53 protein-coding genes, 2 pseudogenes and 1 riboswitch (1 of these 56 running past the window's edge) are annotated in these 57,671 nt (G+C 40.6%); of the genes and pseudogenes, 30 read left to right on the forward strand and 25 right to left on the reverse strand.

Features of this window, described 5'->3' with window-relative positions:
* The first annotated feature begins 96 nt into the window (after window positions 1-96).
* The 6 genes from QMF79_RS02365 (at window position 97) to QMF79_RS02390 (ending at window position 5,355) form a co-directional block, all read left to right on the forward strand.
* Window positions 97-384, forward strand: coding sequence for a hypothetical protein (locus QMF79_RS02365; RefSeq protein WP_005696509.1), 288 nt, complete (start codon window positions 97-99; stop codon window positions 382-384).
* A 77-nt stretch (window positions 385-461) separates the two neighbouring features.
* A complete protein-coding gene (locus tag QMF79_RS02370; RefSeq protein WP_005625701.1) occupies window positions 462-1,382 on the forward strand; it encodes a DUF692 domain-containing protein in 921 nt (306 codons plus the stop codon).
* The gene (locus QMF79_RS02375; RefSeq protein ID WP_281772619.1) at window positions 1,372-2,088 is read left to right on the forward strand and encodes a DNA-binding domain-containing protein; all 717 of its coding nucleotides are present in this window, start codon (window positions 1,372-1,374) and stop codon (window positions 2,086-2,088) included. The genes QMF79_RS02370 and QMF79_RS02375 overlap by 11 nt, the downstream gene beginning before the upstream one ends.
* A gap of 195 nt (window positions 2,089-2,283) precedes the next feature.
* Window positions 2,284-3,246: a tRNA 5-methoxyuridine(34)/uridine 5-oxyacetic acid(34) synthase CmoB gene (gene cmoB, locus QMF79_RS02380; protein WP_281772620.1), complete on the forward strand. Its 963-nt coding sequence runs from the start codon at window positions 2,284-2,286 to the stop codon at window positions 3,244-3,246.
* 44 nt (window positions 3,247-3,290) lie between these two features.
* Window positions 3,291-4,595 (forward strand): 3-phosphoshikimate 1-carboxyvinyltransferase, encoded by a 1,305-nt coding sequence (gene aroA / locus QMF79_RS02385; RefSeq protein WP_281772621.1) that lies wholly within the window; start codon window positions 3,291-3,293, stop codon window positions 4,593-4,595.
* A 154-nt stretch (window positions 4,596-4,749) separates the two neighbouring features.
* Window positions 4,750-5,355 (forward strand): TIGR04211 family SH3 domain-containing protein, encoded by a 606-nt coding sequence (locus tag QMF79_RS02390; RefSeq protein ID WP_040216775.1) that lies wholly within the window; start codon window positions 4,750-4,752, stop codon window positions 5,353-5,355.
* 37 nt (window positions 5,356-5,392) lie between these two features.
* Here QMF79_RS02390 and QMF79_RS02395 read toward each other — a convergent pair whose 3' ends face one another.
* The gene (locus QMF79_RS02395; RefSeq protein ID WP_281772622.1) at window positions 5,393-6,313 is read right to left on the reverse strand and encodes a Slam-dependent surface lipoprotein; all 921 of its coding nucleotides are present in this window, start codon (window positions 6,311-6,313) and stop codon (window positions 5,393-5,395) included.
* Window positions 6,314-6,440: 127 nt separating this feature from the next.
* Between QMF79_RS02395 and QMF79_RS02400 the strand changes: the two genes are divergently transcribed.
* Window positions 6,441-6,806, forward strand: coding sequence for a helix-turn-helix domain-containing protein (locus QMF79_RS02400; protein ID WP_005705666.1), 366 nt, complete (start codon window positions 6,441-6,443; stop codon window positions 6,804-6,806).
* 124 nt (window positions 6,807-6,930) lie between these two features.
* Here QMF79_RS02400 and QMF79_RS02405 read toward each other — a convergent pair whose 3' ends face one another.
* Together QMF79_RS02405 and argA are read right to left on the reverse strand one after the other, a co-directional pair.
* Window positions 6,931-8,088 (reverse strand): chorismate mutase, encoded by a 1,158-nt coding sequence (locus QMF79_RS02405; RefSeq protein ID WP_281772623.1) that lies wholly within the window; start codon window positions 8,086-8,088, stop codon window positions 6,931-6,933.
* A 114-nt stretch (window positions 8,089-8,202) separates the two neighbouring features.
* Window positions 8,203-9,513: an amino-acid N-acetyltransferase gene (argA, locus tag QMF79_RS02410; protein WP_281772624.1), complete on the reverse strand. Its 1,311-nt coding sequence runs from the start codon at window positions 9,511-9,513 to the stop codon at window positions 8,203-8,205.
* A gap of 191 nt (window positions 9,514-9,704) precedes the next feature.
* Between argA and dapA the strand changes: the two genes are divergently transcribed.
* From dapA to dxs, 3 genes are all read left to right on the forward strand, one after another.
* Window positions 9,705-10,595, forward strand: a complete 891-nt coding sequence (dapA, locus tag QMF79_RS02415; RefSeq protein WP_111426985.1) for a 4-hydroxy-tetrahydrodipicolinate synthase — start codon at window positions 9,705-9,707, stop codon at window positions 10,593-10,595.
* Window positions 10,596-10,727: 132 nt separating this feature from the next.
* Entirely contained in the window at window positions 10,728-11,537 is an 810-nt protein-coding gene (gene suhB / locus QMF79_RS02420; RefSeq protein ID WP_281772625.1) for an inositol-1-monophosphatase, read from the forward strand.
* A 60-nt stretch (window positions 11,538-11,597) separates the two neighbouring features.
* Window positions 11,598-13,451 carry a 1-deoxy-D-xylulose-5-phosphate synthase gene (gene dxs, locus QMF79_RS02425; protein WP_281772626.1) on the forward strand — a complete coding sequence of 618 codons (1,854 nt, stop codon included), beginning with the start codon at window positions 11,598-11,600 and terminating at the stop codon, window positions 13,449-13,451.
* Between the two features lie 64 nt (window positions 13,452-13,515).
* Here the strand turns inward: dxs and QMF79_RS02430 are convergent, their stop codons facing one another.
* From QMF79_RS02430 to QMF79_RS02455, 6 genes are all read right to left on the reverse strand, one after another.
* Entirely contained in the window at window positions 13,516-14,340 is an 825-nt protein-coding gene (locus tag QMF79_RS02430; RefSeq protein ID WP_281772627.1) for a 5'-nucleotidase, lipoprotein e(P4) family, read from the reverse strand.
* 110 nt (window positions 14,341-14,450) lie between these two features.
* Window positions 14,451-16,079, reverse strand: a complete 1,629-nt coding sequence (locus QMF79_RS02435; protein ID WP_111426981.1) for an FAD-binding protein — start codon at window positions 16,077-16,079, stop codon at window positions 14,451-14,453.
* 146 nt (window positions 16,080-16,225) lie between these two features.
* Complete coding sequence (locus tag QMF79_RS02440) at window positions 16,226-17,035, reverse strand: ABC transporter ATP-binding protein (protein WP_111426980.1); 810 nt, start codon at window positions 17,033-17,035, stop codon at window positions 16,226-16,228.
* Window position 17,036: 1 nt separating this feature from the next.
* A complete protein-coding gene (locus tag QMF79_RS02445; RefSeq protein ID WP_111426979.1) occupies window positions 17,037-19,022 on the reverse strand; it encodes a dipeptide/oligopeptide/nickel ABC transporter permease/ATP-binding protein in 1,986 nt (661 codons plus the stop codon).
* Window positions 19,022-19,975 (reverse strand): ABC transporter permease, encoded by a 954-nt coding sequence (locus QMF79_RS02450; RefSeq protein WP_111312239.1) that lies wholly within the window; start codon window positions 19,973-19,975, stop codon window positions 19,022-19,024. The genes QMF79_RS02445 and QMF79_RS02450 overlap by 1 nt, the downstream gene beginning before the upstream one ends.
* Before the next feature lie 147 nt (window positions 19,976-20,122).
* Complete coding sequence (locus QMF79_RS02455) at window positions 20,123-21,721, reverse strand: ABC transporter substrate-binding protein (protein ID WP_111426978.1); 1,599 nt, start codon at window positions 21,719-21,721, stop codon at window positions 20,123-20,125.
* A 392-nt stretch (window positions 21,722-22,113) separates the two neighbouring features.
* On the opposite strand from QMF79_RS02455, the gene nagE reads away from it, so the two are divergent.
* Both nagE and QMF79_RS02465 read left to right on the forward strand, forming a co-directional pair.
* Entirely contained in the window at window positions 22,114-23,580 is a 1,467-nt protein-coding gene (nagE, locus tag QMF79_RS02460) for an N-acetylglucosamine-specific PTS transporter subunit IIBC (RefSeq protein WP_111426977.1), read from the forward strand.
* Between the two features lie 221 nt (window positions 23,581-23,801).
* Window positions 23,802-23,906: pseudogene (locus QMF79_RS02465) on the forward strand (IS3 family transposase); the annotation flags it as partial.
* A 63-nt stretch (window positions 23,907-23,969) separates the two neighbouring features.
* Here the strand turns inward: QMF79_RS02465 and tdeA are convergent.
* The 3 genes from tdeA to gpt all read right to left on the reverse strand — a co-directional run bounded on the left by tdeA (window position 23,970) and on the right by gpt (window position 26,688).
* Window positions 23,970-25,358, reverse strand: coding sequence for a toxin/drug exporter TdeA (tdeA, locus tag QMF79_RS02470; protein ID WP_281772628.1), 1,389 nt, complete (start codon window positions 25,356-25,358; stop codon window positions 23,970-23,972).
* Between the two features lie 151 nt (window positions 25,359-25,509).
* Entirely contained in the window at window positions 25,510-26,133 is a 624-nt protein-coding gene (gene gmk / locus QMF79_RS02475; protein WP_281772629.1) for a guanylate kinase, read from the reverse strand.
* An 81-nt stretch (window positions 26,134-26,214) separates the two neighbouring features.
* Window positions 26,215-26,688 carry a xanthine phosphoribosyltransferase gene (gene gpt / locus QMF79_RS02480; RefSeq protein WP_005705687.1) on the reverse strand — a complete coding sequence of 158 codons (474 nt, stop codon included), beginning with the start codon at window positions 26,686-26,688 and terminating at the stop codon, window positions 26,215-26,217.
* Between the two features lie 190 nt (window positions 26,689-26,878).
* On the opposite strand from gpt, the gene QMF79_RS02485 reads away from it, so the two are divergent.
* The 7 genes from QMF79_RS02485 to rho all read left to right on the forward strand — a co-directional run bounded on the left by QMF79_RS02485 (window position 26,879) and on the right by rho (window position 32,707).
* Window positions 26,879-28,324, forward strand: a complete 1,446-nt coding sequence (locus QMF79_RS02485) for an aminoacyl-histidine dipeptidase (RefSeq protein ID WP_281772630.1) — start codon at window positions 26,879-26,881, stop codon at window positions 28,322-28,324.
* Between the two features lie 103 nt (window positions 28,325-28,427).
* Entirely contained in the window at window positions 28,428-29,012 is a 585-nt protein-coding gene (locus QMF79_RS02490; RefSeq protein WP_281772631.1) for a LemA family protein, read from the forward strand.
* A 75-nt stretch (window positions 29,013-29,087) separates the two neighbouring features.
* Window positions 29,088-29,537, forward strand: a complete 450-nt coding sequence (locus QMF79_RS02495) for a TPM domain-containing protein (RefSeq protein ID WP_281772632.1) — start codon at window positions 29,088-29,090, stop codon at window positions 29,535-29,537.
* Entirely contained in the window at window positions 29,534-30,337 is an 804-nt protein-coding gene (locus QMF79_RS02500; protein ID WP_281772633.1) for a TPM domain-containing protein, read from the forward strand. Before QMF79_RS02495 ends, QMF79_RS02500 begins: the two co-directional genes overlap by 4 nt.
* A gap of 62 nt (window positions 30,338-30,399) precedes the next feature.
* The gene (locus QMF79_RS02505; RefSeq protein ID WP_281772634.1) at window positions 30,400-30,957 is read left to right on the forward strand and encodes a YtfJ family protein; all 558 of its coding nucleotides are present in this window, start codon (window positions 30,400-30,402) and stop codon (window positions 30,955-30,957) included.
* 222 nt (window positions 30,958-31,179) lie between these two features.
* The gene (locus tag QMF79_RS10395) at window positions 31,180-31,239 is read left to right on the forward strand and encodes a hypothetical protein (RefSeq protein WP_390890434.1); all 60 of its coding nucleotides are present in this window, start codon (window positions 31,180-31,182) and stop codon (window positions 31,237-31,239) included.
* Window positions 31,240-31,444: 205 nt separating this feature from the next.
* Window positions 31,445-32,707: a transcription termination factor Rho gene (gene rho, locus QMF79_RS02510; protein ID WP_005705735.1), complete on the forward strand. Its 1,263-nt coding sequence runs from the start codon at window positions 31,445-31,447 to the stop codon at window positions 32,705-32,707.
* A gap of 56 nt (window positions 32,708-32,763) precedes the next feature.
* On the opposite strand, the gene metF is transcribed toward rho, so the two are convergent.
* Window positions 32,764-33,642 (reverse strand): methylenetetrahydrofolate reductase, encoded by an 879-nt coding sequence (gene metF, locus QMF79_RS02515; RefSeq protein ID WP_005705608.1) that lies wholly within the window; start codon window positions 33,640-33,642, stop codon window positions 32,764-32,766.
* Window positions 33,643-33,882: 240 nt separating this feature from the next.
* Here metF and citD point away from each other — a divergent pair, with 240 nt between their 5' ends.
* The 7 genes from citD (at window position 33,883) to rplY (ending at window position 41,516) form a co-directional block, all read left to right on the forward strand.
* Window positions 33,883-34,170 (forward strand): citrate lyase acyl carrier protein, encoded by a 288-nt coding sequence (citD, locus tag QMF79_RS02520; RefSeq protein WP_005708463.1) that lies wholly within the window; start codon window positions 33,883-33,885, stop codon window positions 34,168-34,170.
* 8 nt (window positions 34,171-34,178) lie between these two features.
* On the forward strand, window positions 34,179-35,054 hold the full coding sequence (gene citE, locus QMF79_RS02525; RefSeq protein ID WP_181874605.1) for a citrate (pro-3S)-lyase subunit beta: 876 nt from the start codon (window positions 34,179-34,181) through the stop codon (window positions 35,052-35,054).
* A 12-nt stretch (window positions 35,055-35,066) separates the two neighbouring features.
* Entirely contained in the window at window positions 35,067-36,569 is a 1,503-nt protein-coding gene (gene citF / locus QMF79_RS02530; RefSeq protein ID WP_281772635.1) for a citrate lyase subunit alpha, read from the forward strand.
* Between the two features lie 198 nt (window positions 36,570-36,767).
* Window positions 36,768-38,150 carry a triphosphoribosyl-dephospho-CoA synthase CitG gene (citG, locus tag QMF79_RS02535; protein WP_281772636.1) on the forward strand — a complete coding sequence of 461 codons (1,383 nt, stop codon included), beginning with the start codon at window positions 36,768-36,770 and terminating at the stop codon, window positions 38,148-38,150.
* A gap of 17 nt (window positions 38,151-38,167) precedes the next feature.
* The gene (locus tag QMF79_RS02540; protein WP_281772637.1) at window positions 38,168-39,619 is read left to right on the forward strand and encodes an anion permease; all 1,452 of its coding nucleotides are present in this window, start codon (window positions 38,168-38,170) and stop codon (window positions 39,617-39,619) included.
* A 152-nt stretch (window positions 39,620-39,771) separates the two neighbouring features.
* The gene (locus QMF79_RS02545) at window positions 39,772-41,040 is read left to right on the forward strand and encodes a malic enzyme-like NAD(P)-binding protein (protein WP_281772638.1); all 1,269 of its coding nucleotides are present in this window, start codon (window positions 39,772-39,774) and stop codon (window positions 41,038-41,040) included.
* 188 nt (window positions 41,041-41,228) lie between these two features.
* Entirely contained in the window at window positions 41,229-41,516 is a 288-nt protein-coding gene (rplY, locus tag QMF79_RS02550) for a 50S ribosomal protein L25 (RefSeq protein WP_281772639.1), read from the forward strand.
* 225 nt (window positions 41,517-41,741) lie between these two features.
* On the opposite strand, the gene gap is transcribed toward rplY, so the two are convergent.
* Entirely contained in the window at window positions 41,742-42,746 is a 1,005-nt protein-coding gene (gene gap / locus QMF79_RS02555; RefSeq protein WP_005705874.1) for a type I glyceraldehyde-3-phosphate dehydrogenase, read from the reverse strand.
* A gap of 226 nt (window positions 42,747-42,972) precedes the next feature.
* Here gap and msrB point away from each other — a divergent pair, with 226 nt between their 5' ends.
* Window positions 42,973-43,368: a peptide-methionine (R)-S-oxide reductase MsrB gene (gene msrB / locus QMF79_RS02560; RefSeq protein ID WP_281772640.1), complete on the forward strand. Its 396-nt coding sequence runs from the start codon at window positions 42,973-42,975 to the stop codon at window positions 43,366-43,368.
* Between the two features lie 102 nt (window positions 43,369-43,470).
* On the opposite strand, the gene QMF79_RS02565 is transcribed toward msrB, so the two are convergent.
* The 6 genes and pseudogenes from QMF79_RS02565 to QMF79_RS02590 all read right to left on the reverse strand — a co-directional run bounded on the left by QMF79_RS02565 (window position 43,471) and on the right by QMF79_RS02590 (window position 49,797).
* Window positions 43,471-44,661 carry a Bcr/CflA family multidrug efflux MFS transporter gene (locus QMF79_RS02565; protein WP_281772641.1) on the reverse strand — a complete coding sequence of 397 codons (1,191 nt, stop codon included), beginning with the start codon at window positions 44,659-44,661 and terminating at the stop codon, window positions 43,471-43,473.
* Window positions 44,661-45,353, reverse strand: coding sequence for a 16S rRNA pseudouridine(516) synthase RsuA (gene rsuA, locus QMF79_RS02570; protein WP_281772642.1), 693 nt, complete (start codon window positions 45,351-45,353; stop codon window positions 44,661-44,663). The genes QMF79_RS02565 and rsuA overlap by 1 nt, the downstream gene beginning before the upstream one ends.
* 42 nt (window positions 45,354-45,395) lie before the next feature.
* Window positions 45,396-46,361 carry an o-succinylbenzoate synthase gene (menC, locus tag QMF79_RS02575; RefSeq protein WP_281772643.1) on the reverse strand — a complete coding sequence of 322 codons (966 nt, stop codon included), beginning with the start codon at window positions 46,359-46,361 and terminating at the stop codon, window positions 45,396-45,398.
* 126 nt (window positions 46,362-46,487) lie between these two features.
* Entirely contained in the window at window positions 46,488-48,323 is a 1,836-nt protein-coding gene (gene uvrC, locus QMF79_RS02580; protein WP_281772644.1) for an excinuclease ABC subunit UvrC, read from the reverse strand.
* A gap of 113 nt (window positions 48,324-48,436) precedes the next feature.
* Window positions 48,437-48,583 (reverse strand): annotated as a pseudogene (locus QMF79_RS02585) (helix-turn-helix domain-containing protein); the annotation flags it as partial.
* Between the two features lie 98 nt (window positions 48,584-48,681).
* Window positions 48,682-49,797 (reverse strand): porin, encoded by a 1,116-nt coding sequence (locus QMF79_RS02590; RefSeq protein WP_040216709.1) that lies wholly within the window; start codon window positions 49,795-49,797, stop codon window positions 48,682-48,684.
* Between the two features lie 448 nt (window positions 49,798-50,245).
* Between QMF79_RS02590 and priC the strand changes: the two genes are divergently transcribed.
* Both priC and QMF79_RS02600 read left to right on the forward strand, forming a co-directional pair.
* Entirely contained in the window at window positions 50,246-50,755 is a 510-nt protein-coding gene (priC, locus tag QMF79_RS02595; protein ID WP_111312217.1) for a primosomal replication protein PriC, read from the forward strand.
* Window positions 50,756-50,842: 87 nt separating this feature from the next.
* A complete protein-coding gene (locus tag QMF79_RS02600) occupies window positions 50,843-51,616 on the forward strand; it encodes a Nif3-like dinuclear metal center hexameric protein (RefSeq protein WP_281772674.1) in 774 nt (257 codons plus the stop codon).
* Between the two features lie 115 nt (window positions 51,617-51,731).
* Here QMF79_RS02600 and QMF79_RS02605 read toward each other — a convergent pair whose 3' ends face one another.
* From QMF79_RS02605 to QMF79_RS02615, 3 genes are all read right to left on the reverse strand, one after another.
* Window positions 51,732-53,096 carry an alanine/glycine:cation symporter family protein gene (locus tag QMF79_RS02605; RefSeq protein ID WP_281772645.1) on the reverse strand — a complete coding sequence of 455 codons (1,365 nt, stop codon included), beginning with the start codon at window positions 53,094-53,096 and terminating at the stop codon, window positions 51,732-51,734.
* A 103-nt stretch (window positions 53,097-53,199) separates the two neighbouring features.
* Window positions 53,200-53,312: riboswitch (glycine riboswitch) on the reverse strand.
* A 285-nt stretch (window positions 53,313-53,597) separates the two neighbouring features.
* Window positions 53,598-54,893: an NCS2 family permease gene (locus QMF79_RS02610; protein WP_281772646.1), complete on the reverse strand. Its 1,296-nt coding sequence runs from the start codon at window positions 54,891-54,893 to the stop codon at window positions 53,598-53,600.
* A gap of 14 nt (window positions 54,894-54,907) precedes the next feature.
* Window positions 54,908-55,894 carry an oxidoreductase gene (locus QMF79_RS02615; protein WP_281772647.1) on the reverse strand — a complete coding sequence of 329 codons (987 nt, stop codon included), beginning with the start codon at window positions 55,892-55,894 and terminating at the stop codon, window positions 54,908-54,910.
* A 67-nt stretch (window positions 55,895-55,961) separates the two neighbouring features.
* Here QMF79_RS02615 and ybaK point away from each other — a divergent pair, with 67 nt between their 5' ends.
* The gene (gene ybaK, locus QMF79_RS02620; protein WP_111426952.1) at window positions 55,962-56,435 is read left to right on the forward strand and encodes a Cys-tRNA(Pro)/Cys-tRNA(Cys) deacylase YbaK; all 474 of its coding nucleotides are present in this window, start codon (window positions 55,962-55,964) and stop codon (window positions 56,433-56,435) included.
* 48 nt (window positions 56,436-56,483) lie between these two features.
* Here the strand turns inward: ybaK and msrA are convergent, their stop codons facing one another.
* Together msrA and QMF79_RS02630 are read right to left on the reverse strand one after the other, a co-directional pair.
* On the reverse strand, window positions 56,484-56,993 hold the full coding sequence (gene msrA, locus QMF79_RS02625) for a peptide-methionine (S)-S-oxide reductase MsrA (RefSeq protein WP_111426951.1): 510 nt from the start codon (window positions 56,991-56,993) through the stop codon (window positions 56,484-56,486).
* Window positions 56,994-57,046: 53 nt separating this feature from the next.
* On the reverse strand, window positions 57,047-57,671 hold the 3' portion of the coding sequence (locus QMF79_RS02630) for a YczE/YyaS/YitT family protein (protein WP_281772648.1). The gene runs 20 nt beyond the window's last position; only the last 625 of its 645 coding nucleotides appear in the window; the start codon falls outside the window, past its right edge — the gene reads right to left on this strand; it ends in the stop codon at window positions 57,047-57,049.

Consider the following 57,671-nt stretch of genomic DNA (forward strand, 5'->3'; position numbering starts at 1 on the left):
TCTCTTTAGACACGCTTATTAAGAAGGTTTATCCAACTAAAAGCTGGTTGAAATTCCTCTAACTATATATTCAATATCAAACTCTAGGAGATTTAAATGAAAAAATTATCCACTTTAGCCGCATTAGCAGGAGCATTAACGATGACAGTAGCTACTGTTGCACACGCTGAGCCAAAATCAAGCAGTACAGATAAAGCTGCAACACCTTGTGTGGGTGATAAATGTGTGAAAACAAAAGCTGCAGAAGGTAAATGCGGAGAAGGCAAATGTGGTGCAAACGAAACGAAAGCCGCAGAAGGTAAATGTGGTGAAGGTAAATGCGGTGCGAGCAAACCAAAAGCTGCAGAAGGTAAATGTGGTGAAGGTAAATGCGGTTCTAAATAATCGTATTTAAATCTAGATGCCATACATAACACTGGTGTAATTCTACGCCAGTGTTGTATTAAAAGGAGTAAATAATTATGTTACAAGGTGCAGGATTAGGGTATCGTCGAGATTTAGCGGATGATTTTTTGAATTTATCATCAAATAATGCGATTCAGTTTATGGAAGTTGCTCCAGAAAATTGGGTAAAAATGGGAGGAGCTGCTCGTTATAAATTTGATCAAGCCGCTGAAAGATATCCACTTGCGGTACACGGACTATCACTTTCATTAGGCGGGCAAGCACCACTTGATCGCGAGTTATTAAAAAATACTAAAGCATTAATGACTCAATATAATTCGACATTTTTTTCTGAACATTTGAGTTATTGTGAATGTGAAGGGCATTTATATGATTTATTACCTATGCCATTTACAGAAGAAGCTGTAAAACACGTAGCACAGAGAATCCGCTATGTGCAAGATTTTTTAGGATTACAAATTTCATTAGAAAACACCTCTTATTATTTACACTCTCCCACCAGCACAATGAATGAAGTAGAATTTTTAAATGCTATTGCACAAGAAGCGGATTGTGGTATTCATTTAGATGTGAATAATATTTATGTAAATGGCGTCAATCACGGTTTACTTGATCCTTATGTTTTTTTAGATCAAGTAGATGTGAAACGTGTCAATTACATTCATATTGCAGGACACGACGAAGAACATTCTGCCGCACAAGTTGTGGAGGATTTAGAAGGAGAATCATTTAATAAAATAAAAGGGGCATATCGCTATTTACCAGAGTTATTAATTGATACACACGGTGAGGCAGTAAAAGGTACTGTGTGGGATTTATTAGAATATGCCTATCAACGACTACCTGTCATTCCGCCAACATTATTAGAGCGTGATTTCAATTTCCCTCCATTTGCAGAACTTTATGCTGAAGTTGAACATATTGCACAACTACAGCAAAAATATGCTCAAAAAGAGGTAATATCCTATGCAGCCTAAACCTTCGCTTATTGAAACACAAAAAGCACTTGCCACAGCAGTTCGATTGGCTCATGCTCAACCTCTAAATGGTTATGCTCCGAATCGCCTTGCTGTTTATGCTCGCTTAGTTCGAAATAACATCTTTGGTTTTATTGACCGTTGTTTTGTTGAAGCACCTAAACACGTTTCTGCTGAGAGTTGGTCTCAGACAAAAGAAACGTTTGTATTAACAGGAAAATCACATTCGCCTTATTTTCAAGATATTGCTGGAGAATTTCTCTTATTTTGTCAAGAAAAAGAGAGTTTTGATGCCAATATACTGGCATTGATGGATTTTGAAAATACACAATTACTTGCAGAAGTTTCTTTAGCAAAAGTACCTGAAAAATTTGAGTGGAATAAGTATAGCGTAATGCAGTTATCTGATGCAGCTTATTTAAAAAGCTATGAAGTCGATTTTTTATCAAGCGATTTTAAACAATTTGATGAAAACCCTATGCAAGCTGTTATATGGCGGGATAGCGATTTTAATATTCTGCAACAACGCTTATCTGAACTTGACTTTTGGCTATTAAGTTATATACAAGAACAACCTTCGTCTTTAGAAGAGGTATTATCTGCCTTAAATACTGTAGTTGAAGATAGCACCCCCTTAATTCCATTATTGGAAAACACTTGGGTGAATTGGATTAATGCTGAAGTGCTTTATCCTAAAGAGGGATAAATTTTGGTTCAGAAAAACGTATCCCAATATGAGATAGGTGAAAAAAATATCTTTTTCACCTAATTTTTATTAGGGCAATAGCTTATCACGCCTTAACGTCATTTCTTCCCAGAACTTACTTACAAGTGGTAATTTTTTTAGCTTTTCTAACAAAGTTTGTTAAAATGCCTTATTCTTTTTTACGCTTGATTCTATATGATAGACTTCCGTCCTTTTTATAAACAAATTGCCACCTCAAACCTCTCTGCGTGGCTTGAAACCCTTCCCGCACAGCTCAAAGCGTGGGAAAAAACCACCCACGGTGACTATGCCAAATGGGCAAAAATTGTCGATTTTATGCCAAATTCAACCGCTTGCATTAACCTGAAAGATAAAGTGGAATCCATTCCAACCGAACCGCTTTCAGCAGGTGAAACCCAACGCATTACCCATCACTTAAAACAGCTGATGCCATGGCGAAAAGGCCCCTATCACCTGCACGGTATTCATATTGATACGGAATGGCGTTCTGACTTTAAATGGGAACGTGTATTACCTCATCTAGCACCATTAAAAGACCGTACAATTTTAGATGTAGGTTGTGGCAGTGGTTATCATATGTGGCGAATGGTGGGCGAAGGAGCAAAAATGGTGGTGGGAATTGACCCAACTGAGCTGTTCCTTTGCCAATTTGAAGTCGTACGGAAATTGCTTGGTAATGATCGCCGTGCGAATTTGATTCCACTTGGTATTGAACAAATGCAACCACTTGCTGCCTTTGATACCGTTTTTTCAATGGGCGTGCTGTATCATCGCAAATCTCCGCTTGATCATCTTTCACAGCTCAAAGCCCAACTGGTCAAAGGCGGGGAATTGGTACTAGAAACGCTGGTCATTGATGGCGATATGAACACTTGCCTTGTGCCTGCCGACCGCTATGCGAAAATGAAAAATGTCTATTTTATTCCGTCCGTGCCGTGCCTGATTAATTGGCTGGAAAAAATTGGCTTTAAAAATGTGAGATGTGTCGATCAAGCTGTTACCACGCTTGAAGAACAACGAAGAACAGATTGGCTTGAAAATGAAAGTTTGGTCGATTTCTTAGATCCAACCGACCACAGCAAGACTATCGAAGGTTTACCTGCTCCAAAACGTGCAGTGATTTTGGCGAATGCTTAGTTTATAATCTTGATACTTAAAATAACAAACACAACGGAACCTTTATGACACAATTAGAACAAATTACTCTTAAACCAATCGCTCGCGTAGAAGGTGAAATCAATTTACCTGGCTCAAAAAGCCTTTCAAATCGTGCTTTGCTGCTCGCAGCCCTCGCACACGGCACAACCCAAGTAACTAACTTGCTCAATAGCGACGACATCCGCCATATGCTCAATGCTTTAAAGGCATTGGGTGTAAGCTATCAACTTTCCGATGATAAAACCACCTGCACAATCGAAGGCGTAGGTGGAGCTTTTAATTGGCAAAATGGCTTATCGCTCTTTTTAGGAAATGCAGGCACAGCAATGCGTCCGTTAACCGCTGCACTTTGTTTAAAAGGAAAACACGATGCAGAAGTGATTTTAACAGGCGAACCGCGTATGAAAGAACGTCCAATTCAGCACTTAGTTGATGCACTACAACAAGTGGGGGCTGATGTGCGTTATTTAGAAAATATCGGCTACCCGCCAATTGCAATCCGCAATAAAGGTTTGCAAGGTGGCAAAGTGAAAATTGATGGTTCGATTTCTAGTCAATTCTTAACCGCGTTATTGATGGCTGCTCCACTTGCAGAGGGTGATATGGAGATTGAAATTATTGGTGATCTGGTTTCAAAACCTTACATAGACATCACGCTTGCGATGATGAAAGATTTTGGCGTAACCGTTGAAAACCAACACTACCAAACCTTCTTAGTAAAAGGCAATCAGCGTTATATTTCGCCTGAAAAATACTTAGTCGAAGGCGATGCGTCTTCTGCGTCTTATTTCTTAGCAGCAGGGGCGATTAAAGGTAATGTAAAAGTTACCGGCATTGGTAAAAATTCTATTCAAGGCGACCGCTTGTTTGCTGATGTGTTAGAGAAAATGGGGGCAAAAATCACTTGGGGCGACGATTTTATCCAAGCGGAACAGGGAGATTTACACGGGATTGATATGGATATGAATCATATTCCCGATGCTGCAATGACCATTGCTACCACGGCTCTGTTTGCTCAAGGCGAAACCGTAATCCGTAATATCTACAACTGGCGTGTGAAAGAAACTGACCGCTTAACTGCAATGGCAACCGAACTACGTAAAATAGGGGCGGAAGTGGAAGAAGGAGAAGATTTTATCCGAATTCAACCGCTTGCATTGGAGCATTTCAAACATGCGGAAATCGCAACCTATAACGATCACCGTATGGCGATGTGTTTCTCACTCATTGCGTTATCCAATACACCAGTAACAATTTTAGATCCAAAATGCACCGCCAAAACATTCCCAACCTATTTTGCAGAATTGGAGAAGTTATCAATCAGATAACAAAGAAAGAGGAATAACCTCTTTAGGTTATTCTCTTTTAGTAAATACAAAGTTTATAAATCCCCAGACTTTTCCTTAAATTATTTATAAACTATTTTTGATAAAAAGAGTCAGTAAAAGTAGCTTATAAATAATATGATCATTAGGACTTATTATGTCAAAAAAATTAAAAACATTTCTTCTTGCCTCTTTATTATTAACTTCTTCTTTACCTGTTTTTTCGACTGATTATATTACTGAAAATCTAAGCACTTATATGCGTAAAGGTGCGGGAGATCAATACAAAATCTCAGGTTCAATCCAAGCAGGTGAAAAAATTACTCTCTTAGATCGTAAAGACCGATTTGTACTCATTCGTGATAGCCGTAACCGTGAAGGTTGGGTTTTAGCCTCCGAAATCTCACAAACTGCAAGCCCTAAGGAGCTAATTCCCCAATTACAACAACAAGTACAAGATCTTAGTGGAAGGTTAAGCCGTATTGATAACGACTGGCAACAACGTACAATCGAAATGCAGAGACGTAGTAATGTCGCAGAAAAACAAACAAGTGATTTGCTTGCCGAAAATGCACAATTAAAACGTGAAATTGAGGTACTAAAAAATAAGAATCGCAGTCTAGAAACAATGCAAGATAGCGAAAAACGGGCAATAGCCATTCAATATTTTATCTATGGTGGAGTTGTGCTCATTGCTGGCTTAATCTTAGGACTACTGATGCCATATATCCTGCCTCGTCGTAAACGTAATGGATGGGCTTAAAATAAATAAAGGGAGCATCTGCTCCCTTTATTTTAAGTTATTTTATCTGTTCAGCACTAAAACTGGTATTTAAGTCTTTTAACTCTTCTGAAAATGTTGCTTTACCCGCAACCTCTTCTGCTCTTGGTCCGTAGAATTTACCTTCATACTCGCCTTTTCGAGTCATCAAAATATGATTCTCTCCCGCAACGGCTTCACCTTTAAATCCATTACCTTGAATATCAGCCTCTTTTAGCGAAATATTTCGACGTAAACCATCAATTTTTAGTTCACCTTTAATTTTTTTATTTTCAAAATCCGCTATTAGCTCTGTCGTCCCAATATTTTTAACTTGAGCTGTCACGTTATCGTAACGGCTTGCATTACCTTTATAAGTAACTATACCACTTTTAGGAATACTAGACTCTGGTGTTTCATCACCAAAATAGAAAATATCACGTTCTGGATTTTGCGTCGCATTATAAAGAGAAACGATCGCCTTAGATAAGCCAAAGCCTGTTAAACCACCTATTGCTCCAACTTTATCTGCTAATTTAAGTACTGTATTTCCTACAATTATTTTACCTAGTCCGCTATCTTTTGATTTCATTAATGCCCCATTAAAAGAATATGCCCGATTATAGCCAGATAACTGTGCAATTTCTTTACCATTTTGATCTAAGACGGGTTCTTTATTAATTTCGCCTTTTATAAAATCATTTTTATTCAAAGAAACACCGGTATCCTTTAGCTTAATATCGGGTTTCGACACTGTCGCAACTGGCGTTGACTGATTTGATGTAGTGCCTTGAGTTTGTTTAGACGGAGCAGCTTCTTGTGTCGCAGGTTTGTTTTGGGATGAATTATTTATAGTCGGTGTTTGTGTAGCTGTAGGAATTGAAATGGAAGGCTTGCTACCACTAGAACCACAAGCGGTTAATATCAATGATAAAGCAATGGCTAAAGATGTTTTTTTCATTATGATTTCCTCAAGAGTTGGATTAAAAATTGTTGAAATGATATACTCACGCCAATTTAAAAACCATTAACTAAGTGTATGAAAAACCATACTTTTAGTTATGAATATTTTACTTAGAGAATCTAGTATGGAAATCCACGATAAAATTCGAGTCATGAGAGAAATCAACCAATGGTCACAGGAAGAAATGGCTGAAAAGCTTGAAATGTCACCAGCAGGTTACGCAAAAATTGAGCACGGAAAAACGAATCTAACAGTTGATAAACTTAAGCAAATTGCTCAAATATTTCATATTGATATTGTGGAATTAATCTCTTCTCAAGATAAATCTTTTTTCTTTACCATTGGAGACCATTCAAATAATGGTTGTTCTTTTGGTTCAAATAGTATTCTAGCGATGGAAAATGAGAAACTTAAATTATTATTAGATGCAAAAGAGAATGAAATTATTGCATTAAAAGAGATCATTGAATTGCTTAAAACAAAAAAATAAAGTGATTAATATTATTTCAACATAGGGCAGAGTTTTCTCTGCCCTAAATCACTATATAAGATATATCATAGAGTAGTGAATAAGTAATATGCTTTATTTATATACCTATTACTAATCAATTTTTCTAAATCTTTACTGGCTCAATAATCTCGCTTGGATAACAGCCTAACACTTTTAAGAAACTAGTTACAGCTTTTAATGCTTCTAACGCTTTTTGTGTGTTTTCGTTGTGCATATTGGTTTCCAGTTCAACATAGAACATCTCTTCCCACGGCTTGCCATAGATTGGGCGAGATTCTAATTTCAGCATACGAATGCCAAACTGTTTGAATACGACTAACGCATCGACTAAAGCACCTGCTTGTTGTGTCGTCGTCATCAATAGCAACGTTTTAGTTTGCACTTGTGGAGAAACTTTTACCGCCTCTTTTGCCACTACAATAAAGCGAGTAATGTTATTCACTTGGTTAGCGATTTCCGATTTAATACTGCTTAAGCCGTAAAGTTTACCGCCATCCTCATTGCCAATGGCTGCCACGTTTGGTTTGTTTAAGCGAGCAACCATCTGCATTGCGTGTGAGCTACTTTCACAATATTTGATATGCACACGGTCAAGGCTTTGAATAAATTGGCTACATTGCTGAGCGGGTTGTGAGTGAGTGTAAATGGTGTCAATTTCAGCTAAATCTATATTACCATTTGCCAACAAACAATGTTTGATTGGATAAGCCAATTCGCCCACTAACGCCAATTCAGTGTGTTGTAATAAGTCATAAACTTCGTTGATTGAACCTGAAGTCGTATTTTCCAACGGTAATACACCGAAATCAGCTTCGCCATTTTCCACTTTGGCAAAAATCTCATCAAATGAGGCACAATTTAGTTCTACCAAATTGCCTTGATATTTCTTCGCAAATTGGCGAGCCGCCATATTCGAATAAGAACCACGCATCCCTAAAAAGGCAATGGAAAGGCTCTCTTCTTTTTGCTCATTCAATTTATTTTGTAGGTAATGTTGCTGAGTCAGCACAGAATCTTCAATAATGCGTTGGAATATTTGGGTCACATATTGCGGATCGAGCTGGTAATTTTCAGACTCAGCAAAATTTACAAGCTCCTGTAAAAGCTCTTTTTCACGAACGACATCACGAAGTGGTTTTTGAGTAATCTCTTTGCTACGCACTACATCAAACGCCAATCGATGACGTTCTGATAATAGCTTTAAAATATGGCGGTCAAGACTGGTAATTTGTGTGCGGATATTGGTTAGGTCTAGGGACATAATTTTTCTCATAATCTCATAAAAATAATTGGATTATAATGATTTCAGCGTTAAAGAAAAGTAACAAATAAAGATAACACCAACAAAGACAAATTCAGTTTCGCCATGTCCATTTTATACAATATTCAATACTAATACCCGCGATTTCCGTTGATGATCATAATGCTCACGTTTATACGCAGGCAAATCTTCTGTGCCTTTAATCTCAAACCCTCGTTCTTGAAACCATTGTGTTGTGCGAGTAGTAAGCACAAAGAGTTTTTCAATGCCCATTTGAATAGCACGGCGTTTAATCGCTTCTAATAATACATCGCCACGGGAAGAATCACGGTAGTCTGGATGCACAGCCACACACGCCATTTCTGCCATTTTTTCGTTTAAATAAGGGTTCAAAGCCGCACAAGCAATCACAATACCATCACGCTCAATAATGGTATAACGGCTGATTTCAACTTCCAATTGCTCACGCGAACGTTTTACCAAAATACCTTGCTCTTCAAGCGGTCGAATGAGGTTGAGTAAGCCAGGAATATCGTGCGAAGTTGCAATACGGATATGCTCTGAACTCTCTTCTGAAAGCTGCGTACCTATACCATCACGAGAGAAAAGTTCTTGCAAGAGCGAGCCATCTTCCTTGTAGCTTAACAAATGAGAGCGTTTAATTCCTGCATACGAAACTTCAATCGCAGCTTGCAAGAAACGGGCAGCAGAATTGTGGTAATCGTTATTCTCAATAAATTTATTGAGGTAGCGTTTTGCTTCCCGTGGATGAATGTCAGAAATCACTTCACCCTTTTCATCCAGCAAACCTTGCTCACCACAAAAGCCAATCAACTTATCCGCTTTGAGTTTAATTGCCACTTGAGTTGCAATTTCTTCAAAGGGTAGATTAAACATCTCGCCCGTAACGGAGGGAGCAATCGGCCCAATGACAACAATGGCATCTTGCTCTAGCTGCTGCTGAATGCTTTCAACATTGATGCGACGAATTTTACCGCTTAAGCCAAAATCAACTCCATCAATTACGCCAAGAGGTTGAGCCAGAATCGCGTTACTGCTGACCACATTTAGTACGGGAGAGTTTGGCAGACGAAGAGAGAGTTTGGAGAAAATATCATAATGCAAACCGCCTACTGCTTGCTTAACGTATTCCAGCGAACTAGGATCTGTCACACGAATATGGTTGTGGTAATGCGACAAGCGATTGTTTTTTGCCAATAATTCGTCAATTTGCAGCCGTCCGCCAAACACAATCACGAGCTTAATGCCAAGGCTATGCAATAAGCTGACATCATTGGCGATACTCACAAAATTAGAATGAGCAATTGCATTGCCGTCTAGCATAATGACGAACGTTTTGCCTCTATGCATATTCACATAGGGTGTGGATTGTCTAAACCATTGGACTAATTCAGTATTACGCATAAGATTTCCTCTCAAATTTTACGAGTAGTTATACATTAAACTGCATATTTATGCAAATTTAACGAATTTAAAATCAAACTCAACAAACTCGAAAATAAATTCTCTATTTTTGAAAAAAAAACTTGCATATTTTTAAGTATTTTTGCAATCTATGAAAGCAAGCCAATCATAATAAAAACAGGAGTCGAATTATGGCAATGCCTTTATTTCACGGTAGTATTGTAGCACTGATTACCCCAATGACACACGGTGAGGTGAACTACGAAGAATTAAAAAAATTAGTAGAATATCACGTTCAAGCTGGTACGCACGGGATTGTTTCAGTAGGTACAACGGGAGAATCTACTACGTTAAGCATCGATGAAAATGTGAAAGTGATTAAGAAAACCGTTGAATTTGCTGATGGTCGTATTCCTATTATTGCAGGCACAGGCTCAAACGCAACTAGTGAAGCGGTTACAATGACTAAATTACTTGCAAACAGTGGCGTGGCTGGCTGTTTAAGTGTAGTGCCTTACTATAACAAACCAACTCAAGAAGGGATGTATCAACATTATAAAGCGATTGCCGAATCAACCGATTTACCACAAATTTTATATAATGTACCAGGTCGTACAGGCAGCGATTTAAAACCTGAAACTATTGGTCGCTTGTCAAAAATTGAAAATATTGTTGGCGTAAAAGAAGCTACAGGCGACTTAAGTCGATTACCGCTCATTAAAGAATTAGCTGGTAAGGATTTCATTTTCTTAAGCGGTGATGATGCAACAGGTTTAGCGTCAATGAAATTAGGCGGTCAAGGTGTTATTTCTGTAACCAATAACGTAGCAGCTGCTGATATGGCGAAAATGTGTGAGTTAGCTTTAGCGGGCAAATTTGAAGAAGCAGAGGCGATTAACCAACGCTTAAATGTACTACACCATGATTTATTTGTGGAAGCAAACCCAATTCCTGTGAAATGGGCAGCTTATAAATTAGGCTTAGTGAGTGAACCAAACTTACGTTTGCCATTAACGACTCTCTCTGAAGAAGCTCAACCAAAAGTGTTAGCAGCTTTAAAACAAGCGGGTTTAATTGCATAATTTTAGTAAGGCGGGCTTTAGTCCGCCATTTTTGTAAATTTTCCGTTAAAAACCACCGCTTTTCATTCCTCTCCCGCTTTTTTTATACTATAATTCGCCATCTTTCTTCGTTCTTTAAAATCTGGTGGAAATATGAATCCAATGTTAAACATTGCTATTCGTGCAGCACGAAAAGCAGGCAATATTATTGCAAAAGGTTATGAGCAAGCACCTCAAGATACTGAAGTGGCTCGTAAAGGCTCAAACGACTATGTAACTGAAATCGATAAAGCCGCAGAAGCAGCAATTATCGAAGTTATCAAAAAATCTTATCCTGATCACGCTATCGTTGCGGAAGAGTCAGGCATTGTTGAAGGTAAAGATAACAGCGTGCAATGGGTGATTGATCCATTAGATGGCACAACTAACTTCGTAAAACGTTTACCGCATTTCTGTGTTTCTATTGCTGTTCGCGAGAATGGTCGCACAACGGTTGGCGTAGTTTACGATCCTATCCGTAATGAACTTTTCACTAGCGTACGCGGTGAAGGGGCAAAATTAAATGAATTCCGTTTACGTGTTGATACAAGCCGTCGTGATTTAAACGGCACCGTGCTTGCAACAGGTTTCCCATTCAAAAATCCAAAACATCGTCCTGCACATTTAAATATGCTTGAAGGCTTAATGAACAATGGCGTAGCAGATTTCCGCCGTACGGGTTCAGCAGCGTTAGATTTAGCTTATGTTGCAGCAAACCGTGTCGATGGTTTCTTTGAAATCGGCTTAAAACCTTGGGATTGTGCTGCTGGTGAGCTGATCGCTCGTGAAGCGGGTGCAATCGTAACCAACTTTGTAGGTGGCACAGATTACTTAAAATCAGGCAACCTTGTTGTTGGTCAAGCTCGTGTTGTGAAAGAGATTTTAAGCACCATTCAACCTGTATTAACAGAAGATCTTAAATAAGCCAGATAAGCGGTCGAAAGCCGTTTCATCTTTACATTACGCCCAAATGGATTATCTTTTATGCAAAAATCATACCCTTTGCTAAGCCAAATCAATTCGCCTGAAGATTTGCGTTTGCTAAATAAAGATCAATTACAACCGCTTGCAGACGAATTGCGTGCTTATTTGCTTGAATGTGTAAGCCAGTCAAGCGGGCATTTAGCGTCAGGGTTGGGCGTGGTTGAACTTACTGTTGCCTTACATTATGTTTATCAAACGCCGTTTGATCAGCTCATTTGGGACGTAGGTCATCAAGCTTATCCGCATAAAATCCTTACAGGTCGTCGTGACCAAATCAAAACCATCCGCCAAAAAGATGGTATCCATCCTTTCCCTTGGCGTGAAGAGAGTATTTACGATGTATTAAGCGTAGGGCACTCTTCTACTTCGATCAGTGCGGGTTTAGGTATTGCAGTAGCAGCAGAAAAAGAGAACGCAGGGCGTAAAACCGTTTGTGTGATTGGAGATGGTGCAATTACCGCAGGAATGGCATTTGAAGCCTTAAACCATGCGGGTGCATTACATACTGATATGTTAGTTATCTTAAACGATAACGAGATGTCGATTTCCGAAAACGTGGGGGCGTTAAACAACCACCTCGCACGCATTTTCTCAGGTTCGCTTTATACTACCATGCGTGATGGCAGTAAGAAAATTCTGGATAAAGTGCCGACCATTAAAAACTTTATGAAGAAAAGCGAAGAGCATATGAAGGGCGTGATTTTCTCGCCTGAAAGTACGCTGTTCGAAGAACTTGGCTTCAATTACATTGGTCCAATTGACGGGCATAACATTGATGACTTGGTGAAAACGCTGGAAAATATGCGTGACCTAAAAGGTCCACAATTCTTGCACATTCGTACCAAAAAAGGCAAAGGCTATCAGCCTGCAGAAAACGACCCAATCGGTTTCCATGGCGTGCCAAAATTCGATCCTGAAAGCGGAAAATTACCAAAAACGAAAACCATCCCAACCTATTCGGATATTTTCGGTAATTGGTTATGTGAAATTGCAGAGCAAGATCCGAAACTTATCGGCATTACCCCTGCTATGCGTGAAGGCTCTGGAATGGTGGAATTTTCTAAACGCTTCCCAGAGCAATATTTCGATGTAGCCATTGCAGAACAACACGCGGTTACTTTTGCAACAGGACTTGCGATTGCAGGCTTTAAACCTGTGGTGGCAATTTATTCTAGCTTCTTGCAACGTGCTTACGATCAGTTAATTCACGATGTGGCAATTCAAAATCTCCCTGTCATTTTTGCGATTGACCGTGCGGGCATCGTGGGGGCGGATGGGCAAACCCACCAAGGGGCATTCGACTTAAGTTTTATGCGTTGTATTCCAAATATGACGATTATGACGCCATCAGACGAAAATGAAATGCGCCAGATGTTATTCACGGCTTATTCAATGAATACGCCAACAGCAGTGCGTTACCCACGTGGCAATGCTCAAGGTGTAGCATTACAGCCAATGCAAGCGTTGGAGGTAGGTAAAGGTCGTCTGATTCGAGAAGGTAAAAAAGTTGCGATTTTAAACTTTGGTACAATGTTACACGAAGCCCAAATCGTTGCAGAGCATAACGACTACACCCTTGCTGATATGCGTTTTGTAAAACCTATTGATGGCGATCTAATTACACAACTTGCAGATTCACACGATTTATTAGTAACCATTGAAGAAAACGCTATTCAAGGCGGTGCAGGCAGTGCGGTAAATGAATATTTGCAATCGTTCAACAAAATTAAACCGCTTGCAATGCTCGGTATTCCAGACTATTTCATCCCACAAGCAACACAACCAGAAGCTTATGCAGAAATTGGGTTAAATGCGGAAGGGATTGAACAGAAAATTCAGGCATTGTTGAGATAAACTCTATAAAAAACGGCTTAATAGTTTAAATATTAAGCCGTTTTTTATATTTCATTAGCGAAAACTACTTACCATCCCAAGCCTGGATTGCATCTAAGCGAGCTTTGATTTTGCTTTGAGCATCGCCTTTAAAATAGTCTTTGGCTAAACCACCTTCCCAGCCACCGTAGTTCGGGTTAGGTAATACGATGTAAGTTTTACCAAATTTTGCTTGGTTTTCTTTTACAAATGCACTGCGTTCTGCATTTAATTTACCGTACACTGTATCACCAAAGTCATCTAAGTTATCGCCTACATAAAGGACGATTTCATAGCCTTGTTTTTCAATTTCCGCAAAACGAGCAGCTTTCGCTGATTTATCTTTTTTCAAGTAAAGCACTGACTCGTCCACACCTTCAAAGCCTAAACGTTTCATATCGTCAATTGTACCTGCTTTTTCGGAGCTATCTTTACGGTTGGTTACATAGAACATTTTACCTTTGTGTGAATTAACATAGTTGTTAAATTCTACCGCACCAGGAACTGCACGAGATTGTCGAGCATCAACCCAGCGTGTCCAATCTTTACCATCAAACCCTTTATTATTTTGAACTTGCCAGCCAGCGTATGGGCTGTTGTCTAGCATCGTTTCGTCTAAATCTACTACCACCGCTTTTTTCTTACCTTTAGCTACTTTTGCATGATCAAAGGCAGTTTTAGCCGTGTTATAAGCTTGGTAGGCAAGCGCTTTATATTCGCCCGAATCTTGCATCCAGTTAATGCCCATTACTGCTTGTTGTTGCAATTGAGCTTCCGCGTGTGCTTTTGCATCCATTTGATGATGTGCACAACCTGTTAAGACTAATGCAGATAACGTCGCTAATACACTTACTTTTAAAGTCATTTTCATATTTTTTTCCTTCTGAAATTAAATGACAAATTAGACAAATAGAGAGGGTCTATATTTTCACGGGAATTTGCCAATGTTCCAAGTAGAAATGTTTGAATTTGTGATTTAGATCACATTTTTCCTTGAGAATCCGCCCGATAATGAGCCCCTCTACTCTCTTTCCGCACTAACATCGCATTCACCACTGCTTGAGCCGTTTTTAAGCCGTAGAAAATTTCAATACCTTGAAAATCAGCATTCGAGATTGGATCAAATGCTCGCTCCAAGCGCGCTAATTTTTCTTGTAATTTGCAAAGGTTCTCTTCAGTACGATAAACATTGGCGAATTTTGTCATTGCTTGGCGAATGTCGCTCAGCACTTGCGAAGCACTGAGCGTCGTATCTGCATTTTTATTATGTAAACGGTTTAATGCCTGTTCTGCAAAATTTTTGGCATTTTCAACCGCTTGTTCGTCTATCGTTGCATCTTGGCAAGCGGTTAAATCTTGCTCAATTTTTGCCATTGCACGTTTGGCAAACACTAAACTTCCGCCAACAGAATTGCCGCCCAAGCGGTTTGCTCCCTCAATACAAGAAGAGACTTCTCCCACTGCAAACAAGCCTTGCACCGCACTTTCTGCGTTGGTGTCAATTTCAATGCCTCCGTTGCAGCTGTGGGCGAATGGTGCAATCGACACGCGATCAGTTAATAAATCGATCCCCGCATCGGCTTTCAGCCAATCTAAATAAACGCGGTAGAATTCTGTTTGATCTTGGTAAAGTTTTGACGAATAGTGCAAATAAACGCCCTGTTCTTCTGGATTTTCGAGCAGATATTGCATAATGCGTAAGTCGAATTTTACGCAGTCAAAATCGACCGAAAATGGTGCGTAGGCACTGCGTTCAGCAACCATTTGGGCAAATTCTTCTGCCGATAAATCAGGGAATAATGAGTTTCCGTTTTTATCCGTTACCGCAGTGCAATATTTCAGCGTATGTTCACCAAACAGCACTTTGTATTTCGGGGCAATAAACGAAGGAATAAACTGAATAAACTCTAAATTGGTTAGCTTCGCACCCGCTTGCAAAGCAAGAAAATGGGTAGTTCCAATCACATCAGCAGGGTAAAGATTATCTTTATAAAGCCCAGCAATGCCACCACTGGCAAGAATAATCGCGGAAGTTTGCACGTAAAAATAAACGATTTTTCGACCGCTCTTTTCTGGAGGTTGGTAAGCAAAAACCGCCCCTACTACGCGATGATTTTCAGTTGCGATATGTACAAGGCTAGCATTTTCAAACAACGTCGTCGTATTTTGTTGAGCAATAATCGCCTCCGCATTTTTACGTGCTTTTTGCCATTCTTTAATCAGATAAATCGGGCGGGCGTGTTTGGCAAAACAAGCAGGGCGGTTATCGTTACGTTTCCACGGACAGAAGCCAATTTCATTCAATAATTCAACCGCTTGCGGTGAATCTTCAATATAGGCTTTGACGATTTCAGGATTGTTCATCCCTTGTGCAACACGTTCAATATCTTGCTGAAACAAGGCTTTATCACTCTCATCGCCTGTCACTTGAATGCCAAGGCTTGCTTTCAGTGGAAAAAAACTTGCCCCAGAACCAAGTTGGGTTTTAGTGATAAGAATGTGATTGATACTTTTTTTGTGGGCTTCAACGGAACAGCTCAAGCCACCAATGCCTGAGCCTACGATAAGGAGATCGGTTTTAAGGGTTTGGGTAATTTGGATGTTGGGCATTATAGATTTATCCTCTTATCTAGCCCCCGCTTTGCTAAAGAGGGGGTATTCTTTAAACATCAACATCTTGAAAAAACTCAGGCGAGTTTCCTCGCCTGTTATTCACTCTGAAGAGCGGTCAAATTTGCAAAAACTTTTGCAATCAATTACAACAATGATGGTGCTGCACCGAGCAATTTTTTGGTGTAGTCAATCGTTGGGTTTTCAAAAATTTCTGCAGTAGTACCTATTTCCATAATTTTACCGCCGTTCATTACCACAATGCGGTCAGATACTTGGTGGACAGTTTGGATGTCGTGTGAAATAAACACCATGGCAAGGTTGAGTTCTTTTTTCAAGTCTGCCAATAAGTTTAGTACTTGAGCACGGACGGAAACATCGAGTGCGGACGTCGGTTCATCTGCCACAATCAGGCTTGGATTTAACGCTAAGGCACGAGCGATCGCAACACGTTGTTTCTGACCGCCAGATAAGCGAGTTGGCTCAACCGCTGCGGCAGAGCGTGGAAGCCCTACGCGTGAAAGCAATTCATACACACGTTTTTCACGTTCGTGTGGTTGCAGAATATTATGAATATCCATCGGATCTTTCAAAATATCCAACACTTTCATTCGTGGGTTTAACGCAGTGGCTGGGTCTTGGAAAATCACAGAGACTTGGCGACCAAAACGTTTGCGTGCTTCTGAGCTACCATATTCCATTTGTAAGCCGTTAAATTTTACCGTGCCTGAAGTCGGTTTTAAAAGACCGATCATCACATTCGCCAGCGTTGATTTACCGCAACCAGATTCGCCCACCAAACCAATGGTTTCGCCTGCTTTAATACCTAAAGAAACGTTATTCACGGCGGTGAATTTTTTGCGATTAAACAACGAGCCGTCGCGAGAAGGGAATTGCACCACAATGTTCTCTAAGTCGATGATGTTTTGTTCTTTGATTACTTTGATACTGCTCATATTATGCCTCACTTGCGACTTTAGTTTCAGCTACTTTGCCTGCTAAATGCGAAGCCCATAGGTGTTGTGCATCGCCTTCGATTGGCGTTAATACGAGTTTTTGGTTCGGGTCAGCTTCTGGGCGTAATGAACGGCTTGCGAAGCGGTCGCCGATGGCAAAGTCGTATGGAGACGGGACGCTACCAGGGATTTGGTATAAGCGTTCCGCACGCACTTCAGTTGAAAGCACAGAACCTAATAAACCTTGGGTATATTCGTGGGTTGGATGTGCCAATAAGGATGATGTCGGCGCAGTTTCCACCACTTGACCTGCATACATTACGGTGATGGAGTGTGCAAGTTGTGCGACTAAGGCTAAATCGTGGCTCACGAATACCATCGCAAAGCCGAGTTTCTCACGCAATTCGTTGAGCAATTTCACCACTTCTGCTTGAACAGTTACGTCTAATGCAGTGGTTGGTTCGTCCGCAATTAAGAGTTTCGGTTCGCGGGTTAATGCCATTGCGATTACCACACGTTGGCGTTGTCCTCCAGATAATTCGTGCGGATAACGATTCAAGACTTTGTTTGGATCTAAGTGTACCCATTCCAACAATTTTTCAGCGGTATGTTTGCTACCACGTTTAATCAGTTGGTTCATTTGATCTTTGATACGCATTGATGGGTTTAATGCACTCAAAGAGTCTTGGTAGATCATCGCGATTTCTGTACCGCGTAGATCCGCTAAATGGTTTGAATTTAACAAGCTATGTTGTTTGCCACTGCGGTCGGTGAAAAGAATTTCACCTGTGATTTTCGCGGTTTTCGGCAATAAGCCCATAATGGAGAACGCCGTAATTGATTTACCACAACCAGATTCGCCCACCAATCCCATCGTTTCACCTTCGTTTACAGTAAAGCTGATGTTATCCACAAGAGGAATGTCACCATAACGATTTGGGAAACGAATCGACAAGTTTTTCACTTGTAAAATTGGTTTCGCATTGCTGTTAAGTTGCATACGGTCAGTGCGGGTAACTTCTTTATCGTGTAAGCGTAAGAGATAGCGTTTCAGTGCCAAACCTTCGCCCAATGCTTCTTGCACGTCAGTTGATAAACGTTCATCTGATTTGTGTTCAGATTTTTTGCTTGCTTTCAAACGTGGGTTAACTAATGCATCAGTTAAGCCTTCTGCAAGAATGTTTAACGCTAATACGGTCAGTAAAATCATCACACCCGCAAAGGTTGTTGCCCACCATGCACCGTTTAACACGATGTTACGACCTTCCGATAACACATTACCCCAAGATGGATGTGGTGGTTGTACGCCTGCACCTAAGAAAGAGAGTGAAGCTTCAAACACAATCGCATCTGCTACCATTACGGTTGCGAAAACCAATACAGGTGCCGCAGTGTTGCGAACTACGTGTTTGAGTAAGATGTAAGTGCGGCTACCGCCAATTACACGCTCTGCACGCACATAGTCTTCATCCCATTGAGAGACCACGTTTGCACGCACTACACGAGCAAGTTGCGGTGTATAAACCACGGCGATGGTGAAGATAATCACTGGCACTGTGTTACCGAATGTAGCAAGTAATACAGCCGCTAATGCGATACCTGGGAATGCCATCAAGATATCCATCAATCGCATAATGATCTCATTACCCCAGCGGTCTGCGGTTGCAGCGGTTGCTCCGAGAATGCCCCCAAAGAGAATCGCACAACCTACTGCACCTAAACCGATAAAGAGTGATGTCTGAGCACCATAAACGATACGAGAGAAAATATCGCGACCCAAGCGGTCTGTTCCGAATAAGAAATCACCACTTGGTGGACGCATACGGGCAATTGCCGCTAATGGATCGTGCGTTGCGACCACTGGTGCAAAAACTGCCACTAATGCCACTAAAACTAAGAAAACTAAAGCGATTTTTGAAGCGGGTGAGAGTGCTTTGAAACGTGCTCCGCCCATCGCTAAACGCTGTGCTAAACCTTGACGAAACATTATAGACTCCGAATTTTAGGGTTGATTAGAACATACAAGACATCCACGATGATATTCACAATCACGAATGTAAATGCGATAGTTAATACCACACCTTGCACCAAGTTTAAATCGTGGTTCACGATACCGTTGAAGATCAATTTACCCATACCCGGTAAGTCGAAGATTTGTTCGATAACCACTGCACCACCTAATAAATAGCCCACGCGTAAACCAAGAACAGTCACAGGCGTAATTAAGGCGTTGCGTAACACGTTATAGCGAATCACGGTTGGATATGGCACACCGTTACCAATTGCAGTACGCACATAGTCTTTATCCATTTCTTCTACCATGGTAGTACGTACCACACGGATTAAAGACGCACATACAGGCACTGCTAATGCTAGTGAAGGTAAGATCATTGATTGCACATAACCGCTTGGATCTTCACCAAATGGCACAAAACCACCAGATGGTAGCCAGTCAAGTTCAAGCGAGAACCATTGAATAAGTAAAATACCGAGCCAGAAAGATGGCGTTGCGACTGCCGCAACAGAGATTAAACGAATCACTTGGTCTACCCAGCTGTCACGATAAAGTGCCGCTAACACACCAAGTGTAAATGAAACCACCGCAGCAAATACCACACCAATTAAAGTAAGTTGGAGGGTAATTGGGAACGATTTTGCAATCATACCGCTAATTGGAAGCTCTGGCGGCATTGTCATCCCAAAATCAAAGAAGAATAAATTGCCGAGAAAACGGAAATATTGTACGAAAAGTGGATCATTTAAGCCGTGGCTTTCACGATAAAGTTCTTTTGCCGCTTCTGATGCACTTTCACCCAATGCAACAGTGGCGGGATCGCCAGGAGTGAATTGAAGTACCACAAATACAAGTGCGGTTACTCCCAAAATCATCACGGGCAATGCCATCAATCGGCGGAAAAGTAAGCGAAGTATAATTTCCATGTTGTCCCCAGTTATCACTGCGAATATAGAGAATATATGGCAGAGTTGTGTTTAAGAATAGAATGTGGGTTGTTTATTTTCATCCCCCACAAGGGGAGAGAGTGAATTAACAACCCAACATTTTAAAGAGCGGTTGATTTTACCGAATTATTTACGACCAACACCTAAGAAAGATACCCCTGTTGTTGCCAATGGTTGATAACCTTCAAGTTTACTTTCATCCCACGCAGATGGAAGTTTGCGGTGAACGATTGGATAAAGTGGTACTTCAGCTGCAATAAGATCGAACGCTTCTTTCCAAAGTTTGCGTGCTTCTTCGTGGTTTGCCGCACGTACAGCACCATCTAAGAAACCTTGAAGTTTCGCAAATTCAGGCGTATTGCTCCAACGGAAACGGCGTTTTGGCCATACATCACCACGGTACCACCAGCTTAATAATAAGTCTAAGTCGTCACCGAATACAGATGGATCCCCTGGGGCGATACCCACACTAAATGAGCCCACATCTACGTTGTTTGCATAGAATGCTCCAGATTGTAAGTGTTGAAGCGTCACTTTCACGCCTGGGATTTTATTCCAAGATTCTAAAATTAATGGTGCACACTCTTTCACCCAGTCGTGGTCGGTTGAAAGTAATTCAAATTTAAGCTCAGTTAAACCTGCTTCTTTTAACAATGCCGCCGCTTTTTCTGGATTATATTCATATTGCGTTGCCGCTTTCATATAATCTGGGTGAGTGCTTTGTACATAGCAGGTTGAGGCTTCTGCATTGCCATCGAACACAAAGTCTACTAATTTTTGTCTGTCTAAACCGTAGTGTAATGCTTGACGTACTTTTGGATTGTCAAATGGTGCTTTTTCGCAGTTAAACATTAAGAATAACAAGCCGAATGATTGCACTGATTTAACGGTTTGTTTTTTCGATTTCAAACGTGGAATGTCAAGATATGGCACACTTTCCATCGCTTGTGTACGTTTAGATTCTTGTGCAGTAACACGAGCTGCTGCATCAGATAACAAGAACCACGACATTTTTTCCACTAATGCTGGATATTTACCGTTATAAGGCTCATAAGCTTCAAAGATGATTTTGTCATCTTTTACCGCTGAAACGAATTTATACGGGCCGGAACCGATTGGGTGAGCATCAAATTTGGATTGACCTACCGCTTCAATCACGTGTTTCGGTACAATTTTCACAATGGTTAAGCGTTTAGCAAATAACGCAAATGGATATTTGAGTTTGAACTCAACAGTTTTATCATCCACTGCTTTCACGCTCTCAACAAAATCAATAAACATCACGAATAAAGATTTATTCGCAGGATCCATAATACGATTGTATGAATATACCACATCTTCTACGGTAACTGGTTTACCATCATGGAAGGTTGCCCCTTCACGAATCATTACACGCCAAGTGGTATCGTCAATTTGTTCTGGCTCTTTCGCTGCTAATGCAAGATAAGGCTCGCGAGTTGCAGGGTGTAAATCCACCAAGCCTTCAAAAAGATGCAAGTTCGCTGCAAATGGTGAAGCACCACTTGATGTCATTGGGTCAAAACCTGTTGAAAGCGGGTATGCGATCCCTGCTTCAATGGTTTTACCTTTAATACCACTTGCCACTGCATTTGGCACAAATGTACCTAATGAACCACTAAATGCAAAACCTGCAGTAACACCCGCTGCAACTTTAAGGAAATGACGACGAGACTCATTATTGAGGGAAGAACAATATTTAGTCATATTAGACTCCTTGTGTGTGATGAAAAACTCATTGTGTTCCTATCGTTTCTCAATAAAAAACTGAAAACACAACCAGTAAACTCATTCTTTTAAAATGAAGTGAAACAATCACTTTTTAAAATAAAATGATTTGGTTAAATCATATTTTCTTACGGGATCTCTGTCAATAAAGCAAAACGGTTAAATTTCTATTCTGTGATCAATGTCACACTCTTTTTATTTCTACTCTTTTAGGAATTTTTACAATATACAAATAAAATACTTTTAGAGTATTACGCCATTTTAATAAATTAAATATAGTGATCAACTTCACAAATTTATATCATTCATCTTGCTATTTTTAATACAAAACCAGTATTCTTTATATACATTCAAAACAAAAGGAGCTTCTTATGAGTATTCTCAGCTATGCACAAAAAATTGGGCAAGCCTTAATGGTGCCTGTAGCAGCTTTACCAGCCGCTGCGATGTTGATGGGGATTGGTTATTGGACGGATCCTGAGGGTTGGGGAGCAAATAGCCAACTTGCAGCCTTACTGATAAAATCAGGCGGGGCAATTATTGATAATATGGGCTTATTATTTGCTGTTGGGGTGGCATTTGGGCTTTCTAAAGATAAACACGGCTCCGCAGCACTTTCAGGTTTAGTCGGTTACTATGTAGTGACTACTCTACTCTCCCCTGCAAGCGTGGCTCAATTACAACATATTGATGCCAGCCAGGTGCCCGCTGCATTTGGTAAAATTAACAACCAATTTATCGGGATTTTAATCGGGGTGATTTCTGCTGAACTTTACAACCGCTTCTATCAAGTAGAATTACCAAAAGCACTATCCTTCTTTAGCGGCAAACGTTTAGTGCCAATCATTGTTTCTTTCGTAATGATGCTTATCTCTTTCATCTTACTTTACGTATGGCCACACATTTTCAACGCTCTCGTTGCATTTGGTGAATCCATCAAAGATTTAGGTGCATTCGGTGCAGCAATCTACGGCTTTTTCAACCGCTTGTTAATCCCAGTTGGCTTACACCATGCATTAAACTCTGTATTCTGGTTTGATGTGGCAGGCATTAACGATATTCCAAACTTCTTAGGTGGTGCAAAATCTTTAGCAGAAGGTACTGCGACTGTCGGTGTGACAGGTATGTACCAAGCTGGTTTCTTCCCAATGATGATGTTCGGCTTGCCAGGTGCAGCCCTTGCTATTTACCACTGTGCGAAACCAAGCCAAAAAGCAAAAGTTGCCTCTATTATGTTAGCTGGTGCATTAGCTTCTTTCTTTACAGGTATCACCGAACCGCTTGAATTTTCCTTTATGTTCGTTGCACCTGTGCTATATTTAATCCATGCAATCTTAACAGGTATCTCCGTTTTCATTGCAGCAACCATGCAATGGATCGCAGGCTTTGGCTTTAGTGCGGGTTTAGTGGATATGGTGCTTTCATCAGGTAACCCACTTGCCGTGAACTGGTATATGCTTATCCTACAAGGCTTAGTTTTCTTTGTAATTTACTATTTCGTATTCCGTTTTGCGATTAAAACATTCAACCTCAAAACATTAGGTCGTGAAGAAGAAAAAGAGGAAACCGAAGTAGTTCCTCAAGGACAAACAAATCAATCACGAGAAGAAAGAGCAGTTCAATTTATTGATGCACTCGGTGGCGCAGGAAACTTCAAAACTGTAGATGCTTGTATCACTCGCTTACGTTTAACCCTCGTTGATCACAACAACATTAACGAAGTCAAACTCAAAACCCTAGGCTCAAAAGGCAACGTTAAAATTGGAAATGATGGATTGCAAGTGATTTTAGGCCCAGAAGCGGAATTAGTTGCAGAAGCAATTAAAGCGAAACTTTAATTTCTATCACTAATAATAAAAACATAGTTTGATCTGCACCCCAAAAGTTGGACTAAACAACCCACTAACTAAGGTGCAGATTTTTTGATGACCAAATACAATTTTCTTTTTAAATTACTCACCTGAATTTAAACTGAACGTAATACAAGCGGTTAAACATGGGCAATTTTCTGCAGAAACTGCATGTTTAGCATTGCTCATTCAGGTGTTACCAGCCAATGATGGAGAAAACGCTCCATGAGTGCATTTATTATTACAACCATGAGTGCATTCAGGGGAAACTAAAAGGACTAAGCCCTGTGAATAACAGAACTCAGTCCTTGAACTACATAAGTCTAACTTCTTGGAGGCGGATCAAAACTATGCCTTTTGCTTTATCCGTCTTCTTTCTAACGACTATATTTCCCTGCCATTGCTTGATACACTAAATTTTCATTCATTAAAATCGTATATTTTTGATTTAACAAAGAAATTTGTGAACTCAGCTCGGTATTCATCGCACTAATCCAATCGCGGAATTCTGCTACACCTTGGTTGTAACGGTTTTGGTAGTAAGTGCTGATCTTACGGTTTTTCTCGTAAGTTTGCTCTAATAAACCGAAACTGCTACGTGACTGGTTGTAAGTGTAGTAATAGCTGTCAATTTCGTTTAATGCAGTAGTAATCGTTTGTTCGTAGTTCATACGAGCGGTAGTGTAATCTGCCTCAGAGATTTTCACGTTATTTTTCACACGATTCCAATCTAAGAATGGCAGATCGAATGAGAACACGCCGTTTGCAATTGGGTTATCTGCCACATTTGATGCTGAACGTGCACTACCCGAGATTGCTCCACCTAAGGTTAAAGTTGGGAACCAGCTTTTTTCGGTTGCTGTTAAGGTTTTAAACGCACTTTGTAAACGATTTAAACGCATCGCCACATCTGGACGGTTTGCAATGGCGGAAACAGGGACATTAGTATCCACGCCTTGTAATTTCACGTTAAGAATGTTTGGATAACGAGATGGAAGCGGTTGATTTGGCTGAAGATTTAGCAAATTACGCATTGTTTTTTCAGCTGTTTTTAAGCTTGTTTCTAAACCAACCACGCTATTACGAGCACTTAGCGTCGCTTGTTGAGCCTGCTCTACCGCTAATGGGTCGATTGCACCCACTTTCAATTTATTGTTTAAGATATTGCTGATTTGCTCATAGTTTTTGATGGTGCGGTTTGTTACCGCAATCGCATCTTTGTAGTAAGCTATTTGGTAATAAGTTGCCACCACAGAGTTAATCAATGAAAGGCGAGCCGCTTTTAAGTCTTCTTGTGTCGCTTTATGTTCCCACTCTGCCGCACTTGCACTGTCTGCTAAACGACGCCATAAGTCGATAGTATAACTTAAGTTAAAGCTTGCGGTATTATTTACCGTTGAAGTGCCAACAGAATTGGTATTGTTACTTGATCCAACACCTTTTGATGCCGATGATGAAGCTGAACCGCTAAAGGTTGGTACAAGGTTTGCTCCCACTAAATTTGCATTATAAAGGGCACGATTTACTGCAATGGCACTTTTTGCAAGATCTACGTTATTTTTAATCGCTTGTTCCACTAATTCATTCAGTTGTGGATCGTTATAACCGTGCCACCATTGTTCATCAACAGAGAATTGTTTAGTAATATCTTGGTAATTTTGATAGGTTTGTTTTGCTTGGTCTAGGCTGCCATCATTGCTCATATTTGAACACGCAGAGAGGGCTAAGCCTAAAACCACAGAGAATGCGAGTTTGGATAGTTTCATTAATGTTCCTTATAAAATACTAATTTTTTTGAAACAATCGGCATCGAAATAGCGATTAACTCGTAGGGGAGGGTTTTATCCCCTCCCTGAGAAAATCAAATTTGGACGGGGATAAACCCCGTCCCTACGCCAATAATAAATTTAGAATGACTTACTTATCTAAAAGCTGTTCAATCAACGCCTTATGACGAATTTCTTGAGAGGCTAATTTCAAGCGTTCGGCAGTCAAAATGGCTTTAAGTTCCGCCAAAGCCTGTTGGAAATCATCGTTTACAATCACGTAATCGAACTCGTTGTAATGGCTCATTTCTGATTCCGCTTCTGCCATACGTTTTGCGATGGTTTCTTCTGAATCTTGACCGCGCCCCACTAAACGATTTTTTAACTCTTCACGTGAAGGAGGTAAAATGAAGATCGTTTTCACATTCGGTACTTTTTGGCGAATTTGTCTTGCCCCTTGCCAGTCGATGTCTAAAAACACATCTACACCTTGTTCAAGTGATTTTTCAATCATTGGTAAAGATGTGCCGTAATAGTTGCCGAATACCTCTGCCCATTCAAGGAAGTGATCTTTCTCAATCAGTGCCTCAAATTCAGCGTGAGTAGTGAAATAATAATGCACGCCATCTTCTTCCGCTGGGCGAGAATTACGGGTGGTGTGAGAAATCGATAAACGTACTTCGTTGCGAGGTAAATCAGCAAGTAACGCATTGATTAGAGAGGACTTTCCTGCACCGCTTGGGGCAGATAAAATATATAAATTACCTAAACTCATAACAACCTCAAGAGGAAATCAGATAAAGGGAGTAAAAAGAGAAAATGGGTAACGAATCCACTTCATTACCCATTTTGATGATTATTTTTTCGCAAGAGGTGGAACGAACTGAATGCCTAAATCCCAAGGCTGTTCAATCCAAGTTTCTTGAGGAATATCAATGACATAATCGTCTACTAACGGTGCACCTGCTGGTTTTGCGAATACGGTCACAAATTTCGCTTTTGGATACATTCTGCGAATTTCGCGAGCAGTGTTACCCGTATCAACTAAGTCATCCACAACGATAAAACCTTCGCCATCCGTTTGTGCTGCGTGTAATACTTTTAACGCACCTTGGTTATCGTGATCGTAGCTTGCAATACATACGGTTTCAACGTGGCGAATGCCTAATTCACGCGCTAGCACTGCCGCTGGGAATAAACCGCCACGGCTTACGGCAATAATGCCTTTCCATTGTGAAGCAGGTAATAAACGCTCTGCCAATTTGCGTGCGTGCATATGGAACATATCCCACGTTACAACATATTTTTCATTTGTGTATTTTTCGCTCATAACTAGATCCCAAAATATAAAAAATCGACGAATTGAGGTTTCGCCGAATAAAAAAATTGCGTTATTCTAACCTAAAAATGACATTCGTGCTATTATTTCCCGCACATTCTTTCTCGCTTTTGAACATAAATATTTTACAAGCGGTAGAATTTTCTCGATATTTAACAGAAATAAACAAATGAGGTGTTATATGTCTGAAATTGCTTCTTTAAATCCACAAGCACTTTGGCAATGGTTCGATAAAATTTGTGCTATTCCCCACCCTTCTTATCACGAAGAGCAAATTGCTAATTTCATTGTAGATTGGGCAAAATCTCAATCCCTTTTCGTTGAGCGTGATAATGCAGGTAATATTTTAATTCGTAAACCCGCCACAAAAGGTATGGAAAATCGCCAAACTCTCGCCCTGCAAGCACACTTAGATATGGTGCCACAAGCCAACGCAAGCACAGTGCACGATTTTTTGAAAGATCCGATCCAACCTTACCAAGATGGCGAATGGGTCAAAGCTAAAGGCACAACCCTTGGTGCGGATAACGGCATCGGTTTAGCCTCTTGCCTTGCTGTGCTTTCTTCAACTGATTTAGCTCACCCAGAAATCGAGGTGCTTCTCACAATGAGCGAAGAAGTAGGAATGGAAGGAGCATTAGGCTTGCGTCCAAACTGGCTAACATCTAACATAATGATCAACACCGATACCGAAGATAACGGTGAAATTTATATCGGTTGTGCAGGTGGCGAAAACGTAGAAATCCACTTGCCTATTGAGTTTGAAAAAGCAGAAGGTCAAGCAGTGCAAATCACGCTGAAAGGCTTACGCGGTGGGCATTCTGGCTGCGATATTCACACCAACCGTGTGAATGCCATCAAGCTATTAATGCGAATCCTCTCAGATCTTTACCAAATAGAAGCCTTCCAACTGGTAAATATTGCGGGCGGTTCAGTACGCAATGCGATTCCACGAGAAGCTCACGCTACCCTTTTGGTTAAAGATGTGGCAAAAATTACCGCTTGTATTGAGCAACTACAAGCAAAATTCCAATCAGAATATCACTTAGCAGAACCGAATTTAACACTGGTTGCGGAAGCTACAAATTCAGCCGAAAAAGCCTTTACTGCAAAAGCAACCCAAACCGTATTGCAGTTCTTAACGCTGTTGCCAAACGGCGTGATCCGCAATAGTGATACGGTAAAAAACGTGGTGGAAACCTCACTCAGTATTGGCGTGCTTTCACTTCAAAATGAGCAATTAGTAGGCACGATTTTATCTCGTTCATTAGTTGAACACGGCAAAGAAGAAGTGCGTAGTCGCTTAAATGCCTTAGTACAATTAACAGGAGCAACGGTCGAATATTCAGGCAATTACCCTGGTTGGGAACCAGCACCAAATTCTGAAATTACGGCACTCACGAAAAAAATCTATGATGAAGTGTTAGGTTATGAAGCTCAAATCAAAGTCATTCATGCAGGCTTAGAATGTGGCTTAATCAAAGAGGTATATCCAAACATGGATTTAGTCTCTATCGGCCCAACCATCCGCAATGCTCATTCGCCAGACGAAAAAGTACATATTCCAGCGGTACAAATTTATTGGGAATTGCTCACCAAATTATTGGCGAATGCACCGCAAAAATAAGGCAAAAAATCACCGCTTGTAAAGCTAGGTAATTTTTGTTGCCTTTTGGGGATTGTGCTATACAATCCCCATTTTCTTAACCAACTTTTACAAGGATAACTCAATGAAGAAAATTTTATGGATCGTACTCATCGCAATCGTAGGTTTAGGCGGCTACTCTCTGACTAAATATAATGACTTAATGCGTGCCGAAGAAGACATTAACTCTGTTTGGGGTAACGTAGAATCTGCTTACCAACGCCGTGCGGATCTCATTCCAAACTTAGTCAATGCAGTAAAAGGGCAAGCGAATTTTGAGAAAGAGACACTAACAGCAGTGATGGATGCACGCTCAAAAGCAACCGCGGTAACAATTAATCCAAACACCGCAACCGAAGATGAAATGGCGAAATTCCAAGCCGCTCAACAAGATGTAAACTCATCACTTTCACGTTTATTGGTGACGGTTGAGAAATACCCAGAATTGAAAGCTCACGAAGGTTTCTTAAACTTACAAGCCCAGCTTGAAGGCACAGAAAACCGCATCAATACTGAACGTAATAACTTCAATGTGGCAGTGAAAGAATACAACAAACAAGTGCGTGAAATGCCAACCAAAATTGCAGCAATGATTATGGGCTTTAAAGCCAAACCACAATTCAAGGCAGAATCTGGCGCAGAAAAAGCACCTGTAGTGAATTTTAATTAGTTTCCAGAATTAGCGTAGGGCGTGTGCACACGCCCCTACAAAAACGAATGATTGCTACAATACAAGGATTTTGCTATGCCCTCAATTCCTTTCTTCTCCAAAAAACTTCCCATTAGCACCAAACAAATCGAACAAGCTATTGCCCATTTAGAAACACAGACCTCCGCTGAATTACGTGTAGTAGTTGAGCGTAAAAACACCAGCAAACTCGATGCGATTGCTCGTGCCAAGCAGCTTTTTGATGAGCTAAATATGCGAGAAACGCAAGAGCGTAATGGTGTGCTAATCTACCTTGCTTTTAAACCACATCATTTAGCGGTGATTGGCGATCAAGGTATTTACGAAAAAGTGGGGAAAGAGTTTTGGCAAGTGGTTTATGAAGCAATGAAAAAACAACTTCAATTAGGCAATTACACCCAAGCAATTTGCGATGGCATTGCTCAAATTGAAGAACAACTCGCCCGTTATTTCCCTTATCAAGCCAATGATGTGAATGAACTCCCAAATGAGGTGGTGATTAAATGATTAGCAAATTTTCTCAACATTTTTACCGCTTGTTTGGGCTATTTTTATTGTTTTTTAGCTTAAACAGCTGGGCGGTTGATTATCCTAAAGCACCCGATCCGTTCTATTATGTGAATGATTACACCAACACTCTCAACCCGCAAGAATGGCGAACGCTGGAAAATGCGTTAATTGAAAACCGCAGCAAAACCAGCTCGCAAATTATTGTAGCGATTATTCCTACCACGCAAGGCGAAGAGATTGCACAATATGCAACCAATTTATTCAACAAATGGGGCATTGGTCGAACCAAACATAATGAGAATAATGGTGTATTATTGCTTGTTGCCAAAAATGACCGCAAACTCTTTATTGCAACGGGCCGAGGCATTGAAGGGGCGCTGCCTGATGCAACGGCTTCAACCATTATCCGCCATAATATCACGCCTTATTTCAAGCAAGAACGCTATGCGGAAGGCATTGCCAGCGGCTTATCGGCAATTATGGCAGCCATCAACGGCGAATATGCTGCTTACGACAGCTATGGCGAAGAACAACAACCATTTGATGACATTGACGGACTACTCTTTTTCTTAGGAATGGGATTGGTCATCTTCGTGATTTTCTATCCGCGTGGAAACAGCCGTTATGTTAGCCCAAGCACACTAGACCAACTCGGACGTGAAATGATGCGTGCATCTCGCAGCAATAACGGATTTGGCGGCGGATTCGGTGGTGGCTTTGGTGGCGGAAGCCGTGGTAGTGGCGACAGCTTCGGTGGCGGCTCTTCTGGCGGCGGCGGTGCTGGCGGGAGTTGGTAAATTCTCCTCTTCTTCCTCAAAGGAAGAGAGTAATAATACATTTTAACAACGAAGGAATTAATATGAAAAAATCCCTTTTCACACTTTTAACAAGTGCAATCTTATTAGATAATACTGCTTTAGCACACAATCTCAAATTAGAACAACCTTTACCGCAAGTAAGCGTTTCAGATGAAGGTGAAATCGTATTGAAAGGCAAAGAAGTAGCATTTCAACCGTGGAAATCGACCACTTTAAATGGCAAAGTTCGCATTGTGCATCACTTAGCAGGCAGAAGTTCAGCCAAAGAAAAAAACCAAGCAGTCATTGATGCAATTAAAGCAGCTCACTTTAACCCAACCCAATATCAAACCACAACCATTATCAATGCTGATGATGCTATTGTAGGCACGGGTTTATTTGTTAAAAGCAGTGCAGAAAATGGCAAAAAAGAGAACCCTCATAGCCAAGTGGTGTTAGACGATAAAAGCTCAGTTAAAAACGAATGGGGTTTAAAGGGCAAAGAGAGTACGGTTATTGTGTTGGATAAATCAGGCAAAGTGAAGTTTGTGAAGGAAGGTAAACTTTCGAGTGAGGAAATTCAGACTGTTATTGGTTTAGTCGAAAATTTAGTGCAATAATTTATTTGCCCCAATGGATATTCTATTAATCTGCACCCCAAAAGTTGGATTAAATAACCAACTGACTAAGGTGCAGATTTTTTATGACCAAATACAACACTCTTTTTAAACAATAAGTCATCGAATTTTATCTCCAAAATGGTAAAAATCGTTCACTTACCCGCAGGCATTTTCAATTTGCCGAAACAACATTAGAACGTTCATTGTTACAACTATGAACGTATTCAGGGGAAACTAAAAGGACTGAGCCCTGTGAATGATAGCACTCAGTCCTTGAACTAAATCAGTCTAACTTTTTGGAGTCAGATTAAAATGATTGGGAGTTTTTGTATGAAAATAGCGATAAAAGCGGTCTAAAATCAGAAAGAGTTTGCAATTTTTCACAACTTGGCGTATCCTTCTTATGTCAAATTTATAGCAGGAAGCTATATCTCTCATAGTAATATGATATCCAATCCTCATTATTTTTAACTTATCAAAAATTCCTATGCATCTTACTCAATTAAAAAATACCCCCGTTTCGGAGCTTGTCGAAATGGGTGAAAACCAAATGGGCTTAGAAAATTTAGCCCGTTTACGCAAGCAAGATATTGTTTTCGCCATCCTTAAACAACATGCAAAAAGTGGCGAAGATATTTTTGGTCAAGGCGTGTTAGAAATCTTGCCAGATGGTTTTGGTTTCTTACGTTCAGCTGATAGCTCTTATTTGGCTGGTCCTGATGATATTTATGTTTCGCCAAGCCAAATCCGCCGTTTTAATTTACAAACGGGGGATAAAATAGAGGGAAAAATCCGCCCACCTAAAGAAGGCGAGCGCTATTTTGCTCTACTTAAAGTTGATCTTGTTAATGACGACAAACCAGAAGTTTCTCGCAGTAAAATCCTTTTCGAAAACTTAACCCCTCTTCACGCCAACTCTCGTTTACGTATGGAACGTGGTAATGGCTCAACCGAAGATTTAACCGCTCGTATCTTAGATTTAGCCGCACCCATTGGTAAAGGTCAGCGTGCGTTGATCGTAGCACCGCCAAAAGCGGGTAAAACCGTTCTTCTGCAAAATATTGCACAAAGCATCACGCACAATTACCCAGAATGTGAGTTAATTGTGTTATTGATTGATGAACGCCCTGAAGAGGTAACTGAAATGCAACGTACCGTGCGTGGCGAAGTGATTGCTTCAACCTTTGATGAACCTGCAACACGCCATGTTCAAGTTGCCGAAATGGTAATTGAGAAAGCAAAACGTGCAGTTGAACACAAAAAAGATGTGGTGATTTTATTAGACTCTATCACACGTCTTGCTCGTGCTTACAATACCGTGACCCCTGTTTCAGGTAAAATTTTATCAGGTGGTGTAGATGCTAACGCTTTACACCGTCCAAAACGTTTCTTCGGTGCAGCACGTAATGTTGAAGAGGGCGGTAGCTTAACTATTATCGCAACAGCTCTTGTGGATACAGGATCGAAAATGGACGAGGTTATTTTCGAAGAGTTTAAGGGAACAGGTAATATGGAACTGCATCTTTCTCGTAAAATTGCAGAACGTCGTATCTTCCCAGCAATTGAATTTAACCGTTCTGGCACACGTAAAGATGACCTATTGATGAGTCCTGAAGAGCACCAAAAAACCTGGATGTTACGTAAAGTGCTTAACCCAATGGGTGAAGTTGAGGCAATTGAATGGTTGATTGATAAACTCAGTGTTGCAAAAACCAACGAAGAGTTTTTTGAAATCATGAAACGTTCATAGATAATAGGGGCAGGGATGTTATCCCTGCCCCTGATCATTTCTATTTTAAGAGCTTTCTAAGGTCTTACCCCTAAAGTATGACAAATCGCGTAGGTTAATTCTGAGCGGTTGAGGGTATAGAAGTGGAAATCTTTTACGCCCTCTTTTGATAATACACGAACCATATCCATTGCGATGCTTGCAGCAACAAGGTTGCGTGTGGTTGGGTCATCATCCAAACCATCATACATTCTGTACATCCAATTTGGGATTTTTACGTTGGTAATTTTCGCCATTTTTTGAAGTTGTTTGAAGTTAGTCACAGGTAAAATTCCTGGTACGATTTCAACATCAATCCCAACATTCACACAGCGGTCTCGGAAACGAAGGTAGCTGTCGATATCAAAAAAGAACTGGCTGATTGCACGGTTCGCACCAGCATCTACCTTGCGTTTTAAGTTAATTAAATCTGCTTGTGCCGATTTTGCTTCAGGGTGAACTTCTGGATAAGCGGCAACAGAAATATCAAAGTCTGCCACTTCTTTTAATAATGCTACTAAATCAGACGCATAAAAAGGTTTTTTCGCGTAGCCTTTGGGTTCATCGCCGCGTAAAGCTACGATATTACGGATACCATTATCCCAATAATCTTTGGCAATCTGGCGTAACTCGTCAGGCGTTGCATCAATCCCTGTTAAATGCGGTGCAGCAATGAGCCCTGTTTCTTGTTGAATACTTTTTACGATGCTATGTGTACGATCACGTTCGCCTGAGTTTGCCCCATAAGTCACGGAGACGAATTTCGGTTTAAGTGGTGCAAGACGAGAAATAGAATCCCACAGTAAATTTTCCATTTTTTCATTTTTAGGTGGAAAAAATTCAAAAGAGACGTTAATTTTTCCGTTTAAATCTGCGATGTTTTGGTTTAAGTGATCGATATCTGTTGCAAAGCTCATAGCTACCTCTGTTATGCTGTAAAATCGAAATTAATTTCACTTTAAATGGATTAATTTATTAAAGCAAGCTCATATTTTTAGGATTTAATATGAAATCTATTCATACAAAATATTTTTTTTGATATACATCAATAGTACCCCTTTATTATTAGATTTTTGATAAAAAATCAGTAGAATGCTCAGGAATTATTTTTTCACTGAAATAAACCACTTTTGTTAATTTGAAATAAGGAACGCATTATGCAGATAACCAAAGCTGCCGTAGCTGGCACATTAGAATCTAGCGATGCACAAGTGCGAATTGCACCAGCTAATACGCTTGAAATTGAACTTAATAGTTCGGTAGGTAAACAATTTGGCGACGATATTCTTGCCACTATTCACGATGTGTTAAAACAGTTTGAAGTCTCAAACGCCCAAGTGATCGTGGAAGATAAAGGTGCATTAGATTGCGTGCTTCGTGCAAGATTAAAAGCAGCATTATTACGTGCAACCGATGAGCAAATTAACTGGGAGAAAGTGCTATGAGCCAACCAATTAAATTAAGAAGAAGCATGTTGTTTGTGCCAGGTTCAAATGCAGCGATGATCAGCAACACTTTCATTTATAAACCTGATGCCATTATGTTCGATCTTGAAGATGCGGTGGCGTTAAAAGAGAAAGATTCAGCACGTATTTTAGTCGCTCATGCCTTACAGCACCCACTTTATCAAGAGATTGAAACCGTTGTGCGTGTAAACCCATTAGATTCTGAATTTGGTTTAGCTGACCTAAATGCCGTTGTACGTGCAGGCGTTGATGTGGTACGTATGCCAAAAACGGAAACCGCACAAGATGTAATTGATATGGATCACGAAATCACTGAAATCGAAAAAGCGTGCGGTCGTGAAGTGGGATCAACCAAAATGTTGGCGGCAATTGAATCGCCATTAGGCATTACCCAAGCAAACCAAATTGCGACGGCTTCTAACCGTTTAATCGGTATCGCATTAGGGGCAGAAGACTATGTGCGTAACTTAAAAACTGAGCGTTCTCCAGAAGGTATTGAATTATTATTCGCTCGTTGCTCAATTCTCCAAGCTGCTCGTGCTGCAGGCATTCAAGCATTCGATACGGTTTACTCAAATGCAAACAACGAAGAAGGTTTCTTAGCAGAAGCAGCGTTAATCAAGCAATTAGGCTTTGATGGTAAATCGTTAATTAACCCTCGCCAAATTGAGTTACTTCACAACTTATTCGCACCAACACAAAAAGATGTGGATCAAGCAAGACGCATTATTGACGCAGCAGAAGAAGCTGAACGTAACGGTTTAGGTGTAGTTTCATTAAACGGTAAAATGATTGATGCACCAATTATTGATCGTGCGAAACTCGTTCTTGAACGTGCAAAATCTGGTATCCGTGAAGAGTAAGGGGAATAAAAAATGACAACTCGTGAACAACGTATCGAAAAATTCAACGCAGGTCGCCCAGTTTATCAAGCGGTGCCAAAAGCAGAATCTCTTGCACGTACAGCAAAAGACCGCAAAATTTGCGATAGTCTTGAAGACGCTATTCGCCGTTCAGGCTTAAAAGATGGAATGACTGTCTCATTCCACCACGCTTTCCGTGGTGGTGATTTCGTAGTAAATATGGTGATGAACAAAATTGCGGAAATGGGCTTTAAAAACTTAACCTTAGCTTCAAGTTCGTTAATCGACAGCCATTACCCAATTGTTGAACACATCAAAAATGGCGTAGTCACCAAAATTTATTCTTCTGGTTTACGTGGTCAATTAGCGGATGAGATCTCAAAAGGAATTCTTGCTGAGCCTGTAAATATCCATTCTCACGGTGGTCGTGTTCACTTAGTAAAATCAGGGGAGTTGAAAATCGACGTTGCCTTTTTAGGCGTGCCTTGCTGTGATAAATTCGGTAATGCAAATGGCTTTACAGGCAAAAGCAAATGTGGCTCATTAGGTTACGCTCGTGTAGATGCGGAATATGCCGATAAAGTGGTGTTATTAACGGAAGAGTTTACGGAATATCCACACCACCCAATTAGTATTGCTCAAGATCAAGTGGACTTAATCGTGCAAGTTGATGCGGTAGGTGATCCGAAAAAAATCGGCGGTGGAGCCACCCGTATGACAACCAATCCGCGTGAATTATTGATCGCACGTAAATGTGCGGAAGTGATCTTTGGCTCTGGCTACTTCAAAGAGGGTTTCTCACTTCAGACAGGTTCTGGCGGTGCAGCACTTGCGGTAACCCGTTTCTTAGAAGACAAAATGGTACGTGATGGCATTACGGCTGATTTCGCTTTAGGTGGCATTACCTCAAGTATGGTGGCGTTACACGAAAAAGGCTTAATCAAAAAATTGATCGATGTGCAAAGTTTTGATGCAGTTGCTGCTGAATCTCTTGCACGTAACCCAAATCATATTGAAGTATCGGCAAACCAATATGCAAACTACAGCTCAAAAGGGGCTTCTGTTGAGCGTTTAGATGTGGTGATTCTTTCAGCACTTGAAATCGACACCAAGTTTAACGTGAACGTGTTAACAGGTTCTGATGGTGTGATCCGCGGTGCTTCAGGTGGTCACTGCGATACTGCCTCTTCTGCTCAAGTGGCAATTATTGTTGCACCACTCGTTCGTGGTCGTATCCCAACGGTAGTGGAAAATGTGATTACTTGCGTAACGCCAGGTGAAAACATTGATATTCTTGTGACCGATCACGGTGTTGCTGTGAACCCGAAACGTCCAGATTTAATCGAAGCATTAACCAATGCGGGCATTCCGTTATTCACGATTGAGCAACTTTGTGAACGTGCTTACAGCATCACAGGTAAACCCAAAGAGATAGAATTTACTGATAAACCAGTTGCGGTAGTGCGTTACCGTGATGGTTCGGTGATTGATACGGTGTATCAAGTAAAAGAGTAACCTAATTCATCCCCCTCTTTAGCAAAGAGGGGTTAGGGGAGATTTGGCAGAATTGATTACATTGATATGGTGATGAGTCAAGTCTTAATAGCTTTTAATTAACTATTTTCTTCGTTAATTACTTGTGTCAAATCTCCCCCTCCCCTCTTTTCTAAAGAGGGGGGCTTTCTTTAGAAATTAAGAGTAAGCGGTCAAAATTTGCAACATCTTTTCAAAAAATTTTCCCTTGAAGGGCAGGAAATTTCACTCGAGCAGCTTTTAGAAGCCCGAGAAAATCGTGCTAATCTTCAACAACAATGCCTTGAACAATATGGTGAAACGGTACTTTCGCTCACTTTGCTTGCGGTTGGGGGAATAAAGAAAAATGCTTTGCTAGATTTTGTTTTTGCAAAAGTACTAGAAAATTTGACCACTTTATTTGACAAATTGGGCGTGCAACCCAGTGCCCAATTTATTCGCCCATTGGAAACAGGGCACGAAGCACTATTTGTACTGCCTATTGAGGCAAATTTACTCAAGCAAGAAACAATGCAGCTGGAAGATAGTTCGCCACTAGCTCGATTATGGGATATTGATGTGATTGACCATAACGGCAATTTATTAAGTCGTGCTGATTTTAATTTCCCGCCACGTCCTTGCTTGGTTTGTCATGAGAATGCAAAAAATTGTGCTCGTTCGCGTAAACATCATTTGGATGAAATTTTTGCAGAGATGCAAAAGCGTGTGCAAGCGGTTGATTTTGCTGCTCAAATTGCAGAATTGGCTTACGCCGCTTTGCTGAGTGAAGCCAGACTTTCACCTAAACCAGGTTTAGTAGACAGTATAAATAATGGTTCGCATAAGGATATGAATTTGCATACCTTCGAACAAAGTGCGTTGGCGTTAAAGCCATTTTTCTCGCATTTTGTATTAGAAGGAATGAAAACCGCTGAAGAACCAAGTTCGCAAATTCTCCGCCAAATTCGACCGCTTGGTTTGCAAGCAGAACAGGCAATGTTGCAAGCAACGGAACAGGTAAACACCCATAAAGGGGCAATTTTTGCTTTTGGCTTGGTTTGCACGGCAATAGGTCGATTATATCAGCAGCATCCTGTGGCAATAAACATCGACCAGATTTGCGAAATGGTAGCAGAATTTACCCAAGGGCTTTGTGCTGAATTGCAATATTTCCCGAAAAATCAACCGCTTACCGCAGGCGTTCAGCTCTTTCAGCAGTATGGTTTAACGGGAGCAAGAGGCGAGGCAGAAAGCGGTTTTGCGTTGATTCGTCAGACTATTGAGTTTCTATCAAGCAAGCAGGCTAGCTCAACCGAACATCAATGGTTAATGGCGTTGGTCTATTTGATGGCGGTGAACCCCGATACCAATGTAATACATCGTGGCGGCATGGAGGGACTGAAATTTGTACAGCAAGAGGCAAAAAAATTGCTGGATAATCCAAGCATATTGCTGAATGAAAGCGAACTAAAAAACAATTTGAGCCAACTTGATCAGGCGTGTATTGCTCGTAACCTCAGCTCAGGGGGCAGTGCAGATCTGTTAGCATTACTGATTTTCCTTAAACATTATCTTAAACTTTAATCTTTTAGAGGTGAACTATGGCTTTATCTAAAGCTCAGAAAACCGCAGTGTTGGTTGCCATCCCTGTGATTTTCTTCTTGTTGCCTGCACCAGAGGGGCTGTCTCTGATTGCGTGGCGTTTATTAGGTATCTATATCGCAACTATCGTTGGTTTGGTGCTCAAACCATTCAGCGAGCCAGTCTTATTATTGGCAGCAGTTGCCGCATCTGCCGCAACCATTGGTAATACCGAAGGGGCTAAAGAGCTTGTGAAAGTGAGCCAAACACTTTCAGGTTACCAATCTGGTACAACGTGGTTAATCTTCACTGCATTTACGCTTAGTTCTGCATTTGTGATTACTGGCTTGGGTAAACGTATCGCGTATCATATGATCAACTGGTTCGGTAGCACCACATTGCGTATCGGTTATGTGAGTATGTTCTTGGATTTATTATTATCTCCTGCAACACCATCAAATACAGCGCGTGCAGGCGGTATCGTGTTCCCAATTATGAACAGCGTGGCAGTAGCATTAGGTTCAGATCCCGAAAAATCACCTAAATTAGCGGGTCGTTATTTAATGATGAACGTGTATATGTCGGTAAAAACCACCTCATACATTTTCTTAACTGCAATGGCACCGAATGCATTGGCATTAGAGCTAATGTCGCCAATTTTAGGTATCAAATTAAACTGGGTAGAGTGGTTCTTAGCCGCTTCTGTACCAGGTTTATTATGTTTATTCATTATTCCATTTATCTGCTACATCATTGCAAAACCAGAATTAAAACAAGTAGATAACAAAGCGATTGCGAAAAAAGGCTTGGAAGAGTTAGGTCCAATGTCTTTCCGTGAAAAATCATTAGCGGTGTTATTCGTGCTAGCACTATTTGGTTGGATTTTCGCCGATTTCTTACACGTAAATGCAACAACAGTTGCGTTAATCACCATGGTACTTTGCATTGTATTAAGCATCGTATCTTGGGATGATGTGCGTAAAAACAAAGCAGGTTGGGATACCTTAATTTGGTACGGTGGTATCATCGGTATGTCAAGCATCTTAGATAAAGCAGGTTTCTTTACGTGGTTAGCAAAAACCCTTGAAAACTATCTTCAATTTGAAGGTCAAGGTGGATTAGCATTAATCGTTATCTTAATTTTAAGTGTATCTGTGCGTTACTTGTTCGCATCAGGCGGTGCTTATGTTGCTGCGATGGTGCCAGTATTCGCAACCGTAGGTAAAGTGGCGGGTGCACCAGTTGAATTATTAGCATTAGGCTTATTATTCTCTAACTCTTACGGTGGTTCTGTAACACATTACGGCGGTGGCCCAGGCCCAATCACATTTGGTGCAGGTTATAACGACATCAAATCTTGGTGGATTGCAGGTGCAGTGGTTGCATTCGGTAGCTTAATCATTCACGCAACTTTAGGTTTAGCGTGGTGGGAATACCTTTTCGGTGCAGGCATTTTACCTTCAGTAAACTAATTATTTCTTAATCAACTAGCGGTGGGATTTTGTAAAAATTTTGCAAAACTTCACCGCTTTTTGTTATCTTATATACCATATCAAACTTATCTTTCTTAATTTGATAAAAACCTCTACATTCATCCCCTAACACAATAAAATAAGGACATAATATGAGCGATTTAAAACAAGAAGCCCTCGATTTTCACGAATTTCCAATCCCAGGTAAAATCTCTGTGACCCCAACTAAAAACCTTGCAACTCAGCACGATTTAGCTCTTGCATATTCACCTGGCGTGGCAGAGCCTTGCTTAGAAATTGAAAAAGATCCTGCCACAGCAAGCCGTTATACTGCTCGGGGTAACTTAGTGGCTGTTATCTCAAATGGTACAGCGGTATTAGGGTTGGGCAACATTGGGGCATTGGCATCAAAACCTGTTATGGAAGGTAAAGGCGTACTTTTCAAAAAATTTGCAGGCATTGATGTTTTCGATATCGAAATCAACGAAACCAATCCTGAAAAATTAGTTGATATTATCGCTTCTCTTGAGCCGACCTTTGGTGGGATTAACCTTGAGGATATTAAAGCACCAGAGTGTTTCTACATCGAAAAAACATTACGTGAACGTATGGGCATCCCTGTTTTCCACGATGACCAACACGGCACGGCAATTATCGTGGGGGCTGCTGCATTAAATGGCTTACAAGTAGTGAGCAAAAAAATTGATGAAGTGCGTTTAGTAGTAAATGGTGCGGGTGCATCAGCCATTGCGTGTACTAACTTGCTTCGCTCATTAGGCTTCAAGAAAGAGAACATCACAATGTGTGACTCGAAAGGGGTGATCTTCCAAGGTCGTGGCGATAAAATGGATGAGACTAAACAGTTCTATGCTATCGAAGATAATGGTTGGCGTACCCTTGCAGATGCAATTAAAGGTGCCGATGTGTTCTTAGGTTGCTCAAAAGCAGGGGCATTAAGCCAAGAGATGATCAAAACGATGGCAGATACTCCGTTAATTCTTGCACTTGCGAATCCAGTGCCAGAAACAACTCCGCACGATGCGAAAGCAGTACGTCCAGATGCGGTTGTATGTACTGGTCGTTCAGACTATCCAAACCAAGTAAACAACGTGCTTTGCTTCCCATTCTTATTCCGTGGTGCATTAGATGTAGGAGCAACCGCAATCAACGAAGAAATGAAAATGGCAGCCGCTCACGCCATCGCAGATTTAGCTAAAGAACCTGTGCCACTTGAAGTGATTTCAAACTACGGCCACTTATCATTCGGTTCGGATTATTTAATCCCAACGCCATTTGATCCGCGTTTAATCGTGCAGGTATCATCAGCAGTTGCAAAAGCTGCAATGGAAAGCGGAGTCGCAACGCGCCCAATTACCGATTGGAATGCTTATGCAGAAAGATTGAAAAAATTGACCGCTTAATCTGAATTTTGCAAAAGAGATAGCCGAAAAGCTATCTCTTTTCTTCATTTTCAGGCTTGGCATTTAGACGGAAAGTGTGTAAAATACATCCCGACTTTTTGTCAATTATTCACGAAAATAGCTGGGTCGCCTGCTATTTTTTATTTTTAACGGAATGAAAATTCCATTTATTTAAAGAGAATTACACTATGTCATTCAAATTTGAAGCTGAAGTTCGTACAGCGCAAGGTAAGGGTGCGAGCCGCCGCCTGCGTCATGCTGGTCAAGTTCCTGCAATCATCTACGGTGGTAATACAGAACCTGTATCAATCGTTTTAAACCACGATAACGTAAACAACGCACAAGCTCACGATGCGTTCTACAACGAAGTTTTAACTATCGTCGTAGCTGGCAAAGAAGAAAAAGTAAAAGTACAAGCAATTCAGCGTCACCCAACTAAACCAAAATTGGTTCACTTGGACTTCAAACGTGCATAATGCGTAAAAAATATAGTTAAATCAATAAGTTAACTAGAAAATCATTTCCGAAACTATTAGCAACTTCTCTGATTTTTACCTAAAAAAATCAATATTTTGCGAAATAGTTTCGGAAATTTTTTTTGCATACAGTAAGCATACCTTTTAAAAACAAAAACGCCTTGCATTTTACTGCAAGACGTTGATTTTAAAAGACTTTTAAAGTGTTTAATTTTACTTTAGATATTAGCCTTTATAATTGTAAACGTGAGCTACTAAGTCTAATACTTTGTTTGAGTAACCAGTTTCGTTATCGTACCAAGATACTAATTTAACGAAAGTATCTGTTAATGCGATACCTGCAGCTGCATCAAATACAGAAGTTTCCACAGCGCCGTTGAAATCTGTTGATACTACAGCATCTTCTGTGTAACCTAAAACGCCTTTCATTTCATTTTCTGAGGCACGTTTAATTTCTGCACAGATTTCAGCGTAAGTTGCTGGTTTTTCTAAGTTTACAGTTAAGTCAACAACAGAAACGTTTGCTGTAGGAACACGGAATGCCATACCTGTTAATTTACCGTTTAATGCTGGTAATACTTTACCTACTGCTTTCGCTGCACCTGTTGATGAAGGAATGATGTTTTGTGAAGCTCCACGACCACCACGCCAGTCTTTTGCTGAAGGACCATCTACAGTTTTTTGAGTTGCTGTAGTTGCGTGAACGGTTGTCATTAAACCTTCTTTGATGCCGAATTTAGCGTGGATTACTTTAGCTAATGGTGCTAAGCAGTTTGTTGTACATGAAGCGTTAGAAACGATGTCTTGACCCGCATATTCGTTGAAGTTTACACCGTTAACGAACATAGGTGTAGCATCTTTAGATGGACCAGTTAATACAACTTTTTTCGCACCTGCTGTGATGTGTTTACGAGCAGTTTCATCCGTTAAGAATAAACCAGTTGCTTCAACTGCGATATCAACACCGATTTCATCCCATTTTAAGTTAGCTGGATCACGTTCAGAAGTTACACGGATTGTTTTACCGTTTACAACTAATTGACCATCTTTAACTTCAACAGTACCGTTGAAACGACCGTGAGTTGAATCGTATTTTAACATGTAAGCCATGTAATCAACGTCGATTAAGTCGTTGATACCTACAACTTCGATATCATCACGAAGTTGAGCTGCACGGAATACGATACGACCGATACGACCGAAGCCGTTAATACCAATTTTAATTGCCATAAGATTTTACACCTATATTAAAGTTAAACAAATTTGTTCTCTCACCTCAAAGAGGTATCAAGACAGTTGGATTATAACACACCATCTCGTTGTTTTGACAACAAAAAAGAACGGTTCTCAATATATCAGATTGTTTTTATATGATCTATGTCAAAATTTTCAGATTTCTCACACTTTTTAGATAAAAAATTGTAGAATCTGAAATAAGTTTTTGAGGAGATAACCAATGATTAAAGATATAGACGAGCTTTCTGATGAGCAAATAGATATATTAATTAATGCAGGCACAGAGTTGCCTTTTACAGGAAAATTTTTAAATGAGGATCGGATAGGAACATATCGTTGTGTAAGATGCCATAATGCCCTTTTCCGTTCCGATACTAAATTTGATGCTGGTTGTGGTTGGCCAAGTTTTTATGAAGCAATATCAGATAATGCTCTGCGTTATTTAGACGATTACAACCTGGGTCGTCATCGTACAGAAATTCGTTGTGGTACGTGCGATTCGCATTTAGGACACGTATTTCATGATGGTCCAGAACCAACAGGCTTACGTTTTTGCTTAAATTCTGTTGCTCTCAATTTCAAATGGGATGAAACAGGAGAGGACGTTGACGGCTGATCATTTTTCCAAAATGCATTATCTAAAGCCTATAGGGCGATTCTTTTTCAACTTAGACGCGGGGAATGCCCCCGCTTTTTAGTAATTTTATGGAGATTGTTTTTATCTTTTATCTGTCTTCATACAACAAACATAATAGATTGCAGCGGCTAAGACTACACAAAGTGCCATTGCATAAAGCATTGGTTTTGCACTGGTAACCGCAATTTGTGAAAGCAATGCACCAACAAGAGAGCCAATACCAAATCGCATCGTACCCGCAACCGCATTTGCCGTGCCTGCCATTTGCGGAAATTTATCTAATACCGCAGCCGTTGCATTACTGCCGACGGTTGAAAGCATCCCGACATAGAACGGCACAGCTACCACCATTAACCAGAAATTCAATTCAAAGGTTGCCACAATCGCCAACCAAATACCTGCTGTTAACATAGTGATTAAACCAATTCGGAGCATGGTTTCAGAGCCAAGTTTAGTGACTAACTTACCGTTAATTGCCGTCATGGAAATCATCACCACCATATTGAGCATAAAGAAGTAGCCAAAGTGCTCTTGCGAAACACCGTAGATTCCAATGTAAACCAGCGAGCCAGAAGTTAAGAAACAGAACATTCCCGCAAAAGTAAGCCCGCCTACAATCACATAACCCAAAGTTGCTTTATGCGAAAGCAGTTTTGCATAGTTGATGAGAACCTGTTTAAAATTTATTGGTTGGCGTTTTTCTGGCACTAACGTTTCTGGGATTTTCCACGCCACCAACACCACACAAGCAATCCCCATTGCAACTAGCGTATAGAAAATAGAGTGCCAATGCAGATATTTAGCAATATAACCGCCCAATACAGGGGCAACAAGCGGGGCAAGCAAGGTAATAATCATAATCACCGACATCATTTGTGCAAAGCGGTTACGCTCAAACAAATCTCGAACTAAAGCTCCAAGAACCACCGCGGGTGCAGCTCCAAACAAGCCTTGGGTTAAACGTAAAAAATAGAAGGTGTTAATATCTTCTACTTGCGTTAAAAAATAGGCGGCTAATGCCGCACCTACCAAGCCAATCAAAATAATCGGTTTACGCCCGAAGCTATCGGCAACAGGCCCCCAGAAAAGCTGACCGACTGCAAAGCCAAAGGTAAAGACCGCTAAGGTAGTTTGCACCTTTTCTTGGGAAACAGCTAAATCTCTCGCAATATCTAAAAATGACGGTAAATACATATCAATGGCAAGCGGTGGAAGCATTGCCATCATTCCTAAAATAATAAAAAAACACGGATGCGGTTTTTTCTCACTCATTAAAAACTCCCAATTTCTTCGTTTGTAAGCCGGCGGAATTCGCCTTCTTCTAATGTTTCATCTAAAACCACATCACCAATTCGCCAACGGTGCAAGGCTTCTACCTTATTGCCCAAGGCGGCAAACATTCGTTTTACTTGATGATAACGCCCTTCGCTGATGGTTAAGTTCACGTTATAGTCATCAATAATTTCCAATTGAGCAGGCAAGCACGGATCTTTCTCTCCACGCAGCAAAATCCCCTCTGCTAATTTTTCTGCATAAAAATCTTCAACAGGATCAGCCAACGTTACCAAATAGGTTTTCTCACAATGATGCTTCGGCGAAGTAACACGGTGCGACCATTTCCCATCATCGGTTAAAAGCACCAAACCTGTGGTATCAACATCCAAACGCCCAGCAGTGTGTAGTTTCGTCATCAACGGATAATCAAAAAATTGATAAACGGTTGGATACTCACCATCATCATTCGAACAAATATAGCCCTGTGGTTTATAGAGCATAAAATATTGCCCTTCCTCCATCCATTCAAGCGGTTCACCCTCGTAGCAAATCTGATCTTGTTCGGTAATTTTAACCGAACCACTTTTTACAATCTCACCATTTACGGTCACCAAACCGCCTTTCAACACCTTCGCCGCCTGTGAGCGGGTTAAGCCTGTGTTTTCCGCAATAAATTTATCTAAACGCATTCTGTTCTCTTATTTTTATTTCAATTGAATTTATTATACGCCTTAATCTTCACTTTCTAAAATTAAACGCAAAAATTCGCTGTTTTCATCTATTAAAGGCAAATCTGATCCTTGCCATTGTCGTAACAATTGCCACTGCATCAAATTCAACGTATCCAGCCCTGCCACCATTTCAGGCGTATATTGTTTAGCAATACGAGCCAACTGCGTTAAGCCCAAACTGCTTTCAATGCTTGAGCTAATTACCACACTTATCCCTTGTGAATGGGCTTGTTGAATGAGCGAAACGCATTTTTCAAGCGAACCCGTTAATGTTGGTTTAATCACTATAGCGGTCAAATTAGGTTCGTCTTTTACCAAAAAATGGGGTTCGCGTACACTTTCATCCCACGCAATATGGATGCCCGTCATCTCTGCAAATTGGCGGGAAAGGGCGGGCGTTTGACAAGGTTCTTCAATAAATTGAATGCGAGATCGCAGTGGCTTTGCAATTTTCTCGGCAAATTTTACCGCTTGTTCGAGCGAGAAAGCACGATTTGCGTCTAATCTGAGTTGTAAAGCAGGGAACTGCATAAGCAACAGGTTGGCAAGTTCGCCCTCTTTCGCCGCATTAAATCCGATTTTGATTTTGCCTAAATGAGCCTGACAAGCGGTTAATTTTGCCGAAAATTTTGCAACATCACCATCGCATAAAATCGCAGAGCGAAAATCTCCTTCGGGCTGTAATGTTCCGTTTAATTCTGCCAATGCACAGCTGATGCCAAAAGCTACAGAAGGGGCGAAGTTATCCATCAAGTCAGTTGGCTTTTTAAGCCATTGGCGGACTTGGGCTTCACATTCTGCCAAGGTTTCACGGCTAAAAGTTGGTAGTGGGGCGATTTCTCCCCAGCCGATTTTACCATTTTTCTCTAGGCGAATAATCAAGCCTTCCCGCTCGGTTAAAGGCTGTTTGCGAAGCACGACGCCTGTGCGACAAGGAATGGTGTAGTGGTAGAGTTTTATTTTCATTTGATAAACTTGTGAATATCTACTATGAACTCAGTTTTTATTTCTGACACATCTGCCCTCCCCCTCTTTGCTAAAGAGGAGAAGGAAAGATTTGACGGTAGCTATTTACGGAGAAATGAGTTTAATTTACCCATTCTGCAACGTATCAAAAATTACTTCCGCCAAGGCTTTGGAAATTCCTGGTACAGATTCAATTTCTTCCAACGTTGCCGATTTCACACCTTGCATTCCACCCAAATATTTTAACAACGCTTGGCGGCGTTTGGCTCCAACGCCCGCAATGGCTTCTAATCCGCTTTCGGTAAAGGCTTTTTGGCGTTTTTTGCGGTGCCCTGTAATGGCATGGTTGTGTGACTCATCGCGAATATGTTGAATTAAATGCAATGCAGGGCTGTCGGGTGGGAGATGAATTTCCTTATCCCACTTACTAATCAACAAGGTTTCCAAACCTGCTTTACGTTCAACACCTTTTGCCACACCAATTAAAAGCGGTTTTGATTTATCCCACGACACCTTCAAATTGGTAAAAGTTTCCAACGCACGGTTTAGTTGCCCTTTGCCACCATCAATAAAAATAATATCTGGGATTTTCTCTGGCTCAAGTGGCTTATCATAACGCTTCAGCAAGGCTTGTTCCATTGCAGTGTAATCGTCTCCGCCTGTGATACCTTCAATATTAAAGCGGCGGTAATCCGATTTTAGTGGCCCATTTTCATCAAACACTACGCAAGAGGCGACAGTTTGATTGCCCATCGTATGGCTAATATCAAAGCACTCCATTCTTGCAATTTTCGGCAAAGAAAGCACCGCTTGTAAGGCTTCGTAGCGGGTTTTAATGTGAGCATCTTGTTGTAATTGCAGTGTCAATGCGGCTTGTGCATTCGTTTTCGCCAAGGCAAGATAACGGCTTTTTTCGCCCCGTACATTCGCGGTAATGCTCACTTTATGCCCTGCCTGCTCAGACAGTACTTCTTCCAATGCCTTCGTTTCACTCACTTTATGGTCAATAATAATCTGGTTCGGAATGGTACGATGCTGGTTCATCTGCAAATAAAATTGCCCGATAAAGGTATCACTCAGCTCTTCAAATTCGGTATGGCTTGGCACTTTCGGGAAGTAACTTCGATTTCCTAAAATCTTACCCTGACGCACAAATAAAATATGCACGCAAGCAATGCCGTGTTGGTAGGCAATGGAGATAATATCCAAATCGTCTAAACGTTCGTTTGAGACAAACTGTTTCTCTTGCACCGCTCGCACCTGTTGAATCTGATCGCGAAAACGTGCTGCTACTTCAAAATCCAACTCTTCCGCTGCCTTTTCCATTTTGCCGATTAAATGCTCAACTACTTGGCTATCTTTGCCTTGCAGAAAGAGCCGCACCAGATTGACTTGCTGATCATATTCCTGTTGCGAATAATAGCCTTCCACACACGGAGCAAGACAACGCCCAATTTGATATTGCAAGCAAGGGCGGGAGCGGTTTTTGTAGAAATTATCTTCACATTGTCGAATCGGGAAGATTTTTTGCAGTAAATTCAACGTTTCTCGCACTGCACCTGCGTTCGGATAAGGGCCGAAATATTCTCCCGCAATTTTTTTACTACCACGGAAACTTGCTAATCGCGGATGCTTATGTTTGGTAAGCAAAATGTAAGGGTAAGATTTATCATCGCGGAGCAATACATTGTAGCGAGGCTGATTTTCCTTGATGTAATTGTGCTCCAACAACAGGGCTTCTGTTTCGGAATGGGTAATGGTGGTTTCAATATGGGCAATTTGTGAAACTAATGCTTCCGTTTTTCGGCTGGCGAGGTTAGTGCGAAAATAGCTCGACAAGCGTTTTTTCAAATCTTTCGCCTTGCCCACATAGATAATTGTTCCTTTGCTATCATACATCCGATAGACCCCAGGCAGATGTGGCACATTAGCTAAAAACACTTTGGCATCAAATTCGCTCATTTTCTCCTCATTTTGCAATTGAAAGATCGTTAAAAGCGGTCATTTTAGCGGGATTTTTGGCGATATAAAATAGCCCTGATATGATCTGCCCCCAAAAAGTTAGACTTGGCAGCGATTCCACTATGATTAAATTGGTTGATCCAACGTTCTAATGTTGTTTCGGCAAGTTGAAAATATTTACGGGTAAGTGAACGATTTTTACCATTTTGAAGATAAAATTCGATGAATTGTTGTTTGAAAAGTGTGTTGTATTTGGTCATAAAAAATCTGCACCTTAGTCAGTTGGTTGTTTAGTCCAACTTTTAGGGTGCAGATCATTTCTAATTGAGGGTTCTGTTAGATTTTAATAATCTAAAGATTACCAGTATACACGTAAACCTACACCGACAGCTTTGTCAGCATTTTTCTTAGCATAGTCGTAACCTGCTGTAGTATAGTCGTAAGATTTAGTACGTGCGTATTTACCTTCTACGAATGCAACCACTTGTTTGTGGAATTTATAGTCAACACCAAGTAAGAATGCATGAGTTTTCTCTTTTGAAGCTTCTTTTACTTTCACACGTTCGTATAAGTAGTTACCATATACTTTAGATGCTGGCATTACTTGATATTGGAAACCCGGTGATACATAGAACTTATTAGTTTTTGTTGGTTGTTCGTTAACCACACCTTCTTTTTCATAAGCATAACCAAAGTCACCTGTTAATTTAAAGTCACCAAATTGTTGACCTAAAGATACCAAATAACCATCTTTATAGTGTTTATGTGCAGTACCAGTTTCATAATTTGTGCGACCAAATGCTGCATGAGCTTCAAAACCATTTACTTCATATAATGCACCAACTGCGGCACCATTTTTGATTGCTGTATCTAATGGAGAAGCAGAACCATTTTCTTTATTTTTTTGTGCAAAATTATAGTTTGCACTTAATTGTAAGCCTTCGATACCACGATAGTCATAACGAATAACTGACGTTGCTGATGTAGGAATATAGTCACCGTTTGGAATGAGACCATATTCATAATCTTTTGCTTGGCTTACATCATCTACGATAGTAAGTTGACGACCGAATGTAACTTCGCCATATTGTTTGCTACCTAAACCAACATAAGCACGTTTAGCATATAATTGACCCCATTTATCAGCTGATTTTGTATCATCAAAACGGAACTCTAAACGACCTAAAGCATAGAAGTCTTCAGCTAGTTGATGTTTAACATTTACACCAAAACGAGAACCTGAGTTCTTAATTGTTGAGTGACTACGATTTTTTACTGTAGCTCCTGCTTTATATAAAGTACCATTTTCAACGGTATCTTTGATATAAGTAGTTTTTGAACTGTCTTTTTCTGTAATTACACGTAAAGAACCAACGAAGTCAATTTTCGTACCATCTTGATCTAATACGGTTACAGCTTGTGCTGAAGATGCTGCAAATGCCGCCACTGTTAATGCAACTAATGTTTTTTTCATAATGACCACCTATCTTATAAGGTTTGTTTTAATAATACGTCCTTTATAACTAAAGGACCATTCTAAAAACGGCAAACATTTCAATCCGATATGCGGGGAATGTTTGTGCAAACGCATAATGGCAAAAAGCGGATAGACTGTCAATAGTTCAACAATGATTCCAAAATAAATTTTTATCCCTTAAAAATCAATAAGTTACAAACCAATGGAGTTTTTATTGAGCCTTTTTTACGTTCTACTCCAGAATAAAACAAACACCTAACACATTGATAAATAAAGCATTTTTAATTAATTTCAAAATTAAAATAAAGTTCAATGAAAAATAAAAAATATTTTGTGAACTACTTCACATTTTTGACATTTAGTTGAGTTCATTGACTATTTCTGGTGGATTGAATCCAAAAGAAAGCAAGTTATAATAGCCAAAATTCTTTTTTTACGCTTTCTTATGCAATCATTTATTGAAAAATTTGAGCAAAGTATTCATCCTTTTATACCGTTTGAAAACGAACAAGCGGTTATTTCAGGACATTTTTTTACGAAATCAGAGGCTTCTGTTGCCTTTTTTATTGGAGAAATCCGCCAAACTGCTCAGCGATTACAGCAACAAACCGAAGTGGCTTATGCGGAAATTTATGCCAAAAAACTGCTAGATCAAATTGATGCTCTGCAAAAAGCGATCCAAAAAATTCGAAAAACAAAAAAAGTTGAACGTTTTATCTCTCCCTATCGCCCGCCCCGTAATGTGCATTCTCTCCCCAAAGAAAAAAGATTGGTGGAATACCGCAAAGCGTTGCGAGCTTTAAATGAGAAAATTTGTTGGCTTACTGAAAAACAATATCAAGCGGAAAATCGGGCAAATAAAGAAGAAGTTCTACTCTATCAGCAACAAATTCAAGAGACGGAATTTCGCAAGGTAAAGTGTTTAATTGCCATTGAGCAACTCGCGGAAGAATAGAAAAATGCGGCACTATGTCGTAGTTGCACAAGATACCAGAAAAACGAAAATCTGCTATACTCAAAACAGACGCTAAACTAAGGATTTATTATGTTAACCAATATTGAACTTGAACAGGTTTTAGACACAAAATTGAATGCAAAGCAAATTTCTGACTATGCACCAAACGGTTTGCAAGTTGAAGGACGTAAGCAGATTCAGAAAATCGTCACAGGCGTAACCGCCACACTTCCATTGATTGAAAAAGCGATTGAATTAAATGCTGATGCTATTTTAGTTCATCACGGCTATTTTTGGAAAAGCGAAACACCTTGTATTCGTGGTATGAAAGGCAAACGTATTAAACAGCTGCTTGTAAACGACATCAATCTATTTAGTTATCATCTTCCACTTGATGTTCATCCAGAACTTGGTAATAACGCTCTATTAGCTAATCATCTTGGTGTGCGTAATTTAATAGGATTAGAAGATAAACCTAATTCGATTCCTGTTTATGGCGAACTTGAGGCACCAATTTCTGCTCAAGAAATGGCAAAACGCATTGAAAAGACATTAAATCGTCAGCCTATCTTATGTGATGAATTTATTGCAGATTATCCGCATAAATTGATTAAAACTGTGGCAATTTGCACAGGAGGGGGGCAAGGCTACATTGATCTTGCAGCAAACAAAGGCATTGATGCTTTTATTACAGGGGAAATCTCGGAACAAACCACACACTCCGCTCGTGAACAAGGCATTTATTTCTTTGCCGCAGGGCACCACGCAACCGAACGTGATGGCGTAAAAGCTCTTGGTGAGTGGTTGGCAGAAACCTATCAACTTGATGTCACTTTTGTGGATATTGATAATCCAGCTTAATGCCCAATATAAGGCGGGTTTAAATCCGCCCTTTATGCTATCAACTCCGCATTCAATAGAATCAAGCTAATGCTTTACTTGTGCAACTACGACATCATTCTGCTTCTTTCTCTTTTTAAACCTTACCCGTCTTCAATCTCGCAAAATAATCTTTTGTTTCGTTAATAATTACTTTACGCAATGCAATCAATGCGATTAAGTTTGGAAATGCCATTAAACCATTTACAATGTCAGCAATCGTCCAGATAGTTTGCAATTCCAAGAATGGTGCAGAAGCAATTAACACCACAAATAACAAGCGGTAGAATTTAATCCCTTTGGTGCGACCTTTCGTTAAGTAAACAAAACAACGCTCACCGTAATAGCACCAGCCTAAAATGGTTGTAAATGCGAAGAACACTAAACCAATCGTAACAATAATTGCCCCAAAATCGCTATTTAAACCTTGATTGAAAGCAAGATTCGTCAGCTCCGCACCTTGTACACCTTCTGCCCAAGCCCCTGTAATCACAATCACAAGTCCTGTCATCGTACACACAATGATGGTATCAAGAAATGTTCCTATCATTGAGATTAAGCCTTGACGCACAGGTTCTTTAGTTTGAGCTGCAGCTGCTGCAATGGGAGCAGAGCCTAAACCTGACTCATTCGAGAAAATACCACGAGCGACACCTAATTGGATGGCTTGCATTACGGTAAAGCCAAATGCCCCGCCTAACGCGGCTTCTGGGTTAAATGCAGCATAAACAATCAACTTCACGGCTTCTGGAATTTTTTCCGCATTAAGTGCTAACACACACACAGATGCAGCCACATAAGCGATCGCCATAAATGGCACCACGACGCTGGCGATTTTGGAGATGCGTTTCACGCCACCAAATACAATTGCGATAACGATTAACGTAAGCACAACAGCGGTAAGCACAACAGGAATATCAAAAGTGGCTTGTAATGCGTGGGTAATCCCGTTCACTTGCGGGAATGTTCCGATGCCAAGCAACGCCACTAACACACCGAAGAAGGCGAATGCTTTAGCAAGCCATTTCCACTTTTTGCCCATCCCCATTTCGATGTAATACATCGGGCCACCAGCAACGAAACCTGAGCGATCACGTCCACGGAATTTGATGGCAAGCAAGCCTTCAGCATATTTGGTTGCCATACCGAATAATGCAATCAGCCACATCCAAAAGAGTGCACCAGGCCCGCCCGAATGAATTGCTGTTGCCACGCCCACAATGTTACCCGTACCAATAGTTGCCGCTAATGCGGTAGACAGTGCAGCAAATGCGGAAATATCACCTGTTTGCCCCTGCCCTTGTTCAGGCTTAAACATATAGACGAACGCACGGAAAAGTTGCGTGATTTGAATACCCTTAAGGCTAAGTGTGAAATATACGCCTACACCAGAGAGCAAAATCAATAACGGTGCTCCCCAGATAAAACTGCTAATTTGGCTAAGAATGGTGTCGATTGACATTTGATGTTCCTCGTAAATTTTGCTTACAAGGAAAGAAAAGCGAAAGCAAGCGGGCGATTTTCGCAAAAGTTTTGCAGAAAATGACCGCTTGTTTATGGAATAACTTTTCTCCCCTGTCCTTTTGCCTGAGCGTTTCACACTTAACGGGCGTTAAGCATTTTCGCCTTCGGCGTCCATTTTCTGCATTGCAGATTGGATCTCTCCAAGGGTTCGTCCAGTAACAGTCCTCGCACAATGTGCACCTGAAAGATTTTACCTCGTCGGTGAAATGTTAATTCATTTCTCTCCAGCTACCTTCATCCGAACAGTTCTTTATAAAAAAGAATGCCAGAATTCTAGCAATTCATTTTTTTCAGTCAAGTAAATAATTTAATATTATGTCTAATTAAATATGAGGTTAATTCACTTCTGCCGAATCTCCCCTACCCCTCTTTGCTAAAGAGGGGTAGGGGAGATTTGGCAGTTTTAATTAGCGAAGAAATTACATTGATAGTAAATAGGTTATCCAACCCAAACAAATTTAATCAAAAACAAGATCGATACTACTGCAACAGAAGGGTTGATCTCTTTAAATCTGCCTGTGCAAGCCTTCATTACGCAATAGCTGATAAAGCCGAATGCAATGCCTTCGGTAATTGAGTACGTAAATGGCATCATTGCGGTAGTGATGAATGCAGGGGTGGCTTCGGTTAAGTCATCCCATTTCACTTCAATCAGGCTTGAAGCCATTAAAATGCCTACAAACACTAGTGCTCCCGCAGTTGCATAAGGAGGCACAACGCTTGCTAGTGGCGAGAAGAAAATGGTCAGCAAGAAGAGCACGCCAACCACAACCGCCGTTAAGCCTGTTCGACCGCCAACTGATACACCTGAACCGCTTTCAATGTAGGTACTAACCGCCGACGTGCCCATTAACGAGCCTACCATTGCTGCAGTGCTGTCTACAAAAAGTGCTTGTTTCATCCGAGGAAAACGCCCTTGTTTATCAGCAAAGCCTGCTTTGGTCGTTACTGCAATTAGCGTGCCTGAGCTATCAAAAAGGTTAACAAGTAAAAATGAGAAAATGATACCAAATAAACCTAAATCAAACGCACCAGCAACATCCACTTGCCCAACAACAGAATCTAAACTTGGTGGCATAGAAACAATACCGTGGAAAGCTACTACAGGATCGAAAATCAAGGCAAGCCCTGTGATGAGTGCGATGGAAATTAATACGCCTGAATGAATGTCTTTGGCGGATAAAATCACAATCACAAAGAAGCCGAGCACACCTAACAAGACTTTTGGATCGTGCAAATCGCCCAAAGCAACTAAGGTATCAGCATTCGGCACAACAATGCCCATATTTTTAAAGCCGATTAAAGCAATAAACAAGCCGATACCCGCACCAATCCCAACACGCAAACCGTGCGGAATTGATGCCATAAACCAGTAGCGAATTTTAAGCAGTGTGAGCAAGAATAAGCCGACAGAACCTAAGAAAATTGCCCCCATCCCAACTTGCCACGAGTAGCCCAATTTTTGCACGACGACAAAAGCAAAAAAGGCATTCAAGCCCATCGCGGGTGCAAGTGCGATTGGAAGATTACTGAATAATCCCATGGCAATCGTACCGAACGCTGCAATTAAACAGGTGGTTACGAATACCACTTGCGTATCCATTCCTGTAATGCCTAAGATCGATGGGTTCACAAACACGATATAAACCATCGTGAAGAAAGTGGTAATCCCCGCAATCACTTCAGTTTTAGCATTACTGCCTTTCTCTTTTAATGCGAATAATTTTTCTAGCATTCTCTTTGCCTCAATTAGTAATCTAACACCAATGCCAATAATTCAACCGCTAAAAATGCAAGGCTAAATTTTTGTTCATCGGCAACAGACCAGAATTGCAAAGCATTTTCCTCTTTTGCAAGTAACTGGCTGATTTGCAATGCATTTTGCTCTTCATTTTCACCATTTTTCACAGGCGTTTGTACTTCATTTTCGCTGAAATGAATCCAAGCATTGTTTTCCCAATCGGCACTTAATGCTTCCACATCTAATTCATATTCAGACTGGACGGAAACCATTTGTGATACGCCATAGAACACAGGCACTTGTACTGAGTGGAAAGTCACGGGAGCGGTTAAATTTGGCAAAACTTTTGCAAGTTGCAATTCAAACACACGAGAGAATGGCAGTTGTTTTTCTTCGCCTTGCACATTCGCAGGCACAACATCAAAGGCAATGCGTTCCACATTGTCATCAAACGGGATACCGTTTAATAAACGTGCGGTTTGCCCTGCTAACTCTTTCACTTTTTCTTCACCAAAATAGGCTGATGGCAGAAGTGAAGTTACGAAAATCTGGCTAAGCTGTTGATCTAAAATCGGTTGTAGTGCAAGCACTAATTGCGAAATTTGCGGGTTAGCCAATGCCACAATGTTGTGTTCACGAAGGTTAATGAGGGCTTCATTATTCACATTTGGCACAATCACTGGCACATTACCAATCAGCGAGGTAATGCCAAAAAGATCGAGAATAATACAGCCCGCTTGAGCGGCTTTTGCTAAGGTTTCTGCTTGAGCTATTGGTGCAGCAAATAACACATGGGTAAATTCAGACCAATCGAGATTATCTAATTCAAATTGCTCAACGGCTTTTGTTCCAAAGCGGAGGTTTTGCTCTTCGCCAAAAGGTTCGATTTCAACCGCGGAAACTTTATCAAAGGTCAAATTACTGTTTTCTAATGCTTCAAGTAATTTTTCAGCTAGGGTAAAATCAGCGGCAATGGCGAGATAAATTTGAGACATTTTATCTTCCTTATTTGCATTTAAAGTGTATAAAGCATGATTATAACCTAATTTCAAGGAGCGAGTGATGACACCAGCGGTAAATCTTTTGAAAAAACAGAAAATTGCTTTCCAACTACACCCATACGAACACGATCCGAATAACACGAATTTTGGGCAAGAAGCGGTCGAAAAATTAGGCATTGATGCAGATCAAACGTTTAAAACGTTGTTAGTGGCAGAAAATGGCGATCAGAAGAAACTTGCTGTGATGGTTGTGCCCGTTTCAAGCACGTTAAATTTGAAAAAAGCGGCTCACGCCTTAGGCGTAAAAAAAGTAGAAATGGCAGATAAAGAAATCGCACAAAAAACAACAGGCTATCTGCTTGGGGGTATTAGTCCACTTGGGCAGAAAAAACGTTTACCAACGGTGATCGATGAATCGGCAACGCTGTTTGCAACAATGTTTGTTTCAGGCGGAAAACGTGGTTTAGACGTAGAACTCGCCCCACAAGATTTAGCGAAAGTGTTGGATGCGAAGTTTATGGAGATTAGAGATTAAACGAAAATGTTGGAGGCGGAAAAATCAGTCATCATTCCGCCTCTCTTCTTATTTTTGATTATTCAAAATCTCATTCATCAATTGGATATCAATGTGGCAATAGCCATTTGGGTTTTTATCTAAATAATCTTGATGATACTCTTCCGCAGGGAAATAGTGCTCAAGCGGTTTATTTTCGACAGCAAGTGGCTGATTATATTGTGCTTGCAGTGAATTTAAAGCCTGAGTAACCACATCTTTATCGGCTAAATTGCTGTAATAAATGCCCGTGCGATATTGAATACCTTTATCTCCGCCTTGTTGATTGATACTGATTGGATCAATCACTTTAAAATAATAATCTAGCAAAGTTTCAAGGCTGATTTTATTCGCATCATAAGTTACTTTTACCACTTCTGCATGTCCACTTCCTGAGCATACATCTTGATAGCTTGGATTTTCGGTGCTGCCATTGGCATAGCCTGATTGAGCATCAATCACACCGTTAATACGTTGCATAAAGGCTTCAGTTCCCCAAAAGCAGCCGCCCGCTAAATAAATTTCACGAATATTTGACATAAATTCCCCGTTATTCTTTTGTTTGTAATGAATAGAAAAATGTACTACTTGTATTATAGAATTGAAAATCGTCTTTCCAATAGTAAATAAGTGCCCTGAATAATCCAACCAACGGTTAAAGCAAAAAGGATCGTGCTGATGCCAAAGGTTCCCCCCATAAAAATGCCGAAACAGCAAACACTAATTTCAATAGCTGTCCGAACACGACCTACATTCCAACCATATTTTTGGCAAATACCTACCATTAACCCATCACGAGGACCAGTGCCTAATTTGCAGGAAAGATAGAAAGCTGTACCAATGCTGAAGATGATAATACCGAAGATCATATAAAAAATACGAGTAGATAAGAGTTCAGGCGGTTCTACCCATTTGGTTGTTTGATCGATAAAAAAGGAGATGATGAGTACGTTGAGAATCGTCCCTAAACCAAATTTAAGTTTGAAAGGGATCCAAAATAGAAGAACAATCACACTAATCAATGCAATTGCCCAACCAATGGACATTCCTGTTTGTAAGGCTAAACCTTGCGAAAGCACCGTCCAAGGTGCATTACCCAATTTAGCAGAAACAAGCAAGCCTTCGCCAATGCCCATAATTGCCATAGAAATAGAGATAATCAGCAAATTGGCAGGTTCGATTTGCCATTGATGTTTGGCAGCCCAAGGCATAAGTGGA

This window comes from Pseudohaemophilus parahaemolyticus (genome assembly GCF_938021905.1).
Lineage (GTDB): Bacteria > Pseudomonadota > Gammaproteobacteria > Enterobacterales > Pasteurellaceae > Haemophilus_A > Haemophilus_A parahaemolyticus_B.

Bases quoted from the DNA above. Each gene is read 5' to 3' on its own strand.
- QMF79_RS02365 (WP_005696509.1), top strand. From the start codon at position 97: ATGAAAAAATTATCCACTTTAGCCGCATTAGCAGGAGCATTAACGATG.
- QMF79_RS02370 (WP_005625701.1), top strand. From the start codon at position 462: ATGTTACAAGGTGCAGGATTAGGGTATCGTCGAGATTTAGCGGATGAT.
- QMF79_RS02375 (WP_281772619.1), top strand. From the start codon at position 1,372: ATGCAGCCTAAACCTTCGCTTATTGAAACACAAAAAGCACTTGCCACA.
- cmoB (WP_281772620.1), top strand. From the start codon at position 2,284: ATGATAGACTTCCGTCCTTTTTATAAACAAATTGCCACCTCAAACCTC.
- aroA (WP_281772621.1), top strand. From the start codon at position 3,291: ATGACACAATTAGAACAAATTACTCTTAAACCAATCGCTCGCGTAGAA.
- QMF79_RS02390 (WP_040216775.1), top strand. From the start codon at position 4,750: ATGTCAAAAAAATTAAAAACATTTCTTCTTGCCTCTTTATTATTAACT.
- QMF79_RS02395 (WP_281772622.1), bottom strand. From the start codon at position 6,313: ATGAAAAAAACATCTTTAGCCATTGCTTTATCATTGATATTAACCGCT.
- QMF79_RS02400 (WP_005705666.1), top strand. From the start codon at position 6,441: ATGGAAATCCACGATAAAATTCGAGTCATGAGAGAAATCAACCAATGG.
- QMF79_RS02405 (WP_281772623.1), bottom strand. From the start codon at position 8,088: ATGTCCCTAGACCTAACCAATATCCGCACACAAATTACCAGTCTTGAC.
- argA (WP_281772624.1), bottom strand. From the start codon at position 9,513: ATGCGTAATACTGAATTAGTCCAATGGTTTAGACAATCCACACCCTAT.
- dapA (WP_111426985.1), top strand. From the start codon at position 9,705: ATGGCAATGCCTTTATTTCACGGTAGTATTGTAGCACTGATTACCCCA.
- suhB (WP_281772625.1), top strand. From the start codon at position 10,728: ATGAATCCAATGTTAAACATTGCTATTCGTGCAGCACGAAAAGCAGGC.
- dxs (WP_281772626.1), top strand. From the start codon at position 11,598: ATGCAAAAATCATACCCTTTGCTAAGCCAAATCAATTCGCCTGAAGAT.
- QMF79_RS02430 (WP_281772627.1), bottom strand. From the start codon at position 14,340: ATGAAAATGACTTTAAAAGTAAGTGTATTAGCGACGTTATCTGCATTA.
- QMF79_RS02435 (WP_111426981.1), bottom strand. From the start codon at position 16,079: ATGCCCAACATCCAAATTACCCAAACCCTTAAAACCGATCTCCTTATC.
- QMF79_RS02440 (WP_111426980.1), bottom strand. From the start codon at position 17,035: ATGAGCAGTATCAAAGTAATCAAAGAACAAAACATCATCGACTTAGAG.
- QMF79_RS02445 (WP_111426979.1), bottom strand. From the start codon at position 19,022: ATGTTTCGTCAAGGTTTAGCACAGCGTTTAGCGATGGGCGGAGCACGT.
- QMF79_RS02450 (WP_111312239.1), bottom strand. From the start codon at position 19,975: ATGGAAATTATACTTCGCTTACTTTTCCGCCGATTGATGGCATTGCCC.
- QMF79_RS02455 (WP_111426978.1), bottom strand. From the start codon at position 21,721: ATGACTAAATATTGTTCTTCCCTCAATAATGAGTCTCGTCGTCATTTC.
- nagE (WP_111426977.1), top strand. From the start codon at position 22,114: ATGAGTATTCTCAGCTATGCACAAAAAATTGGGCAAGCCTTAATGGTG.
- tdeA (WP_281772628.1), bottom strand. From the start codon at position 25,358: ATGAAACTATCCAAACTCGCATTCTCTGTGGTTTTAGGCTTAGCCCTC.
- gmk (WP_281772629.1), bottom strand. From the start codon at position 26,133: ATGAGTTTAGGTAATTTATATATTTTATCTGCCCCAAGCGGTGCAGGA.
- gpt (WP_005705687.1), bottom strand. From the start codon at position 26,688: ATGAGCGAAAAATACACAAATGAAAAATATGTTGTAACGTGGGATATG.
- QMF79_RS02485 (WP_281772630.1), top strand. From the start codon at position 26,879: ATGTCTGAAATTGCTTCTTTAAATCCACAAGCACTTTGGCAATGGTTC.
- QMF79_RS02490 (WP_281772631.1), top strand. From the start codon at position 28,428: ATGAAGAAAATTTTATGGATCGTACTCATCGCAATCGTAGGTTTAGGC.
- QMF79_RS02495 (WP_281772632.1), top strand. From the start codon at position 29,088: ATGCCCTCAATTCCTTTCTTCTCCAAAAAACTTCCCATTAGCACCAAA.
- QMF79_RS02500 (WP_281772633.1), top strand. From the start codon at position 29,534: ATGATTAGCAAATTTTCTCAACATTTTTACCGCTTGTTTGGGCTATTT.
- QMF79_RS02505 (WP_281772634.1), top strand. From the start codon at position 30,400: ATGAAAAAATCCCTTTTCACACTTTTAACAAGTGCAATCTTATTAGAT.
- rho (WP_005705735.1), top strand. From the start codon at position 31,445: ATGCATCTTACTCAATTAAAAAATACCCCCGTTTCGGAGCTTGTCGAA.
- metF (WP_005705608.1), bottom strand. From the start codon at position 33,642: ATGAGCTTTGCAACAGATATCGATCACTTAAACCAAAACATCGCAGAT.
- citD (WP_005708463.1), top strand. From the start codon at position 33,883: ATGCAGATAACCAAAGCTGCCGTAGCTGGCACATTAGAATCTAGCGAT.
- citF (WP_281772635.1), top strand. From the start codon at position 35,067: ATGACAACTCGTGAACAACGTATCGAAAAATTCAACGCAGGTCGCCCA.
- QMF79_RS02540 (WP_281772637.1), top strand. From the start codon at position 38,168: ATGGCTTTATCTAAAGCTCAGAAAACCGCAGTGTTGGTTGCCATCCCT.
- QMF79_RS02545 (WP_281772638.1), top strand. From the start codon at position 39,772: ATGAGCGATTTAAAACAAGAAGCCCTCGATTTTCACGAATTTCCAATC.
- rplY (WP_281772639.1), top strand. From the start codon at position 41,229: ATGTCATTCAAATTTGAAGCTGAAGTTCGTACAGCGCAAGGTAAGGGT.
- gap (WP_005705874.1), bottom strand. From the start codon at position 42,746: ATGGCAATTAAAATTGGTATTAACGGCTTCGGTCGTATCGGTCGTATC.
- msrB (WP_281772640.1), top strand. From the start codon at position 42,973: ATGATTAAAGATATAGACGAGCTTTCTGATGAGCAAATAGATATATTA.
- QMF79_RS02565 (WP_281772641.1), bottom strand. From the start codon at position 44,661: ATGAGTGAGAAAAAACCGCATCCGTGTTTTTTTATTATTTTAGGAATG.
- rsuA (WP_281772642.1), bottom strand. From the start codon at position 45,353: ATGCGTTTAGATAAATTTATTGCGGAAAACACAGGCTTAACCCGCTCA.
- menC (WP_281772643.1), bottom strand. From the start codon at position 46,361: ATGAAAATAAAACTCTACCACTACACCATTCCTTGTCGCACAGGCGTC.
- uvrC (WP_281772644.1), bottom strand. From the start codon at position 48,323: ATGAGCGAATTTGATGCCAAAGTGTTTTTAGCTAATGTGCCACATCTG.
- QMF79_RS02590 (WP_040216709.1), bottom strand. From the start codon at position 49,797: ATGAAAAAAACATTAGTTGCATTAACAGTGGCGGCATTTGCAGCATCT.
- priC (WP_111312217.1), top strand. From the start codon at position 50,246: ATGCAATCATTTATTGAAAAATTTGAGCAAAGTATTCATCCTTTTATA.
- QMF79_RS02605 (WP_281772645.1), bottom strand. From the start codon at position 53,096: ATGTCAATCGACACCATTCTTAGCCAAATTAGCAGTTTTATCTGGGGA.
- QMF79_RS02610 (WP_281772646.1), bottom strand. From the start codon at position 54,893: ATGCTAGAAAAATTATTCGCATTAAAAGAGAAAGGCAGTAATGCTAAA.
- QMF79_RS02615 (WP_281772647.1), bottom strand. From the start codon at position 55,894: ATGTCTCAAATTTATCTCGCCATTGCCGCTGATTTTACCCTAGCTGAA.
- ybaK (WP_111426952.1), top strand. From the start codon at position 55,962: ATGACACCAGCGGTAAATCTTTTGAAAAAACAGAAAATTGCTTTCCAA.
- msrA (WP_111426951.1), bottom strand. From the start codon at position 56,993: ATGTCAAATATTCGTGAAATTTATTTAGCGGGCGGCTGCTTTTGGGGA.